The sequence below is a fragment of the Nocardia gamkensis NBRC 108242 genome (assembly GCF_001612985.1).
GTDB classification, from domain to species: domain Bacteria; phylum Actinomycetota; class Actinomycetes; order Mycobacteriales; family Mycobacteriaceae; genus Nocardia; species Nocardia gamkensis.
Map to the genome: position 1 here is coordinate 1 of NZ_BDBM01000027.1, position 57671 is coordinate 57671.

Annotated in this window: 50 protein-coding genes and 1 tRNA gene (1 of these 51 running past the window's edge); 25 read left to right on the plus strand and 26 right to left on the minus strand. The window is 65.5% G+C overall.

Annotated elements, in window-relative coordinates; translation table 11 throughout:
- Positions 1-83 precede the first annotated feature (83 nt).
- Positions 84-503, minus strand: a complete 420-nt coding sequence (locus NG1_RS21000) for an ATP-binding protein (protein ID WP_062973320.1) — start codon at positions 501-503, stop codon at positions 84-86.
- Positions 504-696: 193 nt separating this feature from the next.
- Here NG1_RS21000 and NG1_RS39060 point away from each other — a divergent pair, with 193 nt between their 5' ends.
- Positions 697-1182 (plus strand): ATP dependent DNA ligase, encoded by a 486-nt coding sequence (locus tag NG1_RS39060; protein ID WP_062973322.1) that lies wholly within the window; start codon positions 697-699, stop codon positions 1180-1182.
- 2 nt (positions 1183-1184) lie between these two features.
- Here the strand turns inward: NG1_RS39060 and NG1_RS21010 are convergent, their stop codons facing one another.
- Both NG1_RS21010 and NG1_RS36815 read right to left on the minus strand, forming a co-directional pair.
- Positions 1185-1481: a hypothetical protein gene (locus NG1_RS21010; RefSeq protein ID WP_157114148.1), complete on the minus strand. Its 297-nt coding sequence runs from the start codon at positions 1479-1481 to the stop codon at positions 1185-1187.
- A gap of 1857 nt (positions 1482-3338) precedes the next feature.
- Positions 3339-3515: a hypothetical protein gene (locus NG1_RS36815; protein ID WP_157114149.1), complete on the minus strand. Its 177-nt coding sequence runs from the start codon at positions 3513-3515 to the stop codon at positions 3339-3341.
- Positions 3516-3674: 159 nt separating this feature from the next.
- Between NG1_RS36815 and NG1_RS21015 the strand changes: the two genes are divergently transcribed.
- Positions 3675-4418 (plus strand): helix-turn-helix domain-containing protein, encoded by a 744-nt coding sequence (locus NG1_RS21015; RefSeq protein ID WP_062973324.1) that lies wholly within the window; start codon positions 3675-3677, stop codon positions 4416-4418.
- Between the two features lie 360 nt (positions 4419-4778).
- Positions 4779-5237 (plus strand): integrase core domain-containing protein, encoded by a 459-nt coding sequence (locus NG1_RS21020; protein ID WP_157114150.1) that lies wholly within the window; start codon positions 4779-4781, stop codon positions 5235-5237.
- 106 nt (positions 5238-5343) lie between these two features.
- Here the strand turns inward: NG1_RS21020 and NG1_RS21025 are convergent, their stop codons facing one another.
- From NG1_RS21025 to NG1_RS21050, 6 genes are all read right to left on the minus strand, one after another.
- A complete protein-coding gene (locus tag NG1_RS21025; protein WP_062973327.1) occupies positions 5344-7704 on the minus strand; it encodes an ATP-binding protein in 2361 nt (786 codons plus the stop codon).
- A complete protein-coding gene (locus NG1_RS21030) occupies positions 7701-11000 on the minus strand; it encodes a phospholipase D-like domain-containing protein (protein WP_157114151.1) in 3300 nt (1099 codons plus the stop codon). Before NG1_RS21030 ends, NG1_RS21025 begins: the two co-directional genes overlap by 4 nt.
- A complete protein-coding gene (locus NG1_RS21035) occupies positions 10997-14665 on the minus strand; it encodes an AAA domain-containing protein (RefSeq protein ID WP_062973333.1) in 3669 nt (1222 codons plus the stop codon). The genes NG1_RS21030 and NG1_RS21035 overlap by 4 nt, the downstream gene beginning before the upstream one ends.
- The gene (locus NG1_RS21040) at positions 14662-18492 is read right to left on the minus strand and encodes a WD40 repeat domain-containing protein (protein ID WP_084499076.1); all 3831 of its coding nucleotides are present in this window, start codon (positions 18490-18492) and stop codon (positions 14662-14664) included. The genes NG1_RS21035 and NG1_RS21040 overlap by 4 nt, the downstream gene beginning before the upstream one ends.
- Positions 18489-19898, minus strand: coding sequence for an esterase/lipase family protein (locus NG1_RS21045; RefSeq protein ID WP_062973338.1), 1410 nt, complete (start codon positions 19896-19898; stop codon positions 18489-18491). Before NG1_RS21045 ends, NG1_RS21040 begins: the two co-directional genes overlap by 4 nt.
- Before the next feature lie 343 nt (positions 19899-20241).
- Positions 20242-20565 carry a CU044_2847 family protein gene (locus NG1_RS21050; RefSeq protein ID WP_157114153.1) on the minus strand — a complete coding sequence of 108 codons (324 nt, stop codon included), beginning with the start codon at positions 20563-20565 and terminating at the stop codon, positions 20242-20244.
- Positions 20566-21117: 552 nt separating this feature from the next.
- On the opposite strand from NG1_RS21050, the gene NG1_RS37880 reads away from it, so the two are divergent.
- Together NG1_RS37880 and NG1_RS37885 are read left to right on the plus strand one after the other, a co-directional pair.
- Positions 21118-21558 carry a hypothetical protein gene (locus NG1_RS37880; RefSeq protein WP_210750508.1) on the plus strand — a complete coding sequence of 147 codons (441 nt, stop codon included), beginning with the start codon at positions 21118-21120 and terminating at the stop codon, positions 21556-21558.
- A complete protein-coding gene (locus NG1_RS37885) occupies positions 21555-22283 on the plus strand; it encodes a transposase (RefSeq protein WP_210750507.1) in 729 nt (242 codons plus the stop codon). Before NG1_RS37880 ends, NG1_RS37885 begins: the two co-directional genes overlap by 4 nt.
- A 129-nt stretch (positions 22284-22412) precedes the next feature.
- Here NG1_RS37885 and NG1_RS21060 read toward each other — a convergent pair whose 3' ends face one another.
- From NG1_RS21060 to NG1_RS21070, 4 genes are all read right to left on the minus strand, one after another.
- Entirely contained in the window at positions 22413-23300 is an 888-nt protein-coding gene (locus NG1_RS21060; RefSeq protein ID WP_062973511.1) for an IS3 family transposase, read from the minus strand.
- 2 nt (positions 23301-23302) lie between these two features.
- Complete coding sequence (locus tag NG1_RS36820) at positions 23303-23476, minus strand: hypothetical protein (RefSeq protein WP_157114155.1); 174 nt, start codon at positions 23474-23476, stop codon at positions 23303-23305.
- Complete coding sequence (locus NG1_RS35810; RefSeq protein ID WP_084499078.1) at positions 23473-23607, minus strand: transposase; 135 nt, start codon at positions 23605-23607, stop codon at positions 23473-23475. The genes NG1_RS36820 and NG1_RS35810 overlap by 4 nt, the downstream gene beginning before the upstream one ends.
- Before the next feature lie 286 nt (positions 23608-23893).
- Entirely contained in the window at positions 23894-24184 is a 291-nt protein-coding gene (locus NG1_RS21070; RefSeq protein WP_281218286.1) for an endonuclease/exonuclease/phosphatase family protein, read from the minus strand.
- Between the two features lie 452 nt (positions 24185-24636).
- Here NG1_RS21070 and NG1_RS35815 point away from each other — a divergent pair, with 452 nt between their 5' ends.
- Both NG1_RS35815 and NG1_RS21080 read left to right on the plus strand, forming a co-directional pair.
- Positions 24637-24855, plus strand: a complete 219-nt coding sequence (locus NG1_RS35815) for a helix-turn-helix domain-containing protein (protein ID WP_084499079.1) — start codon at positions 24637-24639, stop codon at positions 24853-24855.
- An 827-nt stretch (positions 24856-25682) separates the two neighbouring features.
- Entirely contained in the window at positions 25683-26360 is a 678-nt protein-coding gene (locus NG1_RS21080; protein WP_062973346.1) for a tyrosine-type recombinase/integrase, read from the plus strand.
- Positions 26361-26896: 536 nt separating this feature from the next.
- On the opposite strand, the gene NG1_RS36825 is transcribed toward NG1_RS21080, so the two are convergent.
- From NG1_RS36825 to NG1_RS21090, 3 genes are all read right to left on the minus strand, one after another.
- Positions 26897-27061, minus strand: a complete 165-nt coding sequence (locus NG1_RS36825) for a hypothetical protein (protein ID WP_157114156.1) — start codon at positions 27059-27061, stop codon at positions 26897-26899.
- 545 nt (positions 27062-27606) lie between these two features.
- Positions 27607-28398, minus strand: a complete 792-nt coding sequence (locus tag NG1_RS21085; protein ID WP_063910392.1) for a hypothetical protein — start codon at positions 28396-28398, stop codon at positions 27607-27609.
- Between the two features lie 3 nt (positions 28399-28401).
- Complete coding sequence (locus NG1_RS21090) at positions 28402-29235, minus strand: sigma factor-like helix-turn-helix DNA-binding protein (protein WP_062973351.1); 834 nt, start codon at positions 29233-29235, stop codon at positions 28402-28404.
- A gap of 470 nt (positions 29236-29705) precedes the next feature.
- On the opposite strand from NG1_RS21090, the gene NG1_RS38440 reads away from it, so the two are divergent.
- The 4 genes from NG1_RS38440 to NG1_RS21110 all read left to right on the plus strand — a co-directional run bounded on the left by NG1_RS38440 (position 29706) and on the right by NG1_RS21110 (position 33331).
- On the plus strand, positions 29706-30218 hold the full coding sequence (locus NG1_RS38440; RefSeq protein WP_245659977.1) for a helix-turn-helix domain-containing protein: 513 nt from the start codon (positions 29706-29708) through the stop codon (positions 30216-30218).
- An 86-nt stretch (positions 30219-30304) separates the two neighbouring features.
- Positions 30305-31912 carry a replication initiator gene (locus NG1_RS21100; protein ID WP_062973513.1) on the plus strand — a complete coding sequence of 536 codons (1608 nt, stop codon included), beginning with the start codon at positions 30305-30307 and terminating at the stop codon, positions 31910-31912.
- 10 nt (positions 31913-31922) lie between these two features.
- Entirely contained in the window at positions 31923-32126 is a 204-nt protein-coding gene (locus NG1_RS21105) for a helix-turn-helix transcriptional regulator (RefSeq protein ID WP_062973354.1), read from the plus strand.
- Complete coding sequence (locus NG1_RS21110) at positions 32126-33331, plus strand: tyrosine-type recombinase/integrase (RefSeq protein WP_062973355.1); 1206 nt, start codon at positions 32126-32128, stop codon at positions 33329-33331. The genes NG1_RS21105 and NG1_RS21110 overlap by 1 nt, the downstream gene beginning before the upstream one ends.
- A gap of 42 nt (positions 33332-33373) precedes the next feature.
- On the opposite strand, the gene NG1_RS21115 is transcribed toward NG1_RS21110, so the two are convergent.
- The 5 genes from NG1_RS21115 to NG1_RS21135 all read right to left on the minus strand — a co-directional run bounded on the left by NG1_RS21115 (position 33374) and on the right by NG1_RS21135 (position 37399).
- Positions 33374-33447: transfer RNA gene (locus NG1_RS21115), tRNA-Pro, on the minus strand.
- 104 nt (positions 33448-33551) lie between these two features.
- The gene (locus NG1_RS21120; RefSeq protein ID WP_062973357.1) at positions 33552-34355 is read right to left on the minus strand and encodes an SDR family oxidoreductase; all 804 of its coding nucleotides are present in this window, start codon (positions 34353-34355) and stop codon (positions 33552-33554) included.
- On the minus strand, positions 34352-34972 hold the full coding sequence (locus NG1_RS21125) for a TetR/AcrR family transcriptional regulator (RefSeq protein WP_062973362.1): 621 nt from the start codon (positions 34970-34972) through the stop codon (positions 34352-34354). The genes NG1_RS21120 and NG1_RS21125 overlap by 4 nt, the downstream gene beginning before the upstream one ends.
- Before the next feature lie 100 nt (positions 34973-35072).
- Positions 35073-36257: a cytochrome P450 family protein gene (locus NG1_RS21130; protein WP_245659978.1), complete on the minus strand. Its 1185-nt coding sequence runs from the start codon at positions 36255-36257 to the stop codon at positions 35073-35075.
- 833 nt (positions 36258-37090) lie between these two features.
- Positions 37091-37399: a hypothetical protein gene (locus tag NG1_RS21135; protein WP_062973364.1), complete on the minus strand. Its 309-nt coding sequence runs from the start codon at positions 37397-37399 to the stop codon at positions 37091-37093.
- 168 nt (positions 37400-37567) lie between these two features.
- Between NG1_RS21135 and NG1_RS21140 the strand changes: the two genes are divergently transcribed.
- The 4 genes from NG1_RS21140 (at position 37568) to NG1_RS21155 (ending at position 41967) form a co-directional block, all read left to right on the plus strand.
- Positions 37568-38143 carry a TetR/AcrR family transcriptional regulator gene (locus NG1_RS21140; protein WP_062973366.1) on the plus strand — a complete coding sequence of 192 codons (576 nt, stop codon included), beginning with the start codon at positions 37568-37570 and terminating at the stop codon, positions 38141-38143.
- Positions 38144-38216: 73 nt separating this feature from the next.
- On the plus strand, positions 38217-39005 hold the full coding sequence (locus NG1_RS21145) for an oxidoreductase (protein ID WP_062973368.1): 789 nt from the start codon (positions 38217-38219) through the stop codon (positions 39003-39005).
- Positions 39006-39301: 296 nt separating this feature from the next.
- Positions 39302-39703 (plus strand): MBL fold metallo-hydrolase, encoded by a 402-nt coding sequence (locus tag NG1_RS21150; RefSeq protein WP_157114158.1) that lies wholly within the window; start codon positions 39302-39304, stop codon positions 39701-39703.
- A gap of 1349 nt (positions 39704-41052) precedes the next feature.
- Positions 41053-41967, plus strand: coding sequence for a class I SAM-dependent methyltransferase (locus NG1_RS21155; protein ID WP_062973371.1), 915 nt, complete (start codon positions 41053-41055; stop codon positions 41965-41967).
- Positions 41968-42085: 118 nt separating this feature from the next.
- Here the strand turns inward: NG1_RS21155 and NG1_RS21160 are convergent, their stop codons facing one another.
- On the minus strand, positions 42086-43324 hold the full coding sequence (locus tag NG1_RS21160; RefSeq protein WP_157114159.1) for an alkane 1-monooxygenase: 1239 nt from the start codon (positions 43322-43324) through the stop codon (positions 42086-42088).
- A 601-nt stretch (positions 43325-43925) separates the two neighbouring features.
- Positions 43926-45227: a lipase family protein gene (locus NG1_RS21165; RefSeq protein ID WP_168434156.1), complete on the minus strand. Its 1302-nt coding sequence runs from the start codon at positions 45225-45227 to the stop codon at positions 43926-43928.
- Between the two features lie 191 nt (positions 45228-45418).
- Between NG1_RS21165 and NG1_RS21170 the strand changes: the two genes are divergently transcribed.
- From NG1_RS21170 to NG1_RS21180, 3 genes are all read left to right on the plus strand, one after another.
- Positions 45419-45958 carry a TetR/AcrR family transcriptional regulator gene (locus NG1_RS21170; protein ID WP_245659979.1) on the plus strand — a complete coding sequence of 180 codons (540 nt, stop codon included), beginning with the start codon at positions 45419-45421 and terminating at the stop codon, positions 45956-45958.
- 117 nt (positions 45959-46075) lie between these two features.
- Positions 46076-46732, plus strand: a complete 657-nt coding sequence (locus tag NG1_RS21175) for an SRPBCC family protein (RefSeq protein WP_062973377.1) — start codon at positions 46076-46078, stop codon at positions 46730-46732.
- Positions 46732-47139, plus strand: a complete 408-nt coding sequence (locus tag NG1_RS21180; protein ID WP_062973379.1) for an ArsR/SmtB family transcription factor — start codon at positions 46732-46734, stop codon at positions 47137-47139. Before NG1_RS21175 ends, NG1_RS21180 begins: the two co-directional genes overlap by 1 nt.
- 33 nt (positions 47140-47172) lie before the next feature.
- On the opposite strand, the gene NG1_RS21185 is transcribed toward NG1_RS21180, so the two are convergent.
- Entirely contained in the window at positions 47173-48432 is a 1260-nt protein-coding gene (locus tag NG1_RS21185; protein ID WP_062973381.1) for a KasA/KasB family beta-ketoacyl-ACP synthase, read from the minus strand.
- 106 nt (positions 48433-48538) lie between these two features.
- Here NG1_RS21185 and NG1_RS21190 point away from each other — a divergent pair, with 106 nt between their 5' ends.
- Positions 48539-49507 carry a GlxA family transcriptional regulator gene (locus tag NG1_RS21190; RefSeq protein ID WP_062973383.1) on the plus strand — a complete coding sequence of 323 codons (969 nt, stop codon included), beginning with the start codon at positions 48539-48541 and terminating at the stop codon, positions 49505-49507.
- On the opposite strand, the gene NG1_RS21195 is transcribed toward NG1_RS21190, so the two are convergent.
- Both NG1_RS21195 and NG1_RS21200 read right to left on the minus strand, forming a co-directional pair.
- The gene (locus NG1_RS21195) at positions 49504-50127 is read right to left on the minus strand and encodes an HAD family hydrolase (protein ID WP_062973385.1); all 624 of its coding nucleotides are present in this window, start codon (positions 50125-50127) and stop codon (positions 49504-49506) included. The two genes, NG1_RS21190 and NG1_RS21195, sit on opposite strands and share 4 nt — an antisense overlap.
- Before the next feature lie 89 nt (positions 50128-50216).
- Positions 50217-51467 (minus strand): cation:proton antiporter, encoded by a 1251-nt coding sequence (locus NG1_RS21200; RefSeq protein ID WP_063910396.1) that lies wholly within the window; start codon positions 51465-51467, stop codon positions 50217-50219.
- A gap of 324 nt (positions 51468-51791) precedes the next feature.
- Between NG1_RS21200 and NG1_RS21205 the strand changes: the two genes are divergently transcribed.
- The 6 genes from NG1_RS21205 to NG1_RS21230 all read left to right on the plus strand — a co-directional run.
- Positions 51792-52598 (plus strand): SDR family oxidoreductase, encoded by an 807-nt coding sequence (locus NG1_RS21205; protein WP_062973389.1) that lies wholly within the window; start codon positions 51792-51794, stop codon positions 52596-52598.
- A 10-nt stretch (positions 52599-52608) separates the two neighbouring features.
- A complete protein-coding gene (locus NG1_RS21210; RefSeq protein WP_062973392.1) occupies positions 52609-53787 on the plus strand; it encodes an acyl-CoA dehydrogenase family protein in 1179 nt (392 codons plus the stop codon).
- 5 nt (positions 53788-53792) lie between these two features.
- Positions 53793-54938 (plus strand): acyltransferase family protein, encoded by a 1146-nt coding sequence (locus NG1_RS21215; protein WP_062973394.1) that lies wholly within the window; start codon positions 53793-53795, stop codon positions 54936-54938.
- A gap of 500 nt (positions 54939-55438) precedes the next feature.
- Entirely contained in the window at positions 55439-56374 is a 936-nt protein-coding gene (locus tag NG1_RS21220; RefSeq protein WP_062973398.1) for an L-tyrosine/L-tryptophan isonitrile synthase family protein, read from the plus strand.
- Positions 56371-57174 (plus strand): TauD/TfdA dioxygenase family protein, encoded by an 804-nt coding sequence (locus NG1_RS21225; protein ID WP_062973400.1) that lies wholly within the window; start codon positions 56371-56373, stop codon positions 57172-57174. The genes NG1_RS21220 and NG1_RS21225 overlap by 4 nt, the downstream gene beginning before the upstream one ends.
- A gap of 3 nt (positions 57175-57177) precedes the next feature.
- Positions 57178-57671, plus strand: the 5' end (the start) of a protein-coding gene (locus NG1_RS21230; RefSeq protein WP_210750505.1) for an NAD(P)/FAD-dependent oxidoreductase. 1327 nt of this gene lie beyond the right edge of the window; 494 of the gene's 1821 nt are visible here — the first part of the coding sequence; its start codon is at positions 57178-57180; the stop codon falls past the right edge of the window.

Here is a 57671-nt window from a genome sequence, read left to right on the forward strand (position 1 = left end):
AAGACCAGCTCGCCGAAGCCCTCGAACTCAACGCCGCACTCTCCCACCAAGACCCACCCGCACCGGACCCCGACAGCTGAACCTCACCAGCCGCCACACCGGCCGCCGAGTTCGGCCCACACCGTCTTGCCGCCCCCGTGGTAGTCGACACCCCACCAGGTGGCGAGTTGGTCGACCAGGATCAACCCGCGCCCACCGGTGTGATCCGGTCGGCGGATCCGCGCTTGCGCGGGTGAAGCGTCGTCGACCTCCACACGAAACCGGTCGTGGCCGGCCACGATCAACCGGCAGCACCACGGCGCGCGGGCATGCACGACAGCGTTGCAGGCCAATTCATCACACACCTGCACCGCGTCCTCGACCACGAGATCGGCCAGCGGCTCGAGCAGGCGCCGCGCCGCGGCCCGCACCTGCCCCAACGACACCGCCTCGAGGTCCAACTCGACAACGGCGACGTCCCCGCCTTGACCTGTGCGTGCCGGATTCAATGTCGAAGCGCCCACCCTGCACCCCTCCTCCCGCTCGAACGGGTGCCCCCACCTTCCGCGGGGACAGCCCTACCTCAGCCACGACATACCCTCACCGCGCTCCCGCGAAAACCACCCCCTCCACCACGCACCACAGCAGCGTGATTCGCGGCGACAGGGCTTGCGGGAGGTCGTTGATGGGTCGGGACATCGACAGCTGTGGCATCGAGTGCTGTCCGGTCGGTTCCTGAACACCGGCCCAAAGCCGCCGGAATCGTCAGACCAGCTCCGCCTGAGCGGTGACTCCCCGTTCGAGCGAACGTCCAGAATACGCCACAACCAACCGGACCTCTGTGCATACGACGAGTCGGACCGTTTGGTCTACGTCGGGCACGTCGGCACCGGCTTCACCATGGCTGCGCGCCGGGCACTGCTCGAACAGTCGAAGGCCTTGGCCACGCCCGACAGCCCGTTCGAGCGGTCGGCACCATCCTGGCCGATGACGGCGGCGCGCTGGGTGAGACCACAGCTGGTGGGCACCGTCGAATATCGAGAGTTTGTCGGCGCGCTACGGCATCCGAGCTGGCGCGGATTGCGCGCTGAGATCGATCCCACCGAGGTGCGGCTACCGACTCGAGACGTGAACTCCCCCGGGCGTAAAGCTGTCATGGCCGGCCTGGCCGTCCCTCGACGAGCCTGTCGTCGAACCCGGTGAGATCAGGCGTTGGCGTAGCCACCGGCATTCCACACCAGCCAGCGAAAGTGCTGCGGGGCGAAGGCCTGGTGAGCGGGAACGCCCGGTGCCGGAGAGTGAGGCCAGAACGCTACACCGCACCGATGGCAGTAGAAACCGGCCTGCCACACCGCATGCGCGTTGGGACGCCCCCGTGCGATGCGGCCGTTGCGGCGGATACGGCACACGGCGACGGTGAGCAGGACAGCGCCAGGCGCCGCCAACGCCCCGAGGAACATGACCATGGCCAGGGCAGCAACCCCGTGCGATACCCCGGGCACGGGATGCGCGATCCCATCGATCGCTGGAACGATCCCTGACATCGCTGGAACGAGCAGCACCAGTGCGAAGAAGGTCAGCCACCCAGCGGGTGTACGGCCGGGCTCGCGGGCAAGGCTGTGGGCGAGTGCTGTGGTGTGGGTGCGGTCGACGGTGGCAGTGCGGACCCGTCAGATCGACATTCATACGGGCAACCCCCTCCCAAGCCGTTGCGCTGTAGCGGCGCGTCAGTGGTGCTGGTACCTGCAACGAAAGCGCTGTGGGGTATCCAATACCCTCCGCCGTCTGCTGTCGAGAGCTATCCGTGAGCTTCTGCATCGACAAGTCCCTTCCGTCATCGGCTGATGAGTTGATTCGAGTGGCGGTGGCCGTGGTCTGCACTGGTCAGCGCTGTGAACGGGTGTTCGACTGGTGAGGGGGTGAAGCGATGGTCGCGGGCCCGGCCCGTCAGCCCGAACCCCGCAGCATGTGCCGCCTCGACCTGCCGGCCCTGCGCCGAAATGGCGGCGCGTACAGGGGGTGGCCATCGGATCGGCCCAGGGCTGGCGGCACTAGGCGCAGGCCGGTCCCGGTGACGCATCTGACCTCAGTTAGCCGGACGGAAAAGATCCGGGGGGGCAGGTCTAGCGCACACCAAGGGGCCGCCCTTCGTAGGGTCAATCGCCCGCATTAGACGCGGGAGATGACCGGTGACGCGGTCACAGATACACATCTCCTGGCCAATAATTCGCCAGGTGACGGGTCACCAGGAACGTGTATGTTTACGTATTGAAACGTACCCATCCGGCTAGGAAGTCGCTGGTCAACAAGTGTGCTCCCCGCGCCTGCGGGGATGAGCCCGTGCTGCGGATCTTCAAGGCGGGCAAGGAGAAGTGCTCCCCGCGCCCGCAGGGATGAGCCCCGAGTTGCACGCCCGCGGTGATGAGGTCCGATGTGCTCCCCGCGCCCGCGGGGATGACCCCCGCGAAATCGACCTGCTGCCCATGTCGATTCGTGCTCCCGCGCCCGCGGGGATGATCCCGCGACGTGCTCGCCGTCGTCGAAGACGGTGTGGTGCTCCCCGCGCCGGCGGGGGATGAGCCAGGTCCGGCGGACCGGGCAAGGGCGAAGCGGTGTGCTCCCGCGTCTGCGGGGATGAGCCCTCGAAAAGGCGCTGGCGTCCAGCGCGGACGTGGTGCTCCCTGCACACGCGGGATGAGCGCGGAGCGCTGAGCGACCAAGTGATTGTGGGTGGTGGCCATGAGGACGCTGGGCAGAGCCACTGCCTTCCCTGTCAGTGCGGCGTTAGCGACCTCACGCCCGCCGTGCCTGCCGAACACGTCCCGGATCTCCTCGCGTTCGCGCAAACCGCCGACCATATTGTTGAAACCGCTCTGCAGTTCCCCCCGTTCGGTGCCGTCGTAGACGGCGAGCTCTAGATCGAATTCGCCCTTCTCCACCTCGCGCATCGCCCGGCGCACACCATTGATCGGGGCGACGATCGCGGCCAGCGTCTGCGTCATCAGCAGCAAGCCGATCAGCAGGGACGCACCGCCCAGCGACAGCACGCCCACTGCCAACCGGGCCGTGCTCACATCGTCGGTGCACAACAAAGATCGCCAGAAAACGCCGATTCCGCTGCGGGAGCGTGACTTCCGCGCCGGGAGCGCCCGCGAGATCGCCGGCCGCAACGCGAATTCGATGCTCTTGTGATCTGCCGAATGCCCAGACCGAGCGGCCGGCGTTCGAGGCTGCTGCTCCTGGTGATGCCGATGAACGTATACCCCAGTCGTCGGGCTACTGCGCGCATCGGGAATTCCAGGGTGTGCATGGTCTTCACCAGATCGGCGCAGACGTAACCCGTTGCAAGCGGCGATGTCTCAGCGTCCATGGGTGTCCCTTGAGCCGCGGCGAACACTGCGGCTCTTACGCTCACAATCGATACGCCGCTTGATGGCAGCGGCAGTGCGTTCCGGCGGGATGCGCTGCGGCCAGTAGGTGATGCCGAAGTAGATAACTGGCGCCGTGACCAGCGCGCCGATGAAAAGGGCGATCACAATCGGCCTCCCGATCGTCGGATTGGTTGGTTCGCACCCGCCGCCGGGGTCTCCGGCGCCCGGCGGCGGGGGCTTGATCAGACAGTGCCGCACCCCGAACGCCTGAAGTACCAAACTTTTTCGTACTCTCCGCGCCTTGATAGGAGTTGAATAGGTGAGGTGAAAGGACACCGTGGCAGCGACGGCGGGATCGGTGCGCGCGTCGCGGAGATACGCAGGCTGGGTGGGCTAACTCAGAAGGAACTCGCCGAACGGGCCAATATCTCCGTCGGCCTGATCCGGTCGGTCGAACAGGGCCGCGCACCAGCCACGCCGACGTTCCTGGGTGCGGTGTCGAAAGCACTGCGGGTGAGGGTCCCCGATCTCACCGGACAGCCGTACATGCCCGCTGCCGGCCCCGATATGGAAGTACACGCCGCGATCTCGGTCCTGCGCGCCGAGATGGCCGCATACGACCTCGATAACACCGCTATCCGTGAGCCCCGTTCGCTGCAACAGATCAGTGGGGAAGTGGACCGGATATGCCGATACCGGCGCAATGCGTCGTTTCATCGGCTGGGGGAGGAGCTTCCGCCGCTGCTGGGTGAAGTCCGGGCAGTCGTCCACCGCACTACCGGCGAGGTGCGCGACCGCGCGCTGGTCATGATGTGCGAGCTGTACTACTCGGCGCACAGTCTCGCGCACAAACTCGGATACGCCGATCTGGCCGCGCTCGCCGTCGACCGGCTCGCTTGGGCCGCCCGCGAGTCCGGGGACCAGTTGTGGACCGCGACCAGCCAGTTCCAGCGAGCCGCTACTCACCTCCGGCGGCGACTGGACCGCGGCCCTGAACTTCCTCGAGCGCTGCCGCAGCGACATCGAACCCCGCCTCGACGTCGGACGAGGTGTCGACGTCCACCGTAGAGCGAGCGTTGCGGCGACGAGGTTTGCTGTTGCCGCGTGGTTACCGCGCCGATCGCAAGTCGTGGGCGATGCTGCGGCGCAAGGTGTTCCACGATCCACCACAGAACGAAACCGGGTGTGGCAGACCGACTTTTCGGAGTTCGAGACGACCGGTGGCGGATCTGGCGAATTTGCGCGGTGATCGACTACGCGACCAAGTACTGCCTGGCGATTACCGTGACTTTGACGGCCCGCGGTGCCGATGCACTGGCCCTGCCTGCGGCTCGCGGTCATTGAGGCCGAGCGGATTCTCGATGTGGACGACCTGCGTGCCGATCGGGGTTGGCCGAGATTGTCGGGCCGGCCGGGGAGGTGCTCGGTATGGCGCCCGTGCCGATCGCGGTGGTGTCGGACAACGGCCCGTGCTTTCGCGGGGAGGTGTTCAAGACCGCGTTCGCCGGACCGGACCCGCTGCTGCGACACGTCCGCACGCGGGTGCGGTCACCCCAGACCAACGGTGTGATCGAAAGTTGGTTCGGCACCTTGAAGTACGAGCATCCGTTCCGTGGCGTGATCGCCGACGGCGACGCGCTGGACATGGAGGTTCACCGATTCCGGGTCAACTACAACACGATCAGGCCGCATCAGGCGCTCGGTGATCGAACCCCTGTTGCGGCCTACACCGGCGATTACCGGCGGAAGAACACCTCGATAAGCGGCATGGGCGCTCACTCTACTGAACTTCTGCCAGCGTGGTGCTGGTTCGACCGGCCCTGGAGTTCCACTCCGCAGCTGCGAGCCCTCTCTCCCCCCGGATGTTCACTCCACTCGCTGGGGTGATCGAGCGGGCTCCTGAGGGAGACATCGACGGAGGCGATGCAGGAACTCGAACGACGTCCGTCGAACACCGGCCACACGCGCACGCTCGCCGACTGCCCGTGGACGATCAGGACCGCGCAGGCAAAATCAAGGTGAAGTGTGCTCCCTTGAAGATCGGGTGACCGCCGGATCGATCGGCCACTTCTAATTCTCCTTCGACTGCTTCGGTGATCCGACGGGCGAGGTGCAAACCTGTTCCCCGGTTCTCGCCGCGGGTCGAGAACCCGCGACGGAAGACCTGCGCGGTGCGCTTGACAGCAGAATCGAGACCGGGCCCGTCATCGAAGACGTCGATGAGAACGTCGGCCTCGACGGTTCGCGCCGAGAGGAAGATCTTGCCCGCTCGCTCGGTAGCGTCGAGCGCATTGTCCAGAAGTACGTAGAGCAGGGTGATCAGGACACGTTCCGGTACGGCCACCAGCACACCTTCGGGTATCTCAAGGACGAACTCGGCCACGGGAAAACTTCGACGGGCGATGGCTGCTAGTTCATAAGCGATCTCGGCGAGATCGCTGAATCCGGAAAGTTCCGCGGCCGTCGCGATCAACTCGTGCGGCTCGGCGTTCAAGTCCATCCTGTGGGCGGGTTCGACGTCGGTTTGCGCGACAGTTGTATAGACTGGCCAGTCCTTGCTCAGCGCGTATCGATGAGCGGACCATGCCTGCGGGGTTGTCGGTTGTTCGCCCGGCTCGTCTAGGAGCGAGGCGCTCAGTTCGCGCGCACACTCCACTAACCGACGCTCGGCCAGCCTACGGAGTCCGGCGAGTACACCCAGTGGGCGCAGAGTCACCGCATTCTCGTCGGAGTCGGCCACAAACCATTGCGCGCGTAACTGGTCGAAAGCGTCGACCAGTATTCGCTCCCACTCGGCCTCCTCGCCTGCTGGACTGAGGACCGCGGCGACGACCAGTGAGTCGAGGGTCAGCGCGTCGCCGGGAGGCGCCGCGACCAAGGCAGCCCAGAAAGCGGCTCGACTCCCGGGTGCCGGGCAGTCCCGCAGTACAACGTTCTCGACTCCGACCAAGTTGCGTTCGAGGAACGGCGAACCACCGATCGGGACGGCCGTGCCCTTTTTCGCGGTGACGTCGTCCACGAGATTCATCAGAAGCGTGTACAACACCGGTCCGTCGTCACCGGCCTGGAACTGGAGATCTTCGGCAGTCGCCGAGCCGCCTACTCCGCTCAGTGTGCACAACCAACTCAGCAAGTGCCACTGGCGCTGCGGGTCTTCAGTGAGCAGACGCGTCAGGTCGGCGGGGTTGCCCGCGCCGAGAGCCGAGAGCGGCCATTGCCGACAGACGATTTTGGCCAAGCCGATCGCCCGAGCCGTCGACGGCAGTGTCACCAGCCGTAGCAGGTCGACCATGGTCAGCGCGGCGGCACCGGTTCGAAACCCGCCGCCGGCTCCGAGATCAGGGCCGACGGCCACATAGTTGTCAACGCCGGGCAACGGCGGGGCGGTCTGCACACCTGGCGGTAGCATTAGCAGATTCACGCTCGCCGTCGCGCTGAAGGCGGTCAGCGGTTTTTCCTGGAACAGGGAGACTGAGCTGAGCCAGCCGTGTGCGAACTCGTGTACCACGGGTGCGGGTGTGTCTTCGATGAGGAATTTCTCCAGCGCGCCCGCGAAGTCCGCGGCCGCTTCCGGGCCACCGCCACCAAGTGCCTCCGCAGCCTCGACGAGGTCCTGCGCCGTGCTGTCCATGGCCCGCCAGGCGCTGAACTCGGGCGGTCGTCGCCGGACCGGATCGACGTGCCAGCTGAGCACCTCCGACGCCGGCTCGGACCATCGCCAAGTCGGCAGCGCTGGCTGCGCCTCCGGCACGAGAAGGTAGTCTGTCCCGTTCTCCAGCACCCGCTGGGCGATGGTCAGCCGACCCGCCGCAATGAGCGAGTCGACAGCGCCGCGCAGTCGGGGAGCGGTGCCTCCGGAGTTGTTTCGCGCCGTGAGGTCGCGGCCCAAGGAGTCGATCTGTCGCGAGATGTGCTCGTGATGCTCGTCGAGGATCGTACTGACAGCAGGCCACGACACTCGGCTCATCTCTTCTAAGTTCGTCGCGTCGACCTCGAACGGGACGTCTGCGGCGGCCGCCGCGGCGGTGAGGGTACGCAGCTGGGCGGTGAGTTCGTTCAAGCGTTGGGCTCGCCAGGACTCCAGATCACCGAAGCGCTTGCGTACTTGGGCCGAGACAGCGTCGGATTCGGCGAGCAACGTCTCGGCCAGTCGGAACTCGCCCTCGTGCACGAACTGCTCCAAGACCTGGTCGACGGTGCGGTCGGCGGCGATGCCTTCGAGCAGACACCGTGCCAGATCGGCCAGCGTCTCGTCACCGTGCAACCGGCGGACAAGTTCGGCGTGTCGGAACCGGCCAGGCCAGACGGGAAGCAACGCCTCCGGCCAGCTCGGCGATCCATGATCATCGATCATGGTTGCTCCTTGACCCAAGTCGTTATCGGGCCGAGGACAGCGAGCAGCCCCATCGCGGGCAACTCGTAGGGCCTGCCGACCTGCCGGGCTTCCATATACAGCTCTTCCCAGTTTTCATCGAGGTACTTGCCGAGCTCCATGGTCTCGGCGAGACCATAGTCATCGAAGCGGTGATCGATCTGGTTTTCCACCGATGCCGCAGCCACGGAGCGGAGGTCGACCACCAGAGCTTCAACCTTCCGCAGGAAATTGACCTGCCGGAGCCATTCCATCGGTTCGGCGCCAGCCTGGGCGATCACGCCGTTGAGGTATCGCCGGACGTCATGCGGCAAGCGAGGGGCCAACTTCTGACATTCCACAGCCCCGCTGCGAGCTGCCTCCCGAGCTTCTCGCAGCAGCCCCCCAGGCTGGAACAGCGCACGGTGCAGCGTCACACCTGTGGTGAAGTTGAACCGGTTTCGCAACGCCTCGATCCGGTCGATGGACCGAACGATCGCCGAACGTCTGTCCGTCAGAACGCGTGCCGTCTCGACCCTGTCTTGAGCTGCGGAGAACCGCGACAAGAGCAAGGGGGCGGCGTCGAATGATTCAACACGCGTACAGAAGTCCCGCCAAGCGGGCGAGAGATCGCCCGACAGCAAGCCGAGCGTCGCACGGTGATCCAGTTGACCGCGAACCAGGACTTCACAGGCGAGCGCCGCCGCACCGGCCATCTCCGCACCGCGGGAGTCGCCGAGATCGAATACGGCGGCGGTCATATCCTCGGTCAGCGGACCGACTTCCAGTGCTGCGGACAGCAACGCGGCGGCCCGCAGCGCACGGTCCGGAGAAAGTACGACCTCGTCGGACACCTCAGGTTCCCACCGGGACAGCAGTGCGGCTTCGACGTACGCCTCGCGTGACCACGCGTCCTCGATCAGCCAGCCGAGCCAGGTTTCGTCCTGTTCTGGGGAGCCGATGCCCGCGTGAAGGGCGGCTGCGGCGAGTCGGCGGAGATCGTGGGCGGGCACCTGACTGTCCCGCCAGCTGGACAGCACATCGAGCGGCTGCGCATAGGCACGCAGACGAGCGACGGCGACCTTGCCAAAATCCTGCGCCGGCGCAGAACGGGCCTCAAGGAGCACAGAGATGCCCGCACCCGCGCTCGGTATCACCACGGGCGACTCGGGCGTATCCGCGGCTTCCGACTGCTGGTCCCGCGCCTTGCGGGTTCCGAGCAGATCGGCGAGTTCGGCAGCCAGGGGCTCGTGCCTGATATGCACACCCAAGCTGGAGATCCGTCGCCCGGCACCTCCGGCGTGGCGATCGTCGAATGGAGAGAAGCTCCCGAGAACGACCCGATCGTCGATGATGAGAAGGCGTCCGCCGGTCTGGCGGTGGCGTACCGAGATCGAGTTGGCTCCGCGTGCGAGGCCGGCGAACTCTTGCATACTCGGTTCGGACACCGGCGGGGGCGGATGCACCACGTGAACAACCGCGCCGGCGGCGCTGCGTTCCCTGAGATTGCGGGCGATGGCGGGACCGGTGCTGCGCGGACTCAAGCGATCATCGCCGACGACCAAGCGGTACTGCGCGCCCCGCAATCCCTCCCACAACAGTGTCCGATGCTCGGCGTCCCGCACGATCTCCACCGCGGCCACCTTGGCCATGAGCTGCCGCCTAACTTCTGTCAGTCCCGCGTACATGTCCTTCCACCCTGCGGCCCACAATGCCAGCGACGTCTCGTCGACGTCGGCGGCGGTGAAGTCACTCATCGGGTGGTCGGGCCGGTCGGGCCGGCGCGGGGTCACGGCAGCCGAATCCACGCCGACATTCGTCGGCTCTGAGCTTCTCGCGTCCGTGAGTTCGATCCGCTGGGCGAGTACCCAGGGATCGAACTCCCGCTTCACCCACCGGAGGAGTTCAACGACTGCAGCTGGCACGTCGGGCCCTTTCTCGGAGGGCTCGATCAGCATCGAGACTTCGGTCGTCTCCGGTCCGCGATATCCCAGGCTCGAATGTGAGCTGACGATAGCTCGGCGGTCGTCCTGGATCACCACGCACGCTTCGGTCTTCGCGCTCTTGGGGTTGCGCAGCAACCGTGCGCCACGCCGCACGAACAGTTCGTCCAACAGATTCTCGACCTGCGGGTTGAGTCGATCGTTCGGCAACCGACCCCAGACGAAGACCACTTGGACTCCGCGGTCGAGTGCTCGCCGCAGACCCGGCTGGAAGTGGCGGATCTTGGCGGGATCAGGATCGGGCACCACCAAGACAAGCTGACGGCGGGCAGCGTCGATGAGATCATCGATCGTCCAGGTGTGCCCCTCGGGCCTCGTGACCAGGCTGACGTTCGCCTGCGCGCGGCGTATGTGCTCCAGACGCTCATCGATCTGTGCCGCCCACTCGGACAGCCGCTTGTGCCGTTCCTGGACTTGGTCGAGTTCGATCTTCTCGATGTCGGTGAGTTTTCGCTCCATTCGCCTGAACAGGTCGTTCAGATCTGCCGGTGGTTCGCGCGCGATATATGCGAGCGCCGACACCGATTGCACCACGGGGTGTCTCGGCTCCTCGGCCGCCAGCTCGTTGAAGTAGGAGTTGAGCCGTCGCTGAGTCCGCAGATTCCATCCCGCTGTCGCACTGGTGGTGATCTGAATTCGGCTGTTGTCGGGATCGCGCCGAACCTCGGCCTCAACCTCCAGCCACACTATTCGCTCGGCGCGCTGCAAGGCGGGGGAGCCGAATCCGACGCTCAGAACATTGACACGGCCGCGGCGTTGGCGTTCGCTACGCAGGGCGGACTGCACACTGCTCACGAGCTCGTCGGGAGGGATGTCGGAGACCTTGAGCTGAGGTCTAAACGGAAAACGGATGCTCGTTTCCGACGCTCGGCCTCGCCCGTGAAAAGTGGACAGGATCATCCCGGTCACCGGCTCGAAGAGGAATTCTCGGGTCTGGAGCTGGCCTTCGGACACGAGCGACTGCTGGCGAATGATCTTCGCCCGGGCCACTTCGGCCAGCTCGATGCCGCCGTTCTCGAAGTCGACGGTGAGATGGCCCTTGTTCCACAGCGTTCCGATGACTTCCATCACGACTCGCTGAGGCAAACAGAGCAATGTGGTCAGATAGCTCATGGTGGCCTGGGCTCGATCCTGTTCACGCGCCGGAATCGGCGCATCGAGCGAGCGTTTCTGTCCGGCGGCCGAGATGCCGCGTGCGACGAGGTCCTCGAGCGGAGTCACGCCCTCGGCAGGGCCGACCAGCACATCGAGCTTGAGCACCCTGCACGGCAGGGCGAGGGTGACGGGGGTGATCATGACCACTCCTCCGAACGGACGCGAGTGCCGAATAGCTCTACGAGCGAGGTGATGTCACGCCATGACTGGCCGCCGTTGTCGCGGAAGTGCTCGAAGCGGCCGACCAGGACGAGCAGCCGCTTCGCCCGGGAGAGCAGGACGTTGGCGACTTCGTCCTTGCCCACATGACCGACATTCTGCCGGGGATTGTCTGCGACGCGCGTGGTGCGCACCAGGGAAACGATCACTCGGTCCGCCTCCCGTCCCTGGAAGGAGTGGACGGTGAACACCCTGTCGGTGAGATTCCCGCGCATCTGGAGTTTATCGAGCTGCTTCGCATAGGGCGTCAGGATCGCCAGGCTGCCCGGGCCGTCGCCGCCGGGTGCTGCGGACACCGGGCGCAACTTGTCGACCATGCGGTCGATCAAGTCCACCTCCCCATCATTGGACCACATGGGCAGGTCGTGGCAGCCCGGGACGTCCTCGGTGTCGATCCAGACCAAGGGCCGGTCCCGCAGGTAGCGCGGCATGTTCACTCCGTGGGGCACGCTCGCCGAGGGATGCGATTCCAAGAAGCTCGTCCACAGGCCATCGGCGTCCAACTGGGCGGGCTCGGTTCGGTAGAAGACGCGACGTACGGGCTCGGCGATGTTTCGATGCATGCGAAATTGCATCTCCAACTTGCCCAGCCCCTCTGTCCGGTCGGCCAATTCCTCGGTGACCGTCAGCGGGTGTGCCTCGTCGTCGGCCACCGCGGGTTCGAAGAGACTTCTGAACAGATTGAGCACCCCCAACCTGTCTCGCTTGGCCACGTAGTGCAGTTTCACTTCGTCGGTCGTATGGTTTCGCAGGCCCTCGAGGAACGCTTCGACTTCGTCGCTGCGATGCGCGCCCAACTGCCGGTGGTCGCCGATCAGTGTCCATCGGGTGCCGAGCGTCAACGGCACGACGAGTTCGGTCGGCCAAGCCTTAGCTGCTTCTTCGACGACCACCCAGTCGAAACTCTCGGTGATATCCGTGGAATCGCTGAGTGCGTCCGCCGCGACCGAGCATGTGGCCAGTACAACGCTGGCCCCATTACGGATCCGATCGGAGAGTTCGAACTGGTCGGAATGCACGCAGTCCAGCCACTCCTGCGAAATCCGCCGCTCCTCGTCGCTGAGCCGCCTGCCGAGTTCGGGGTCGGCCTCTCCCTTTGCGTGTCGTTCCAGTCGTGCCTGGAGAGTGTTGACGACCTTCTTGTAGTTTCGCTCCGACAGCTTGTCGAGGGTGAACGGCTTCACAGCATCCGAGACAGCATCCTCCCCGCGCTGGCTCCGCTCGCGAAGGATGATGTAGTCATCCGGGAGCAGTTTGATGAGGCGCTCGGCGAGATTGTCCAGCGCGTAGTTTGATTGCGCGCTCACGAGCACCTTGGCTCCGCGCTCATTGGCCAGGAACAACTTCAAGGCATTCGCGACCGCCGTGGTCTTACCGCTGCCCGGTGGCCCCTGTAGCGCGTAGAACGGCAAACGAGACAGCATGGCCAGAATGACCTGAGGACTGTTCCCCTGGAGGTTCCCTTCGGGGTCCACATCCCAGTCCTGTTGGCCGATTTCCATCGGCCGCGGCCGACGCAATTCGCTGATCAGCGTCGGCTGGCTCTCCAGGGCTTGACGTGCCCGTAGTTGTCGACTGAGGTGCGGCCGCGACCCACTGTCCTCGGCCGGCCGTACCCAGCCGCGGCGCGGCACGTGCACCCCGGGTTTGACCCGGACTGTGATGGTGTTTTCGTCTCGGCGTCCGGCGAACTGCACCGTGTTGGAACTCCCGGTGAAGCCTGGAAACTCCAGCTTCCCGTCGAGGGAGAGGTCGGTCCACGCCTGGCCCTCGTCCAGAGTTTCCAGGAAGTTGCCCAGCGGCGGTCGACGGCGTTCGTCCGAGCAGTAGGCGGTCATCAGCGCGTTGCGTTGCCGCCACTCGTCGTCCCTGCTTTCATCGAGCCGGAGCTCGACCAGGGGACCACCGAGATCGTATGCTTGATATGGATAAGTCCGGGCGTCGAGGACCGCTCGCTGATAATCCAGCAAAAAGTCCATCGACTGCAAGAACTTCTCGTTCTCAGGATCACGCAGCCGACTCCGGTTGACGCTGTTGGTCAGCGGTTCCCAGGAAGGTCGGCCGATCCGCTTCTCCCTGATCGACTGTTGGGGGAAGAAGGCGATCAGGTCGATGGCGGGAACCTTGCGCCGCGGCTGGGCGGTGTAGATTTCCTTGGCGTAGATGTGCTCCCGTAGGTACTTGACGACCAGGGTGTCTTTGAAGGTCTCCCGGATGGATCCGTCGAATCTCTTGTCACGAAGGAATGCGCAGAACCATACGGCTCGTTGTCCGATCAGCACCCACTCCGCCTCGCGCAGCACATCCGAAGGTCCAGTCGCGTAGCCCTCCGCGCCCGTGAGCGAATGCACCAGGTAGGCCTCCTGGAACTCTCGCTGATAGAAGGTTTTCAGCTCGTCGCGGCCCGCCGCGTCCCGCGGGCTGCGGGAGATCCATCCCCGCTCCTTGTAGATGGTGTCCGCGGACTCGTCCGGCATGAAAGCGACCAGATACGGCTTGGTGATCTTGCCTTCCCAAGTGCTGCGTATGGCGTCCCAGGACCGCTCGACCTTGTTGGCAAGGTTGTGCGAGGACATCCGATTGCCGGGTTTGCCCGCCAGCATGCCGGCGAGCACCGACTTGAGTTCGGCGGGGACATCGGGGGAATCGCGCAGCACTCCGCGCATCGCATCGTGCAGGTCCGCCAGCGCCCGGACGCGTCGCCCCTGCTCGGCTGTAGCCACAGCGGCAAGTTCGTCCGGCAGCTGCTGGGCGATCCCGCCGCAGAACAATTCCCACCCGAAGACACCGAGACCGAAAACGTCGGTGGTCTCCCAGTCTCGGCGACTGCGGTGGCTGTCGTCGAACAGATAGGGATGGATCTCCGGGGCCAGATAGGCGAGATGTCGGGCGCCCGCTTCCGAGTCGAGCCTGGCGCCGTCGATCGGAGACAGATAGAGCTGGCGGGTCATCCAGCGAATCTCATTGACATCCCCGGTCACTGTGCGGCGGATGAGATTGCTGATCAACGCGCTCATCTCGAAACGGCTCAGCGACAGTTGCGGACTAGAGATCCCGTCGTCTCGCCACCGGATCGCCGTAGGCAGCAGCAAACGATGCATCACCCGTGCGCCGTGTAGTCGCTTGAGAGCATCGAGCAGCAGACTGAACTGCTCGAACGCCTCCAGCGGTTTGGCCGCCGCCCAACTCACAACCTCGTCGAGGTCCAGTGCTCCGCCGAGTGATCGGGTGAGCGTGAAAGCGATGCCTTCGCCCGGGCGCTGTTTCGAGGCTTCGATCACCGGCAGTGCGGGATGATCTAGCGCCCGCAGCCGTAGGAGCGACTTCGCCGACCGTTCCCAGAGCTCGCCAGCGAACCCCTCGATTCGATCGAAGATCGTGACATCGTACTGCGCCGAATGGCGCTCCAGCTGGGTGCGGGCCAATACGCCGTTGACCAGCACCTCCACCGAGGTCACATGCTGGAAGCCGGGAAATGGCGAGGCTTCACCACGGCAGAACAGCTGCTCGACCAGTTCGGTGTAGTCCCTGGCCTGTCTGCTCGGGCCGAGCGCGGACCAGGAGGAATGGTCACCTGGGCTGTTCACGTGCAGTTCCCTTTCGCGTGTCCGTGGAGAACGTGGTCCTCCACCTCGATGTCGATCTCCCCATCGCCGAGCGTGACGGTGAAGCGCCGGGTTCCGTCGACGTGAGCCAGCGCTTGGACGGCACTGCCGAAATCCATGTGATGTCGGAGCTCTCCAGACCGCAGGTCCCAGAGACAAACCCGGCCGTCGCCACCCCCGCTCACCAGGATGGTGCGGCCATCGTCCAGCGGCAGTGGCAGCAGCGCGCGAACCCAATCACGATGGCCGTCCAGTGGTGGGCACGCGATCTCACCTGTCTCGGCCTGCCAGGTGTGAATGACGTTGGAGCCACTGGTAGCGACGACCGCCGAGTCCCCATCGATCAGAACGGCGACGCAGCGCGCGTGATTGGCCGCCGAGGGGAGAATCACCTCAGGGTTCGGTGCCAAATGGCATTTCAACTGTCCGGATGGAGTGCGCGTAATGGTGACGGCGTGCGCCTCGGAGGTAACGAGATCCCAGCGTTCGGGCGGCTCGTGTCGGCTACGACCATTCACTCGCGGTGCCGGCGTCGAGTCGGGGGTTGTCGGCGTCCAGAGTTTGACCTTTCCGTCGCGCGAGCCGCTCGCTACGAACGGTGTACCGTCCGGCGATCGGAGCGTGACCAGGTCGGTGATCTCGTCATCGTGACCTGTGAGATCAGGGCCCATGGGATCACCCGATGTTGTACACCACAGTCGAACACGACGATCGACCCCGCCACTGGCGAACACGAGACGGTCGGCATCGTCTTGCAGCACCGCCAGAGCCTTGACCGGGCCGTCGTGAGCGGCGAAATGGCTGAGGGAACACAGGGTATACGCATTCCAGACCGCGACCACACCTTCCGAATCACCAGTCAGGATGAGCCCGGCCTTCTCGGCCACTGCCATCGACTCAAGCGGTGTCCGCCATTGACCTTTTCGGAGGCGTCGACCGTGTGGCAGGCTCCACCGCCGAACAGAGCGGTCGAAGCTGACCGAGACAAGCTCGCGGCCGGCGGCGCGGGCGACAGTCGCTAGACCGGTGATTCGTCCCGCGTGCCCAGCCAATACCTTCGGCCGATCAGCCCCCCTCACATCGTCCGGATTCGCCGACGACACCCGCAGCCTGCCGAGGGTTGTGCCGACGGCGAGCAGCGTCGTGCCATTTTCGAGCCGACACGCCTCGATGGCGCAACCTACACCGCCATCACCACCAGGAAGTTCAGTTGGCTCGAGATCCTCCGCCAGCGGCCACAAACGAATCGGCTGTGCCGCTCCGACCGAGGCAAGTCTCAGCCCGTGGGCGCCGTCCATTGCGGCCAGCGCCAGAATCTCCCCTGCCCGATCGATGTGCGGTGTGAGATCGACCGTACTGCCCTGCCACGGATTCCAGAGGCAAAGGCGACCGTGATCGTTCCCGTAGGCGATGACGGCGCCATCCGCGGTCGTGCAGACGGCGAGGGAGCGGACCGGGATCGACGGACCCAACGAATTCGTCTGATGGGAGGGGTGCCGCAGGAGCCGAGCCCGAGTGATCTGCCAGGCGGCACCGGATCCGGGTTCGACTGTCTCCGAGTGATGACCGGTCTCCTGGGCTAGGCCGAATTGGCGGTATCCGCGTCGGTCGCCGTCGGTGCCGGCCAGAGCCAGATGAGCTGTCCTGCGAAGTGCGAGGACTGACCGCGGCAACTCGTGCGGCGCCAGCCTCCAGCTATCCGCCAAGAGCGTGGGGAGGTCCAGCATGTCGAGGACCTCCGGCGTCTCGCCGAGGGCCGACCAGCCTTGACGCCCTGAGGCGCTGGCGTGCCCGGAGAGGTAGCGGCGCAAGTAAGGAGCGGGATCGGGGACCTCACGGGCGAGATCGATGAGTGCTCGCAGCACGGCCATCCTGGTCTCCGGATCCAGCCGGGCCAGCAACTCGTCGGTGAAGGTACGGTGCACGAGGCGGAAGACGCTGCGTCCGTCCTCGGCATCCAGCATGATGTAAGGACCCGCGTCTCGGAGAATCCGAGTGATGTCGGCTTCGGTGAGGGTCTGCCCGGGGGCGAAGACTTTCGCCACGGTGATCCAGATCCGGTCGGCCCGCGGCAGCCCGCGACCATTTCCGTAGGCAAGGGCGAGGAGGAGGGGCTCGGCGTGCGGATGTGCGCTCACGAGCCGGTGTAGAGCGCGGTGAAAGAGGCCGATGTGGTCCAGCGTCATCATTCGGCGCCGATCCGCGGCGAAGGCGCCGGTGAGCAGTTCGGGTGTCGCCAGCAATTCGGTCACCACGAGCCGAGCACGGAGGAAGTCCCATCCGGCGTCCACCGCCGTCCCGCTCGCCGATCGCTCGATATCGCCGAGCACCTCCAGCAGGTCCAGCGAGGAGACGCCGGCCGCAGCCGAGGATAGCCGGGCAGTGGCGAATTTCAGTATCGCGGCCCGGTCGTCATCGAGCTCCAGGACCGAGACGTCGGAATCGAGCTCCGAAATCGGACGCAACAACGCTAAAAGGTCGTCTCCGTCGACACCGGACCTTGAGAGAGGCCGGGTGGCGAGGACGATCCGTATACGCGGGAGCTTTGCGAGTTGCGCGAGAAGCGTCGCGATCTCCACCGGGTCCCGTGCTTCATCCAGAGCGTCGGCGAACAATGTCAGCGGTATCCGCCGCTCCGCCAGCACGCGGACAAGTTCCCCGGCGCGTTTCGGCGGCGTGAGGTCGGCCGGAATGTCGACTGCGGCCACTGTGGAAAGTCGGGTCACGACGTCATTGGTCGTCGCCCCGATCAGCAGCAATGCGCTGTCGACCGGCGGGATCCGGCGCTCATCTGTCCACCTCTCCTCCAGATTGGGGGCGTGCTCCAGAACGGACCGGAGCGGCGGAATGGTGTGCAGCATCAGATTGGCCAGCAGGGCCGACTTTCCGCTACCGGCGGCGCCCGTCACCACGAACATGCCGGAGCTGTGAGTTTCCAACCAGGCCACAACACCGGAGCGTTCGCTGAACCGACCGACGAAATGGCCGCCGATTTCCAGCAAATCGGTCTTCTGACCGACGACGGTGAGCCGTTCGAGATCGGACTCGGGCAGTTCAGCGAGAACGTCTTTGAGCTCGGGGTAGAAATCGACCGATGTCGTCACGTCAGGCGTCAGGTCGGGACGGGTCATCAGGGTGGATCGACCGAACAATCCCATCGGACGCACGAAACCCGGATCGAGAACTTCCTCCAACTGGTCGGCCAGATCCCTGAGGCTGATCACTTTGTCGTTGGACCAGTAGACCTCGCGGACTTCTTCGAGAGCCCGCCTGAAGGTTCCGAGATAACCTTCTCCGCGATCCTCACCCACGCCGATCAGCAGGATACCGTCTCGAACACGAAGCCTGGCGATTTCCGATTGGATGGTTTCCGCAAACCGAATCCCACCGCAGGACTCGATGATCACAATCGTCCAGTCAGGCGCCTCTCGCATTCGATCTTCGCGGGCGATGTACCAGGCCAGCTGATGCGGGACCAGCCCAATGTCGATCTCGTCGGCAGGTAAGTGGACCACCGCGACGTCGTCGTTGCTCGAACCATGGCTGATCCACAGCAGAACGGAGCAGCGCGACATCTTCGGCTGCGACCATGACTCCAGTCGCGCCAAAGCCGACGCGACAGAACGTTTATCACTCGGTACGTCCCACGGACAGAGCCTCCCTCCCCAGCGGGACAGAATGGCAGCTATTCGGTCGGCCTCGTCGTCTGCCGTCGGTAAATTCCGGAGCCGACTGTATTTGCTGATGACGATCGGAACAACGTCGAAGGTACGGACCGGAGGTGCACTTCCAGCGAGGTTGTCGCTCATGTGTCGCTGCCGTCGGCACAGACCATGACCAGTTTGGTGATCTCGGTACTGCCGACCGATACTCGAACACGGTGTAGCCCAGGGACGTCCAGGTCGGTGAGAACGACGAAAGCGCCCTCGTCACGCCGCCCTCGGACGACAGGTTGCCGGACCACAGCATCGCCGCGAGCGGTGTCCTCCACGGCGCACGTGATGTCCGCCGGACTGTGGTCGGAGCGAATCCGAATCTCGAGCCGCCTGCCCGGAACCACTTCGTCCAGCACCTCAAGGCCGAGCGGTACTTGCTCCGGGCCGTCCCCGAGGACAGTATCCAGATCCGCCGAGTCCCTGATCACCTTCTGCACTATGCGCAGGCACGCCCGATTGGTCCCCAAGGACTCGTGGCGCTGGGCGATCGGCACACCTGGTGCCGCGGCTGTGCGAGCCGAATGATGGAAAACCGTGCCGTCACCACCGAAATCTTCGGTCACGAGTCGGCCGGATTCGCGGATGAGTTCTCCCCGGCCGTTACGCCGATATGCCCAGTTGCGGGTGACGATGTCGCCATGCTTCAGTTCCAGGCTCTGCGATGTCTCCTGTCCGACTCCGATCACCGCTACGTGGCCCGGGAGTTCCCCGTCCGCGATCCGAACGCGACGTTCGAACGCCTGCCTAACGAGGTCCGGCATACCGCCCACACTGACGACATCGGATTCGTGTAGCGCGACGACGTCGTCGCCATCGAGTCGACAGCGGTACCAGGGCAGCAGATCATAGACTCCTGGCATTGTCAGGCAGGCCCGCCGCGTCGCCCCGGAGGACAGCCCACTCTGCGCGTCGTTGCCGCCCGCTAGCATCCGCATTGTCTTCACGGATCCCGCGAACGGAGTCCCAAGCGTCACGACAGCCCGCGTGTCCGGCTGTTCTATTTCCTGTGCGGACATTGCCCACACCAGTAATCCTCCCATTGAGTGGGCTACGAAAACAAGGCGGGGTTCGCGGTCGTCATTTCTGCGGGAACGCAGATCCCGGATCACTTCGTGGTTTCGCCACCGCTGGAGGTGGACTCCCGATTCGCGAGCGAGGATTCTGGCATTGTGCTCGATATCTAGCCGCCAGTCGTAGGCGAAGGAGAAGACGGCATCGGGATGAGGAACCGTTTCGGTAATAGTATTGACCAACCGCTTGTAGGGTTCCATCCCGCCGAATCCGCGCAACCACGACGGCGTCATCAGCAATCCGGTGGGAACAACATGTCCGATCTTTCCGGTCGATTCCAAGTTATCGACTCGAAGCGCGTCGATTCTCGATTCCGGCGCGATCCCGGTCGCATTCGCGAGCGCCATAGGCACCCCCCACACGCTGCGGCGCTCTCCCCCGCCGACGATGCTGAGCGAGCTCCCCATGATGCCCGGCACAATCACCACGGCATCGACGGTGGCGAACTCCCGTGGCGACCGCTCTCGGTTACGAGCTAATTGCATCTTTCCTCCGCTTCTCCGACAAAGAATTTTGACCGCACGAGCGGCAAATACGGGGTAGCTCAGCCAACTGTGCACCGGCCGTCAAGAGACGATAAGGGTCTGCAAAAATGAAACCGGAAGGTCTGAACCTGGCGTCACTTCGCCGGTTTGCGTGGTGAGTATCGCAGGACTCCCTGCGCGCTGTTACACCACTGCGGCACCGCCCGTTCGGGCGGCTCACTCGGCTCGAGTCCCTAAGAGCGTGTCTCATATGGTGAGTATTGCTTTCGCGAGTTTCTCGAGCCGGTCAGCGCGGCCGCGAGGGTTCGGCCGCGGTCGGTTGCGGCTGAAAGGGTTCCGCAGCGCCGGAGGCGGCGATGATGTTGGCTTTCAGCGAGAATCCGGTCCCGAACTCGACCTCCAACCGATCCGGGCGTGTCACCTCACCGAGCTGCCGGATCAGGTACGCCGTAGACGCTGCCGTGGCGATCACCTCCCGCGCCCGCTCCAGCGCGTCCACCGCCACACCAGGACTACCGATACTGGTGGGCTCGGCGTCGGCTACCCGGATGGTCTCGACCAGTACCTCCACGCCGCCGAACTGCGTCGGCGCCACGGGTCGACCGGGCACGGCGAATCACCCCTCATCAGAAACTCGTGAAAACAGTTTTCATCCACGCCGGTGGCGCCCCGAGTCATCCGTACCGGACGAGGCTCACCGTACACGCATCCATGCACCCGTGCCGCAGCATTCACGACAACCGGACACGCCACCGCGCGAAAATTGCAACGTGCAATATGCAGCACGAAAACCACTGGACAGACACGGGATTCAACACATCTGGTCAGCCGACCAGTCTGATCTCTAAACGACCACGGTTTCCGATGGAAGCAATCAGCACAGTCATGACTGGCGATGAGTCCCCGATCGGCCAGTCTTGAACATCCGATAATCGGCTACTTTAGACTGGTGGTAGGGCTTGTTCCCGGCCAGGATCGAGCCCAGGGACCCGCTGGGAAGCTCCGTAATCGGCTGCCCACCAGCATCATCGGTGTGGCTCGCTAATGGCTTGCGCCCCACCGGGTTACCGTGCGGACGTGGCTGGAAAGGGGTCTGCCCTGACTCGAAGTAGCGGTGCCTTACTGCAACGGATACCTCCTCCGTCGATCTGGGAGGATACCGATGTTGGTTATCATCGGCATGGACCCGCACGAGCGCTCGGCCACCATCGAAATCATCGACCCCGCCGCGAAGAACCTCGCGACCGGGCGTTACGGCACTGACACAACTGGATACGGTGAAATGCTCACCACCGCACAACGATTCCCGCAACGAGTGTGGGCGATCGAGGGCTGCAACGGTGTCGGAAGGCATGTGACACACCGGCTGGTGGGCGACGGGGAAACCGTCATCGACGTGCCGGCGAAACTGTCGGCTCAGGTTAGGGTGTTTTGCCACCGGCAACGGCCGCAAAACCGACCCGGCCGACGCGCATTCCGTTCCGTTGACGGCGTGGGAGGGTGCCGAATCTGCGCCGGATACAGGCGGATCCGGAGCTGGTCGCGTTGGGTCTGCTGGTCGATCGTCGTGACGAGTTCGGCTAGGCCTGCACCGAGCTGTTGAACCGTATCCACCGACTACTGCTGGAGTTGGTACCCGGCGGCGCCAAGAAGTTTCTGTCGGCAATGCAGGCCCGCGCCCTGGCCGAAACTGTCGTACCCGGCGATGCCGCGGCCCGGGTCCGCTTGCGGATGGTGAGCGAGCTGATCGACGATCTCGGGGTCATCGACCGAAAAACCAAAGCGGCGGGCAAAGAACTCAAACAACTGGTCCTCGCGCGCGTGTCGACCCTGATGGACCTCCACGGCATTGGCCCCTGCGGCGCGGCACGGCTTCTCGTCGACACCGAGAACATCCACCGTTTCGTGTCCCGGGACCGGTTCGCCTCCTGGAACGGCACCGCACCCCTGGATGCGTCATCGGGAGAACAAAAGCGACACCGGCTTTCCCGGGCCGGCAACCGCAAGATCAATTACGTTCTGCACACCATGGCAGTGGTCCAGCTGCGTTACCCGACACCAGGCCGGGTCTATTACGACACCAAGAAGGCTGCCGGGGAGACCTCCATGGAGGCGATGCGCGCACTCAAACGGCGCCTGTCCAACGCTGTCTACCAGCGAATGCTCGCCGATCAGCGGCAACGAGATACGGCAAGCCCGGGAGGGCACTCGGGGGCGACTTCTGACTCCAGCGCGACCGGCTCTACCCCCCACACCGATCCTTCGGACAAGCCACAACCCGGACTTACCGCCACCCGGTCTAACGGCGAACTCCCAACCGCTTCTTGACATAAAGGGGAGCCATTACCGCGCGTTGACCGCGGTCGCTCCATCCCGGCGTAAACCTCGTGACCAGCGAGATCCTGCCAGGATCTTGACGCAAGACATTGAGGTTCCCCCGCTAATCCGGAGAGCGGATTATCTGGTTCCGGCTGGAACCCGGTCATGGTAGCTGGCTTCGTACTCGTCGGGTGATCGCCAGCCGAGCTTCTTCTGGATCCGCTGCGTGTTGTACCAGCCGTCGATGTAGCCGAACAGGGCGTTCTCGGCGTCTTCCCTTGTCCGCCAACTGTTCCGATACACCAGCTCGGTCTTGAGGGTAGAGAAGAAATTCTCCATGAGAGCGTTGTCGTAACTGTCACCGACCGACCCCATCGACTGCGCGATCCCGTTGTCGGCCAATCGGTTCGCGAACCGGATCGCTGTGTAGGTCGAGCCACGGTCGGAATGATGGACCAACTGCCCGTCACGGACATCGCGGGTCCACACCGCGTATTCGAGAGCACCGAGTACCAGTTCGGTGTCGCACCGGTCCGAACACTTCCAGCCTACGATCCGGTTGGAGAACGCGTCCCGGACCGCGGCCAGCCAGAACACACCCTCACCACACACGATGCGGGTGGCGTCGGCGACCCATAGCCGGTCCGGCTCACCGGCGGTGAAGTCACGGTTGACCAGATCCGGGGCCGGGGTGGCACGCGGATCCTGCCGAGTCGAACCCAGGCGCCACTTCTTGCGCAGGAACGCGCCCTGCAACCCGGCACCCCGCATCAGCCGCTCGACTCGTTTGCGGCCGATCGAGATACCCCGTCGGCGCAGCATCGCATGGATCCGAGGTGACCCGTAGGTCCCGCCCGAGCTGGTATGGATATCGACGATCTCAGCCAGCAACTCCTGGTCGGCCAGCCGCCGCCGAGACGGCTGCTGCGCCTGCTGCAACCAGCCGTAATACGTCGATGACGCGATGCCCAGAACCCGCAATACGAGCTCGACCGGGTGCTGCGGATGTTCGCTGACGAACCGCAAGATCACCGCCGGGTCTGGCCGAGCTCCGAGGCGAAATACGCACTCGCATCACGCAATACGGCGTTCACCCGCTCCAGCTCCGCGACCCGCTTCTTCAGGGCCCGGTTCTCAGCCAGCATGTCGGTCGTCGGCCGATCGTCGCGTTCGCCGGCATCGGCCTCGGCCTGGCGGATCACAGCCGCAACGCCTCGTGATGCACCCCGAGCTGGGCGGCCAGCTTCCGGATCGTCGGCTTCGGGTCCGACTCCCGATACAGCCGCACCGCCCGCGCCTTCAGCTCGTCCGGGTACTTCCTCGGTGCTGCCACGAATGACTCCTTCCGGCCCTATCGGACCACAGTCAGAGCCCTCCGAGAAAGCGGGGGAACCTCAGGTTGTCGCCGTTGTTGACGAGTTCGTGTTGGCGGCGGCTGAGGGCGTGTGGGTGTCGAGGGAGGTGTTGAACGGTTCGTCGTTGATATCGCCCATCACCAGCACCGGGTATCAGGCCCGTGGACTTCGAGGACGCGTTGGTGGAAGTAGGCGAGGGTTTCCCCGGCGATGGCGCGGTAGCCGGCGGAGGCTTCGGCGCCGCCGCGGCGTGAGGGCCAGTGGTTATCGAACACCGCTCACGTGCGGGGTGGCGGTTTTGGTGGTGAAGTGGACCTGGACGATCTCGGGGGTGGCGTTGCGGCGCATCACCCCATGGAAGAACACCGAATCCGTCAGGGGCAGAGGAACTTCGAGCAGCGCGGTGTCGTAGATGAACGCGACGTCGATGCCGCGTTCGCCGCCGGTGTCGGCGTGCACGATCTTGTAGCTACGAGCATCGGGAAGCAGGGTGTTGACCTTGTCGACCAGCAGCTGCGCGACGGTCTCGTTCTCTATCTCGCAAACTCCGAGCAGGTCGGGTCCGGCACCGTTGTTTCATCTGCGCGATGACCGAGGCGAGCTGGCTGACCTTCTGATCCTGCAGCGTGACGGTCCAGTTCTTCAGATCGTTCTGTAGGACGCGTTTCAGCTTGTCGGTGCGTGGAGCGTCTTTGTGGTCGAACAGGTTCTCGACGTTCCATTAGGAGGGTTTCCCACTGCGCCCACGGCAATACCGTCGGACCCCACAAGACTCTCGGGCACTCCGCCACCGTGCAGCAGTCCCAATCTTGTTGCACTGGCTCTGGAATTGTCGGCATGCGCGACGTCTGGACGGTGGCGCGATCGTCGCAGGGAAGCTTCAATGGATGGTGGGTGAGAATCGGCAGACAGGGTCCTTTCGACTGAGGTGACCCATGCATTCGAGACCCCCATCCAAACCATCGACGCCGAGCAACGAAGGCCACACGGAGCGACACCGCGGGCCCATGCCTGACGGTAGTGGCGACGAGATCTGGCTCAGCACAGAAGAAGTCGCTCGGCGACTGAAGATCCCGAAGAAGACGCTCTCGGCGTGGGCGGCCGCAGGCCGGGGCCCACGGTTCGCCCGCATGGGCAGATACCGGCGTTACCGGGTCAGTGACCTCGTTGCCTGGGAAGAACAGCAGCTCGCCAATGGTGGAGGAAGCGGACCAGTTCTCGGCTGAGCGGCGCTCAGGTTCGGCAGTTCTGGCGTGCTCGGTATCTGCTGCGGACCGCAAGCGTGTTACGGACCACTGGCAGCTAATTTATAGCAATGATTCGCCCGTTGTGCTTCGCCTTCGTGTAACCGAGTCTTGAGGTCGGCATCGCCCCCTCAACCGGATCGGCGTAGCGGCCATCTTGGCGGCTGCGGGGCGCTGCCGACGTTTGAGCGCGAATGTCTGGCAACGATGAGGGAAGGAAGCGGTTGATGGGCGGCAGACTGCCGAAGCCTGTCGGCACGTTCGGTGCGCCGACCAAGCCCAAGAAGCAAAAGAACGGGCGCTGGCGCACGACGGTCTATTACTACGGCGCGGCTGGACGTGCCCAGCTCGACGGGTGGGGGCGAGCCCGGACGAGGCACGCAACAGGCTCGCGGAGGCAATGCGTGACCATCGGGAACAGTTGGGGTACCTGCGGATCACGCGCACCACCAAACTGCTCGAGCTCGCCGCCGAGCTGCTTGCCGAACTGGAGCGCGACGACGCCTACACCGAGGGCAACATCGAGGACTACCGCCGCGAGATCTATGTCTCGACCGACAAACGCGCGAACCCCAAGACTGTCAAGATTGAGAACTCGGTCGGGAACCTGCAGGTCTGGCAGGCCACCGCCGGTGAGCTGGACCGTCACCTGAAACGACTCATCGCGTTGGGGCTACGGCGCAAAGCCAAGCAGCACAAGATAATTCTGCGCGCAATGATGCAGATCGCGGTACGCCACGGCGCGGTGGAAACCAACCCGATCGACGGAGTCAGCCCCTTCGGACGGCGCCGCAACCCGGCGCGGCAAGGTGCGGGACCAAGACGCCTTACCCGCCTTCCGCGCTCAGGTCAGAGCGTGGGCCAACGGCGAGGCGATCCCCGGCACTCCGGCCTACACCTGCGGGCCGCCGCGGGACTGGACGGTGGTGTGGGTTGTCGACGTGATCACCGGCACCGGCATGCGCCCGCACGAGGTCTTCGCGCTGCTGCTCGAGGACATCGACCTCGACGCGCCCGAGCCCTACCTCGACGTCACCGGCACCCTGGTTGAGGTGAAGGGCAAATGGGTGCGCAAACCCGCCCCAAAGACCGACAACGGGTGGCGGCGCATCCTGCTGCCCGCCCACACCGTCGATGCTGTCCGGGAGGCGATCAAGGACCTGGAAGTCGGCGACCGCCAAAACCCGATGGGACTGCTGTTCCCGGCCCGAAACGGGTCGCTGCGCAACCCGAACAACTTCGGCCGCACCTGGCGCGCGGCACGCGGGGAGAACTTCGCGTGGGTGACTCCACGTACATTCCGCAAAGGCGCGGCCACCGCGGTCGACCACGCCTACGGCGACCCCGAACGCGCCGCCCGCCAGCTCGGCAACACCCGCGCGGTGGCCAAGACCCACTACATCGACATCCCGGAGACCGTTCCGGACAATCGGGACGTCCTGGAACGCTGGGCTCGCGGCGAGGAGGGCGAAAGTATGAGATTTTGACTGGCTCGGGTCGAATCCGACCCCTCCCTCAGGAACGAGAAAACCCCTTCCGACGCTGGTCGGAAAGGGTTTCCAGTGTCGGGCTGACAGGATTTGAACCTGCGACCACTTGACCCCCAGGAATCCTGATTCGAGATATGCGCACGTCACACGCGGTATGCATGATGGCGCGATGTGTCAGAAACGGCGCGTTGTGCGTGGTCGTGTATGACGTGTGGTCCCCATCTGGTCCCCAGCGGATAGGTTGTCTATCCGCCACTTTCGCATGTCCGCACCACGTCCATTTGGCCCTGTTGTGTGGTGGGTTGCACCCAGAGGCGGGCTGGCTGCGCCTGCCCCTTATCGGCCTGCCTTTCGCGTGTAGAGGCTCCGGGGTCAAGAGTGGCGATAGCCATCAGCGGAGCTGACGCCGTAGGCGCTCTTGACGCTGGAGGGGCGCGTGAACACAATGCAGGCCACCACACAGCAGGGCCAAGCGGCCGAAGGACGCTCAGCTGTTCAAGGCACGAGAAGAGGGGGCCGAAGCCCCCTCCGGTTCAGTACGGGTACCGGTCGAGAATCTCGGCGTTGCGGCGGTACTGGGTGTCGCACGGGGTGCAGCGCCACACCACCTGGTCCTGGGGACCGTACTTGGAGGTGAACGGGACGGCGGCGGGGTTGTCGCATCCGCGGAGCTGGCAGGTATCGGGCTTGGTGGTCATCTCGCGGGTTCCTCTCCGGCTGGGGTGGTCTGGCTGAGGGCGTCTCGATCACGGCTCCGGTGGGTGTCAAGAGTGGCGCCAGCCATCACGTAGTGACGCCGTAGGCGCTCTTGATGCCCGCTGGTGGCGTGATAGCCCTCGGATCAGTCAGACCACCACGGCCGGTGAGGAACTGGTGACCCGGCGGGGCCCCGCTCGGCTGACTGCGGTGACCTCGTTCGTGGATCTGGGGACCTCGGCGGGACCACAGCCGGTGGACCGGGCAGAGTGCCGGCCGATTCGTGCTCGGCTGCGGGAGGTCAGTCGGGTACGGCTCTCGTCGTGCCCAGCACTGCGAGGATGTTCGAAAAGTGGCCAGATAGGAACTCTGTGCGCCCCGGCGGCCGAGTGTCGCCGACGCGCTCGACGCGCCGCGAGCGACGCCTCATCAGCCGCGCTGCGTGTCGCAGCGCGGCGGCGGCGCGAAGCGCCGCCGGGGCGCTCTTGATCCTATATAGCCAAATTCGGCAACAACTTCGGAACGTTCGGGGCGCTCATCAAGCCGACTACAGACGGACCACCGCAATGGTCTTGTCGTCGTGCCGCTTGGATCGGGGCAGGACGCGGCCGTCTGGATCGGCGTGAGCTTCCCACTCGTGGCATCGAGCGAGGATAGCGCGAAGCGATGCAGGTGATTGGGCTGCAATCTGGGGCCACGCGATACCAAGCGCCTCGACAGTGTCGCGTGCACCGTCTGTCGTGACGACTGCCCACTTGATCGCATCGCGCGGGTAGCTCACGGTCACTGCGTGTTCGGCGGCACCCGGATCGGCTTCCGCGATCCAATAGCCAGTGTGTCGGTTACGCTGCGCTCGCTGCTGGCGTTGGAGTTCGCGAAGCAATCCGCGGTGAATGTCGTCATACCCCGAGCCTGCGGCCAGTCGACGCCGGTATTCGGACGCTTCGGATATGGGAAGATTGCTCAGGCGATCATCGGTGATCATGTCGTGTCGTCCGTTCGCGGTGCCGACGACGATTGTGCTGTCGCCGAGGACGAGCAACTCAACCTCGTCGTTATTGACCCGGACAACTGCGACGGTGCTGGATGGTGACACGTTCGGCCGTAGGTCGAGTTCGTCTGCCGCGGACCGGATTGCGTCCGCCAAAGCTGTCGCGAGAGTGCTTGCCGTGCCGCACCGGTCGATGAGTTCGCGGCCCAGCGTGTCCACGTACTGAACGGCAGGCGGGATGTCGGGATCATGCGAGGTAGCACCGTCGAGCACGATCACTCCAGTTTCGAAGAGCAGGGCGCGGTCTTCGCCTGTCTGCGCGGGTAGCTCAGCTATCGCGATCTCCACCCCTCACTCCCCTGCCGTGAAAGGTCCTGCGAGGGCGCGACTGTCCGTGATAGCCAAGTCAGTGTCGAAATCGCATTCGATTACTGCGCTGATGAAGTGAGCACCCGGCCGGTAGAGCCACGTCAAGTTGGCGTTGAGCCAGTGAGCCACTCCGAGAGAACCAATGCTGGTCACGCCCGCGATGTGGACGATGACGCGCCCATGCTCCACTCGACGGGCGAGGTAACCAATGTCGGTTCTGTTCGTGAGGTCGGCACGGAAGGGTGAGCTATGTCGGCGCCCGGTGGCCTTCTCGATGAGGTACCAGGTCCCGTCGATGTTCTCGAAGCTGAGCGCCTCGTCGGCGGCGAGTAGATGGCGGGCAACCGGGGCGGACTTCGGGCCGCAAATCACCACCGCGTCTCCGGCCGGTGGCTGCTCGGTGTCGGGGTCGATCGCGAATCGCGAGGTAGCAAGGGCAAGCCGGGTCAGCATCGTTTCGACCTGTTCCTGAGTTGCCTGATCGCTCGCATCGAAGTACGGGCGTTCGCGGCCGTCTTCGACACCGAAGCGCCGCGGAATCCCGACCGCGACAGGACCAACCCCGAAGAATGCTCGTTCGGGCGGCGGCGCGCTAGTCCTGATCTGGCTGATCCGGCTTTTTGTGATGCCGAGGAGCTCCGCAATCTCGCTGTAGGTGAGACCAGTCTGACGAGCCTCCTCGATCGCCTCCTTGCGGAGTCTCGCTAGCTCGGCGGCCCGCTGTTGATACAGCGTGATCAGGTCGGTTGCCCGCTGTCCACGGCGCACCGGGTCCGGATCGGAACGGACCTTGTCGAACTCGTCTATGCCAGCCACAGCACGAGTTTAGAACCCCTTGACGACAAACGTCAGCCCGGCGTACCCTCGGAGTTAATACCCCCTCAACTCGACCGACTTTCAGCCGCTTTGCGGGTTGAGGGGGTATCAACTCAACTACCGAGGGGTGGAGACATGATTACGCCACAAGTGACCGCCGCAGCCGCCACGTTCCGTCCGTCGCGCCTGAATTACGCGGGTTTCTGCATCTACTGTCTGGCGGCGGGGTGCTCGCGGGCGGGGTGCATTGCGCAGCATGCGGCGTCGGAGTGGGTGTTGTGCCCGGATTGCGGGGGCACGGGCTATGTGCGGGGGCATGTGGACCCGGAGGGGGCGGGTAAGCGGTGCTACTGCTGGGGCGGGCTGCTGGATGTGAACCTCGTGGGGCCGGAGCCGGTCGCGGTGGTGCCTTCGACGGTGGTTTACGAGTGCTGGCCCGCCAATGGTGGTGCTCCGCGTCGGCGGGTCGGGTGATCGTGATGGTGGAGAGGCCGGTGTGGGCGCGGCGGATTCGTGCTCTGCGTGAGGCGAAGGGCCTGTCTCAGGCTGCGGCGGCCGAAGCGATGCGGGCACACGCGGGTCGGGTGCTTCCCGATGCCGAACACCTGGTGCGGCGCTGGAAGGCGTGGGAGCTGGGGGAGAACAAGCCGGGCAGGGAGTACGCGCAGATTGTTGCCGCGACGCTCGGCACGGTCACTGCCTCGCTATTCCCTGTCGTGGCGGTGCTGCCGGATGTGGAGGCGTCGCCGCCTGTGTTGTCTGCTCTGCGTCCGTCGCGGTTCAGCTTCGCGGGGGTGTGCATCTGGTGCGAGGGCCGTGATTGCGTGTCGCCGGTGTGCGTGAACCGTCACAACCTGTCGGAGTGGGAGGTGTGCCCGGCGTGCGCGGGGATGCCGTGGCGGCAGTCCGGTGGTCGGTGTCAGTGCTTGTTCGGGCTGGTGCAGGCGGCAGCGAAGTTCGCGACGCTGGCGGTCGCGGTATGACCGAACCTGCTGTCACAGAACATGATTCGCCCGCCACGGCCGGTGAGCCGCGTGAGACGGCGGCGGATCGTCGCGCCCAGTTGAACATGGTCGAGCTGGCGGCGTCGGCGGCGGAGAAGGTCGGGACGTGTCGGCGTCCGTTGGCGTTGCTCGCGGTCGATGAGGACACTCACGCGCCGAAATACATTGCCGCGCCGTGTAAATCGACTTTGGAGTGTGTGTGCCCGGCGTGCGCTGCGCGGGCTCGGGCGTTGCGGATTCAGCAGTGCCGGGAGGGCTGGCACATTCAGGAGGAACCAGTGGTGGAGAAGAAGGCACCGACCGAGCAGCAAACCGAGCTGTTGACGGCGCGGGCGACGTTGATGCACGAGTACGAGCAGGCGCGCGAGGACGGCGACACCGACGCGATGGATGGTATCCGGGAAGTGGTGGCCGACCTGGACGAGGAACTTCGGGAGACCGGTATCCGCGGCAAGCTGCCCGCGCTGGACCCGCAGCCGAAACCGGTGCGCAAGCGCTCCACGCGGCGTCAGCAGCAGGCCCCGGACCTGCCTCGCAAGAAGGTCGCCAAGACCACGGTCGGGCGGGTGTATGCGGGCAAGTACCGGCCATCGCTGTTCGTCACCCTGACCTTGCCGTCGTATGGGCGGGTGGGTTCGGACGGTGCTCCGGTGGACCCGGAGAGCTACGACTACCGGCAGGCGGCGCGGGACATCATTCATTTCTCGGCGTTGTTCGACCGGTTCGTGCAGAACTACCGGCGCGCTTCGGGTCGTGATGTCCAGTACTTCGCGACGGTGGAGCCGCAGCGGCGCGGGGCCCCGCATATCCATATGGGGATTCGTGGCACCGACCCGAAGGAACTGATTCGCCAGCTGGCGGCGGCGACCTATCACCAGGTGTGGTGGCCGCACTTCGACCAGGAGGTCTACGACTCCGGGCGGATGCCGTTCTGGGATTACACGCTGGGCCGGTTCGTGGACCCGGACACCCGCGAGCCGGTGCCGACGTTCACCGAAGCCCTGGACGTGATGGACACGGTGGACGAGTTGGAACCGGCGCATGTGATCCGGTTCGGTCAGCAGGTCGATGTGAAGGGCATCCTCGGCGGCACCGAAGAGGCCGGTCGGCATATCGGGTACCTGACGAAGTACCTCACCAAGAGCATCGGGGACGTGATCGAACCGAAGTCCCAGCGCGCGGCCGATCACTACGACCGGTTGCACGCGGAGTTGGCGGTGACGCCGTGCTCGCCGTCGTGCGGGTTGTGGTTCCGCTACGGCGTGATCCCGAAGGGCGCCACGGCCAAGACGGTGCCGGGGTTGTGCAAGGGCAAGGCGCATCGCCGGGACACGTTGGGGATGCGGGGGCGTCGGGTGCTGGTGTCGCGGAAGTGGACCGGTAAGGACCTCGCCGACCACAAGGCCGATCGGGTGGAGTTCGTTCGGCAACGCCTCGCAGAAGCCGGGATCGCCCCGGAAGTCGTCAACCGGATGAAGATCACCCCGGTAGAGCCGGGCGACCCGAACGTGCCACCGCGTGAGCATCTGATCTTGCAATTGGTGTCACAGAAGCTGCGGCGGCAAGCGGATTACACCCGTGCGATGCTGGTGGACCCACCAACGGAACACGTTTCACATGAAACGGAAAACGTTGTAGCACAACAGCATTCAGCAGACGGCCCGGCGGCATAGGAGTTCCGCGATGGATGCAAGCGTCAGGTGGTACACGACGGAGGAGGTGGCCCGGATGCTGAATGTGGATGCGTCCAGCCTGCGGCGGTGGCGGACTGCTCGTCCTCCGCAGGGTCCGCCGTTTGTGCAGGTGTCCGATCGTGTGGTCCGCTACAGCAGCGCGGATGTAGACGCCTACTTGCAGATCAGGCGCGTTGATCCGATGGTGGCGTGATGGACAAGCAGGTGCATGTTCTTCCGCTTGGGGTTGAGCTTCGGGCAGATATCGAGGTTCGGGACCGGGCCAAGCCGTACCGTGCCCGTGTTCGCTGGGTTGATCCGGCCACGAAGAAGCGCCCGTCCGTATCGGAAGCCTTCGAGACTCGCGAAGAGGCTGTCGAGTGGGTCGAGCGTCTTCGGCAAGCTGCGGCGCGGGGTGTTGATCCGAAGATGGCGACGGCGACGCTGGCCGAGTACGGAAAAGCCAGTCTGGAGCTGGCGTTGCGTGGCATAGAGCCGAAAACCCGTGATCCATACCTTGCGGGTTGGCGGCGGCGAGTGCTGCCTACGGTCGGACACCTGCCGGTCACGATGATCACCGCCGGTGTAGCGGATCGAGCGGTTGGGGCTTGGATCGCGGACGGGTGCAGCAAATCGACGGTGAAGAACACTCTTGCCGTTTGGGCGCGGATGATGGATCAGGCGGTCCGCGATGAGCTGATCGCACGTAACCCCGTTCAGGTGACCGGCTGGCAACGCCAGTTTGCTCAGGTGGAAGACGAACTAGAGAACCCTCGGGCGCTGGCCCTGCCCGACTGGCAGACGCTTACGGCGCTGGCTGATGCGTTGGTGGCGGCGTCGGCTGATGAGTATCGCGGTTGGGGTGATGTGGTGATCTTCGCGGCGTGTACCGCCACGCGAATCGGCGAGGTCTCCGGCTGCCGGGTGGCCGACATCGACACGACCAATTGGGTGTGGACGTTGCGGCGGCAAACCACGCCCGGCCCTGGCGGGATGCAGGACAAGGGCACGAAAGGCAAGCGGGCACGCAAGATTCCAATCATCGAAGAGCTTCGGCAACTGGTGACTCGTCGCGCCGCTGCCATGCAGGACAAGCCGGAAGCGCGGTTGTTCGTCGGTCCGCGTGGTGGCCGCATTTCGACTGGCGTCCTGCGTCGGGCAACGCATTGGGACGCGGTGGTTGCCAAGCTTGGCTATGAGCACCTGCGGCGTCACGATCTGCGGCATACCGGGCTGACATGGTTCGCTGACGCGGGCGTACCGGTGCATCGGCTCCAGAAGATCGCTGGTCACACCGATCCCCGGATAACCCAGCGGTACCTCCATCCGGATATTCAGGCTCTGGTCGAGGACGGGAATCTGCTCTCGCAGCATCTACGGTCCCCACGTGGTCCCCAACTCCGGGTGGTTGGAGAATGAGGAAAGCCCCTCCGACGCTGGTCAGAGGGGTTTTCTCGTCTGTCGGGCTGACAGGATTTGAACCTGCGACCACTTGACCCCCAGTCAAGTGCGCTACCAAACTGCGCCACAGCCCGTTGCGCCCGCTGTGCGGGCGCTCGAAGAGATTACCGCACGAGGCCGGAGCGGTGCTAATCGACTGGTCAGAGGGGGTGCGGGGTGGTGGAGGATGGGTGTGTTCTCAGCGGTAGTCGTTCACGTGGTCGACCGCCCACTGGGCGAAGGTGCGGGCGGGTGTGCCGGTGATCGACTGCGAAGTGGGACCGACCGGGCTCGGCTGCGTTCCGGCTTCTGCCCACATATCGAGGACTGGGCGGTAGTAGACGTCGGCTGCTTCCTCGTAACTGAGCTCGATCAGTTCGATCGGCTCGCCCAGGGCGGCGGAGATGGCGGCGACCTGCTGGCGATGCGACAGGGATTCGGGGCCGGTGAGGGGGTAGATCTTGCCCGCGTGGGATGGGTCGTCGAGGGCGGTGACGGCTGCGGCGGCGATATCGTCTTCGTGGATCGGCGTCAGTTGCAGGCCCGGGAAGGGGACGCGGACTACGCGGTCGGCTCTGATGGTGGGAAACCAGGTGCGGGCGTTGGCGGCGAAGGCGCCCGGACGCAGCACGGTCAACGGCAGGCCGGACGCGCGCAGCGTGTTCTCCACCGCGAGATGGCGTGCGCCGATGGGATTGTGCCCGTTCGCCGCCGCGATGGAGGACAGCAGCACGATGTGGGCGACTCCGGCGGCCTTCGCGGCGTCGATGAAGTTGTCGATGCCCTCGGCGGCGGCGTAGCAGAAGATTTTCTCGATACCCGTGAGGGCGGTGGTGACCGATCCGGGGTCGGTCGGGTCGAGCCCGACGAGTTCGACACCGTCCGGCACGGTGGTGTCCGCCGGGCGAGAACTGGCTGCCCGCACCGATCTTCCGGCCGCGCGCAGTTGATCGACGACAGCTCGGCCGACGATGCCGCGAACGCCGGTGACGAGGTAGGTCATGGGGTCTCTCCTTCGGAACGGGAATCGGTGAGATGGGTCAGGATGCGGCGCAACTGTTCGCCGTAGCGTCGCTCGAATTCCGTGGTCTGGGCTTCCATGCCGAACAGCTCGCGCACCTGGACCGGTAGCAGCAGAGGGGCGATGACCATGCCCATCACCGCGAGCTGGAAGGCGGCCGGGTCGAGATCGGCGGCGATCTCACCGCGCTCCTGACGGCGTCTGGTCTCGGCGAGATCGTGCTCCGAGATCGGCTGCTCACCAGACGGCGCGGCATCGGATAATCCTCGCCACATGAGCAACCGGATGCCGCGCGGATCGCGCAGCCCGTCGCGCAGATATTTCGTGACCACCTCCGCCAGCGGCAGCGCCGGATCGCTGAAGGTGGCCTCGCGCTCCAGCCAGCTCTGCTGGAGCGCTCGGTACAACCCTTCCTTCCCGCCGAAGTAGTAGGTGATCAACTGCTTGTTGACGCCGGCCCGCTCGGCGATGTCGCCGACCCGGGCCCCCGCATAACCTTTCGCGGCGAACTCGTCCAAGGCCGCCTCGAGCAGGCAGCGTTTGGTGCGTCCGGCGTCGCGAACGCGATGGGCGGGATCCGGGGTGCGATGAGTCGGCACCTGCCCCAGAGTAGTCCCGATTTTACATATGGCTAATTGTTTTAGACAGATGAAAAGTAGGGGGTGGTCCGCAGTGCGACAGACCACCCTCACGTCCGACTCAAAGAAGACTCAGGGGCGGGGACTCCGGAAAGGTGACCGGGACCGTAGCCGGTGCGCGGTGGAAGGAGCTCGGGAGCCACTTCATTTCCGCAGCTGGGATCGCCAGCCGGATCTCCGGCAGCGCATCGAGCAGTTGGTCGAGCGCCTCTTGGACGATGACCATGCCGACCGACTGCGCGGGGCAGGTGTGCGGGCCGGCGCCCCAGGCCAAGTGGGAACGGTTGCCCTGGCGGTCACCGGCCACCGCTGCGGGGTCGTTGTTGCACGCCGCCAAGCCGATCAGCACCGGTTGATGCTGCGGAAGCCACACATTCCCGACGATTTGCGGCTGAATCGGATATCTGACACAGGAGTTGGTCGCGGGGGGATCGCTGAACAGCACCTCGTCGATCGCGTCGCGAGTGGACAGTGCTCCGCCGAGCAGCTCACCGCCGAACCGCTCATCGGTCACCAGCAGCAGCACAGTGACCGCGATCAGATTCCATGTCGGTTCGGCGCCGGTCGTGTACAGCATGGCCATCTGATGGACGAGTTCGGTCTCGCTCAGCCGCGCCGGATGCTGGACCAGCCAGGAGGCCACATCTCCCGCCGGTGCTGCCCGTTTGGCCGAGATCACCTCGAGCATCGCCGCGCTGAGCGTTCGATGCGCCGCTTCCGCCGACGCAGCGTCGACGGCGTCGCGCAGGCTCATCATCGCGGTGTACGCGTCCTCTCGGACCTCGGGCGGGAACCCCAGCACCTGCTCCAGTACCCGGACGGTGAGCGGGATCGCGTACTCGTTGAGCAGATCCGCCGATCCGGCCGCGCAGAAACCGTTGATCAGCGACACGGCGGTGCGTTCCACCGTGTCGCGCAGTGTGTGCAGATCGATGCGATCGAGGCCGGCGGTGACGGCGTTCCGGTAGCGGGCATGCTCGTCTCCCGCCGTCCGCGACGCGTCCGGCCGCCACCGCATCGCCCACGGCACCGGACACCGCGCCGGCACGCTTTGTTCCCACTCGCTCGGATCGGCCGAGAAACGCGCGGAGTCGGTGAGAACCTCCAACGCCGTGCGGTAATCGATGATCAACGTCGCGGACACTTCCGGCGCTACCTGCACCGGGACGAGCGGGCCGTGATCGCTGCGCATCCGCCGGTATGCCGCGTGGGGGTCGGCTGCGAACTCGTCGGAATACAGCTTCACCCGCGCGCACCGTAGCGATCGAAGGGCGAGACGGGACATGGGGAGATAGTCAAAACAGGCTCCTGGAAAAGGGATCCGAAATCGACGCCGGATCCGCACGGCAGCTCTGGCGTAGGCGGATCGGCTCTGGGTGAATAGCCGGGTCGGCTACCGAAGGAATGTGAGGGGGAGCGGCCGGTGAAACGCGGGGGGCGAAAATAGTCGCGGGCCCGCCGGCCAGGCTGTGAATCCTGGCGATCCGTGTGCCCGATGCCACATCGACACGTTCGATCTCCCCTGCGTACGTCGCCGACAAGTGGCACCACGATCCAACTCGGCCCTCGAACCGACCGGTCTACCAAAAGTGTTCGATCGCAGCGTAATTCGACTAACGTTGAGGAAGCATACCCAGCTCCGTCATCGTTCGCAGCGCGAACTTTCCGAGACGGCGAGGACCGTCCGGCAGAGGCAGCCGCACAACTGATCTCGCACCGCCGGGCGCGGCGGTAGGGAGCATGTTCTCCTGCCCCGCTACCGCCCTACCGGGCGCCGCCCGGTCAGAGCCCGTATGCGTCGAGTGATCGCCGGTCGAATACGCGCGGATCGGCGCGTTCGAATATTCGAGTCGGGTGGTCACCGGCGCGACATTCGCGCTGAGCGATCAGCGGGCGTCACCGCGCTGTCGACGCGACATACCGGTTACCGGTGAGGCGCGGCGAAAGTCGATGCGCCTTGTCAAGCCGACCATTCCGCGATAGAAGGGCGTGCGTAGTGAACTACTCGCTTCAGGTGCCGCGCTTCGTGAATGGGGCAATCATGGGCCCGGCGACCTGCGACGTAGCATCAGCCGCGCATCATGGCAGGCGGTGCCTGCGCGACCGTGTCGTCGAGCACCGTCCAGCCGTCCGGGGCAGGTGGCCGTGGCCGCGCAACGCGGTGCTGCCGCCCGGTCCGAGCAGGGTGGCCAGGTCGGTCCAGTCCTGTTCGTCCAGCACCTGCGGGTGGTCGACGAACCGGGCGACCTCCAGGTCATAGCGGCCGATCCGTCCCACCCAGCCGGCGAACCGGCGGTGCTCGCCGCGCAACGACGCCCGCACCGGGTCGTCCAGCGGGTGCGGCGAGGTATCGACGTCGATGGTCGACTCGGTGGTCTTACCGCGCACTCCTCCACAACAGCGTCCGACCGGAGAACGTTAGCGAGACGCACGAGCGACGAGCACGGGTTGCGCTCAACGAGATTCCGGCACCGTGGCCTGCCGGGGCGTCGGAGCTACGGCTGGCGGTCGAGGGCCTTCTTGACCTGCCGGTCTAAAACGATTACGGTTCAGGTCATGGGCAGGCCGCGCAACTTCGATCCGGACACGGTGGTGGACCGGGCCATGGAGACGTTCTGGACCCACGGGTACGCCAACACCTCGCCCGCGCAGCTGGCCGACGCCACCGGCATCGGAAAAGGCAGTCTGTACAACACTTTCGGCAGCAAGCGTGCGTTGTTCGACTTGGCTCTCGACCGTTACGACCGGCTGGGTGTCGAGTTGGCCGCGGATATCCTGACCCGACCGGGCACCACCCGCGATTGCCTGGCCGCCTTCCTGCGTGGACTGGCGGACGCCGATATCGCGCAGCCCGTTCGGCGCGGCTGCCTGGCTGTGAACACCGCCATGGAAATGGCGGGGCACGATGCGGAGATCGCCCGTGCGGTCCGCGCGACACAGGATCATATGATCGCGGCGTTGGAGGCCCGGATCGATCAGGGGAAACGCGATGGTGACGTGCGCGCCGATATCGACCCGCGATCGATGGCCGAATTCGTGATGAACACCGTCGTCGGCCTACGGGTGATGGCCAAGACCTACGATGCGCCCACTCTGCATCGCATCATCGACACCGCTCTGACCGCCCTCTGAATCGAACTGCCTGCCGTGGGGTCCTTTGCTGCCCATATTTTTGACCTGTAGTTCAAGAAAGAAAGGTTCCATCATGGATCTAGAACTGTCCGGCAAGACCGCCGTCGTCACCGGTGCCAGCCGAGGCATCGGCTTGGCCGTCGCCGAAGCATTGACCGCCGAGGGCGTCCGGGTGGTCGGGGCCGCGCGCACCGTTACGCCCGAGCTCGAAAAGGCGAGCGTCGCAGCGGTTCCCGTCGACCTCTCCACCTCGGAGGGAGCGACCCGGCTGATCGGCGCCGCACTCGACGAACTGGGCGGCATCGACATCCTGATCAACAACGTCGGCGCCGTGAATGCCGCGCGTCTGGAACTGGGCGGCTTCCTCGACGTCGAGGACGAGCAATGGCGAGAGTTGTTCGACCTGAATCTGTTCAGCGCGATCTGGGTCACCCGCGCGGCACTGCCCAGCCTGCTGGAGCGGCGCGGCGCGGTGGTCACCATCTCGTCGATCAACAAACATCTTCCGGCGGCGGGGCCGGTCGGTTACAGCGAGGCCAAGGCCGCGCTGACCGCGCTGACCAAGCGGCTCAGCGAGGAGTTCGGGCCGCGCGGGGTGCGGGTCAACACCGTCTCACCCGGCGTGGTCGGCACGCCGATGTGGCGCGGACCGCACGGCGTGGGTGCCAAGTTCGCCGCCGCTCAGGGGCTTTCGCAGGAGGAACTGCTCGCGGCCGTGCCGGAGCAGTTCGGCATCGCCTCCGGCCGGATCAGCGAACCGGAGGAGGTCGCCGCCCTCGTCGCCTTCCTCGCGTCACCCAAAGCCGCCAATATCGTCGGGGCGGACTACGTCATCGATGGTGGCACATTGAAGATCGCCTGAATCAGAAGGCCGGGGGAGTCTTCGCGTTCCGGCTGCGACGCCGGGGAATACGTTCGCGCCCTTAGTGTTCGAGTGGTGAACGTGGTAGGAGTGAGTCGCGGCCGGAAGCGTAGACGGGTAGGGTAGCCGGACGGCACGGATAGGAGCGGACTGGTGCGTGTCCATCATCTGGATGCCGGGGGGACCCGTCCTTTCGGAGGGCCGACTTCCCCCGGGCCACCGTGCACGTGCACCGAGCGGAGCTGGACGCCGTCGAAGGGCCCTTCGGTCGTCGCGAGAAGTTCCGGTATCGACCGGTGCAGTTCGAGCATGGACCCGAGTGGTCGGTCTACGGGGAGTCCGACACCCGCGCGGAGCGCTGGTTCGATTTCCAGGCGGTCCGCGAATTGCGGGGCCTGCCCCCGGAGGTAATCATGGTCCCGCTGGCGGGCCACACTCGCGGTCACGTCGGCGTCGCCGTCGACACCGGGGACGGCTGGCTGTTGCACGCCGGCGACGCCTACACCTACCACGGCCAAATGCGTGCGAAACCGTCGATGCCCTTGGGAACGCGGGTTTTCCAGTGGTATGTGGACACTGGGCGGCGGGCCCGCATCGAGAACCAGCAGCGGCTCCGGGAACTCGTCAGCGACCACGGCGACGCGGTGACGGTGTTCTCCGCGCATTGCGCGACGGAATTCGAGCGCCTGAGCAGCTGACCGCTGTGGCTACCAGGGCCGGTCGCTGCCGTGGAGCCCGCGTTCGGCGAACGCGGGCAGCGCCACCGCGCTAGCCGACAACGCGGTGGGATGGCCACCGCCGAAGTGATCCCGGTCTGTGCCATCAGCGCGCGCCGCCTCGGGGCTCACTCGGGCAGCGCCCGCCCGGAGCGGCGCGCAGTGCCTCGGCGTAGCCCCGCGGTATCAGGTGCTGATGCACGTCTACACGGTTGATGAAGCAGCCCCTTCTCCGGGCCTGCCGTGTTCCACGCCGCGCCGAAGAGGTTCGGACCCCGCATGGCGCAGCCCGGCTCGTTACCCACCAATTCTGATGGTTCATCATTTCTGCTTGACAGAGTGAATCCACATATCTGATGATTACATCAGATTATTGGCCGGAGGAGTGTCGCGATGAGCGCCTTCGATTTCGATGTCGTGGGGGGTCGGCCTCGGCCCCTCCGAAACCGCGGCCGCGTTTCCGCCGCGGCGTATACCCCGGCGTGGACTGCGCGGCGTCGAAGGAACCCCGGCCCGGCAGCCGGATGTCCGCCACTACAACGGCCGCCATCGGCGCCTGGACGGGGCATTAGGCGTGGGGTTCGCGATCCTGGGTTACGGAACCGCGTGCTGCGCCCCGACCGCTAGCTACGTCTTCGGCGTCGCCGCGGCCGAGCGAGGCGCGCCGTGGGTCGCCGAATTGGCACGGCGACTGGGCGTGTCCCCAGGAGGCTGGCGGTAAACCAGCCCGGCACCGACGTCCATCAGGATGTGCCGACTTTTTCGGCTACCTCTGTCCGCGGTCGATTTCGTGCCGAACGCCTGCCGGGTGGTCGCGCGCGCACGCCGTGACGACGTTGTCGCGGTGGCGTGCCGAACTCCGCGCCGAGTGCTGACCTACCCGTCCGAGGCCGGGTGACAGGCGCTGCGGACTTCGTGTTGTACGGCCAAATCTAGCTATCTGTGGGCATCGTGACCCGAGTAGTGCGCTACCCGACCTGAGCGGTCGTCGGTCAGGCGTGGGTGTGCCCGGTCGCGCATACTCGCGCAGGTCTGGATAGTGCGGCTGCTCGGCCGCACAGGGTAAGGCTCGGCGTCCGCGCGGCGGGGAATCGATCTGCCGCTGTCCTCATGTTTGCTGGATGGCCGGTTCGCGAGGTCTGCGCAGAGTGAGCGAGGTAACGTGAAGGTGTCGGCCGGGGTCGGCTACGTGAGCGACGGCGTGGCGGCCGCGGCGGCAGCGCGTAGTCGGTGCGTCTTCGGACCTCGTGGTCGTATCCGGCCGGAAGCCGTCACGGCCCCGGAGGCTTCCGCTGAACAGCAGTGCTGGTTCGCGAGAAAGATCCGCCGTCATGAGTGTGTACGCCCCCCTGTACCGCGAGGTCCTGTCGCGGGAGGAACTGCCGGACGAGTTCTTCGGACTCTTCCTCGACCCGACCCGTACCTACAGTTGCGCGCTGTGGACCCACCCCGACGACACCCTGGAAAAAGCCCAGACGGCGAAGATTGATCTCGCCTTGGCCAAATGCGATCTCCAACCGGGGATGACCCTGCTGGACGTCGGTTGCGGCTGGGGATCGACCATGCTGCGCGCCATGGACACCTACGGGGTGAACACGATCGGGTTGACCCGCAGCCGCAACCAGTACCGGTACGTGCGGGACATGCTCGTCGATCGGCTGATCCGTGGCCGCCCCTACGGCGGGGTGCGAGTGCAGGGCTGGGAGGATTTCGACCGGCGTGCCGACCGGATCGTGTGCGTCGGGGCGATGGAACACCTGCCGGTGGACCGCTATGGGGAGTTCTTCGAGTTCGCCTACCGGATCATGCCCTCGGACGGAGTGCTGCTGTTGCAGACGGTGGTCAGCCACAGCCGCGATCATCTGCGGGCGCACGGCACCAGGATCACCGGCGACGACTTCGCCTTCTTGCGTTTCCTGCGCGAGACCATCTTCCCCGGTGGCCAGCTCCCGCTGTCGTTCGGCCACTACCCCAAAGGGATCACCGAATACGCGCAGGAAGCCGGATTCACCGTCGCCGACATCCAGTCGCTGGGACCGCATTACACCACCACATTGGACTGCTGGGCCGACGCCCTGCACGAACACCGAGACCGGGCGATCGAGCTCGCCGGGCGCGACACCTACAACGCCTACATCCGGTATCTCACCGGCTCGGCCGAGTACTTCCGTCGTGGGCATATCGACGTCATGCAGTTCACCTGCCTCAAACCCGACGCTCGCTACCGGTCCCCGCTGCTGCGCTGAGTCCGTCGCCGGCGGTGGCGCATGGCCACCGCATCTGCCTGCACGCCGAGTGCAAACCGCGCACCGAGCGCTGCGGCCCCGCTAGTCGCCGACCGACGCGTCAGCGATCCGCTCCTGATCAGAACCGGACCTCCGTCGCGCCGGTCGACGGGCTCATGCTCGGGGAGCGGCGCTGCGCGGCCAGCCGTACGTTCTCGCGCGGGCGCGGATTGCGGATCGGCAGGGTGAGCCTGCGTCTCCGGGGCTTGGTGTTGATGAGCGTCATGTCGCCGTTGTAGTGGGCCAGGACCCGCGGATCCATGACCGCGCGCCACAGCGGCGGGATGATGGCCAGCAGGACCATGGTGGCGTAACCGGCGGGGAGCTGGGGCGCGACGTCGCAGCTGCGCAGGGTCTGATAGCGGCGGCCCGGATTGGCGTGGTGATCGCTGTGGCGCTGGAGGTGGAACAGGAAGATGTTGGTGACCAGGTGGTCGCTGTTCCAGCTGTCGCGGGGCGAGCAGCGGGCATAACGGCCGTCCGGGCGGCGGGCGCGCAGCAATCCGTAGTGTTCGACGTAGTTGACGGTCTCCAGCAGGCCCGCGCCGATGAGCGCTTGGAGGGCGAGGTAGGGGATGACGGCGGGACCGAACACCACGATCAAGGTGGTGAACAACGCCGCGCTCATCGCCCAGGCTTGCAGGAGATGGTTGCTGGGGCTCAGCCAACGTTTGCCGTTGCGGGCAAGACGCTGACGCTCCAACGTGAGGGCGGAGCGGAACCCGCCCGTCATGGTGCGGGGGAGGAACTGCCACAGCGATTCGCCGTAACGGGCGCTGGCCGGGTCCTCGGGGGTGGCGACGCGAACGTGGTGACCGCGGTTGTGCTCGACGAAGAAGTGCCCGTAACCGGACTGGGCGAGCGCGATCTTGGCCAGCCAGCGTTCGAGACGTTCGGCGCGGTGGCCGAGTTCGTGCGCGGCGTTGATGCCGATCCCGGAGACGAAGCCGAGCGTGACGGCCAAGCCGAGTTTGTCGACCAGGCTCAGCTCATGGCTTGCCCACAGGTAGCTGGCGATCAGCAGCCCGATGAACTGCATCGGCAGGAAGAGGAAAGTGCACCAGCGGTAATAGCGATCGTTGGACAGCGCCTCGTAGTCCTCGTCGCGGGGATTGCTTCCATCGTCGCCGATGGCGAAATCCAGCAGCGGGATCACCCCGAGGATGATGATCGGGCCGATCCACCAGAAGAGCTCCAGCCCGGTGTACAACACCAGCTGTGAGGGCAGTAGCGCGCAACCCGGGGCGATCAAGCCCAGAATCCAGAGGTAGCGCTTGGGGTCGCGGGCTCGCGTGTGCTCGAAGATCGTCATAGTCATCTCGCCGATCCGTCAGGACGACACTCAACCGACAGTTCCGACTGCGGACAACACCTACAACGTGCACGCCTATCAAGAATAGCTAGAAGTTCGCTGTGTAGGGTCGAACCGTCGAAACCGTTGTCTGAGCTGGCGACGTCCGCCCGGCGATGGCGTACCGCTGACCGGATCGGCCCGCGCTTTCGAGGCAGGCGCCGCCGCGTCGGGTACGAAACGATCCGTGCCGGATCTGCGAGTATCACCGCTGCGCGCACCTGAGCGGCTCGAGCAGGCGGGGAGGAGCCAACTCCGACATTCGAACCTTTCTGTACCGAAATCGACCTAGCTGACGAACGGTGAGACAGCAAATTCGGTGCAAGTAGACTCGCCGACCCTGGGTCCGGGAGCCACGGGACGATCGTGGGGGTGGAACTCGCCCGCCGCACGGGGGATCTGTGCTGTGCCGGCAGGCAGGTCGGCCGCGGTTCGGTCGTGGGACCGAACCGCGGCCGACCACCGTGCATGGAGATCATGGCACTACGAGCCGAATCGCTGCGCGAGGCGCCGTGCCGAGTCCCCGATCGAGATACCGACGGTATCCGAGCGGGTCACGCTTCGCAAATCAGGGCAGCGCCCCACAGTTGGTCGGAGCGGGCTGGTCCGCGAGCCGCTCGGTCATCCACTGCTGAGACGCCACCAGGGACGGGAAGAACGCCAGCACGTGGGTGGCCCGCAATCCACTGATGACGCTGGGCAGCTCGCCGTTCGCGTTCAGCTGGACAGGAGCGCCGCCGCCGCACCACCCGGCCGCCAGTTCACGGACGGGCACATACGGCGCGCCCTCGTCGATCGGGCTGGAGGCGATGAGCACGGGCACTCCCGGAGTGGCCGTCCCGACGCGCTGATCGTTGAACGCCGCCTTCAGGGTCGGGGACTGATCGATCACCGCGGTGAGCGGTTGCCCGCTGGTGGTCCACTGCGAGGTGTTCGGGAACTGCTGGGCCAGTCCCAGGGGTACGGCGCACTTTTCCAGCGACTCGCGCAGGATCGCCTTGCCGGTGTCGTTGAGTTCGGCGTCGAGCACCGGGCGGGTTTCGGGATAGTTGGCGGCGATGCCGTTGAGAATCCACGCGAAGGCGGGTCCGAGCGCGGGACGCCCGTCGTTGAAGCCGATGAAATATTCGTCGTCCACGACCGGGCCGCCGGCGTAGGCGCCCCGCACGTTCAGCTCGGGGGCGTAGCTCGGCTGCAGTTCGGCCGCGCCGGCGGAGGCCATGCCGCCCTGGGAGTATCCGTACAGAATGACGGGCGAGCCGGGATGCAGGCTGGTGCCCGGCAATTGCAGCGCCGCTCGCGCCGAGTCGAGCAGCGCGTAGGCCTGAGATTTCCGGTTCAGATAGTCGTGCACCGCCGGCGTACCCAGGCCGTGGTAATCGGTCACCATGACCGCCATGCCGCGGGCCAGCAGCGTGTACAACGCCAGCACGTCGTATTCGACGATTACGTCGAACGGAGGCTGGTATTGGATGAATTGCGCCAGCAGTTTCGAAGGCGCGCACTGATCGCCTTGCCCCTTCGTGCCGACCGCGTAGGCGATCAGCGGGCGCTCACCCGGGCCCGTCCACGGCTGGGCGGGTTCGAGGTACGTCCCCACCACGGCTGCCCGCTCGCCGTGGGTATCGCTGCTGGTGTACATGATGCGCGTGGACGTGGCGGGAACCTGTCCCGGCTGTCCGGGGACCGAAAGCGCCAGTCGCGACGATTCGGTGCGGATGATGGAGCCCGGCGCGCCCTCCGTCGACGCGGGTGGAATGTAGAACTCGTCGCCGGCCACGGCTTCCGCGGCCGGTTCCGTCCATGCGTGGGGGGCGGCGACCGCCCCGGCTCCGACGACGATGAGGGTTCCCGTCAAGGCTGTGGCCAATCTGAGTATTCGGCTCCTCACGATGCGATCCTTCCTGCGATTTGGGATACCCATGGCATCTAGAATCGGATACTGAGAGTATCTGTAAGGGGTAGAGATTGTCCGGGAATAGCGATGAGTGTCGGCGGCTTCGGGGCGAAGGGCGTTCGCGGCCGACTCGAGCGCAGAGCCAAGCGCGGACGCGCACTGTATTGATCACGACCGCCAAACGGCTTTTCCTGGAGGACGGCTATCAGGCGACAACTCTGGACAAGGTCGCGAAAGCCGCCGGTTTCACCAAAGGGGCGGTGTATTCGAACTTCCGCACCAAAGACGACTTGTGTCTGGCCGTGCTCGATGAAATCCACGCCGAGCGGGCGGCGGAGGTCGCCGAGATCATCGCCGCGCCCACGGCTGCCGCGCGCCTGAAGCGGATGACGGAGTGGGCCGAGCGGGTGGTCGGCGATCCCGACTGGACGCAACTCGAACTCGAGTTCAGCGTTCACGCACGACGCGACGAGCACCTTCGCGCCGAATTGGCGAGCAGGCTCGCCGACATCGCGGGCATGGTCGGCGCCGCCTTGCGGGCGACGGAGGATCTCGACACCCCGATGCCGAGGGCCGAAGCCGCTGTCGCGGTGCTGGCGCTCGGCGTAGGGCTGGGTTTGTTCCGCTCGATCGATCCCGGCATCCCCGTCACGGGGATGATCTCCGCACTGCGTGCCATCGCGGGATTGTCCCCGAACGGCTGAGCGGACGGCGACCGGCCGCGTCCCGTCCGGGCGGGAAGTGGGTGGAAACGCCGGAGTGGGGTTGCGGTCGCCCCTACGGCCGCTAATATAAGTCAAAACTTATTCAAGGAGGTTGTCATGCCACTGTTGACCGATCCCGCGGCCATCGCCGGGCTCGTCACCCGCGAGGTCCGCACCGGATCCCGCGACGGCGCGCCGACGAGGATCGCCGTCGCCCGCCGCCGCTACCCGACGGATCAGGCGGATCTGTGGGACGCGCTCACCGATATCGAGCGGATTCCGCGCTGGTTCCTGCCCGTCAGTGGTGACCTGCGCGTCGGCGGGCGCTACCAGCTGGAGGGCAACGCCAACGGTGTCGTCGAAGAGTGCGATGCGCCGGAACGGTTCGCCGTGACCTGGGAGATGGGACCGCGGATCTCCTGGCTGACGGTTCGTCTCACCCCCGCCGGGGACGGCACCGAACTGGAGTTGGCTCACGAGGCGCCGGTCGATCCGGAGTTCTGGACGCAATTCGGACCGGGGGCGGTGGGCGTCGGCTGGGATCTCGCCCTGATGGGCCTCGGGCTGCACTTGGCGAGCGGAGATCCGGTCGACGCCGCCGAGGGCATGGCCTTCCCGACGACGCCCGAGGGCGTGACGTTCGTGCGGACGGCGGCGCTCGGCTGGGCGGAGGCGGCGGTCGGCGACGGTGACGACCCGGCCGCGGCGAACGCGGCGGCGCTGCGGACCGTCGACTTCTACACCATCGACCCCGCACACGGCTCCGAGGCCTGATGGACCGTTCTCCGGCGAAGATCTTCGAAGCGCTCGGCGACCCGGTCCGCCGGTTCATCCTCGAAACGGTGGCGGCCGACGAACAGCCCGCGGGCGCGCTCGTCGGCGCTGTCCGGCAGCACACGCCGATCTCTCAGCCCGGCGTCTCCCAGCACCTCAAGGTGCTTCGCGACGCCGGGCTGGTGCGGGTCCGCGCCGAAGGCACGCGACGGCTCTACGCCCTCGATTCGGAGGGTATCGATGCCGCCAGGGCTTGGCTCACCGGACTGGCCGACCCGCTGCACCAGTTCGCTCAACCGCTGGACGCGCTCGCGACGGAGATCGCCCGCGGGAAACGCGCTCGCCGCGGTGCCGGGACCGGTCGGCCCGGCGAAGAGGATGCCGGTAGTCGCGCTCGCCATGCGTGACCCGCACGGGTAGCGGGCCACGCATGGCTGCGGTCAGCAGCGGCCGAAGACGACGGCCGCGTTGTGGCCGCCGAAACCGTAGGAGTTGTTCAGCGCGTATTCGATGTTCTGGGTGCGCGCGCTGCCGTGCACGATGTCGAGATCGATCTCGGGGTCCTGATTGTCGAGGTTCAGCGTGGGCGGCACCACCCCGTCCCGGACGCTGAGCACGGTCAGGGCGGCTTCCACCGCGCCTACCGCGCCTACCGAGTGTCCCAACGCGGATTTCGGCGCGTAGACCGAGGCGTGGTCGCCTACCGCCGCTCGGATCCCCCTCGCTTCCGCCAGGTCCCCGAACGGAGTGGCCGTGGCGTGCGCGTTGACGTGGTCGATATCGGTGGCGCTCACGCCGGCCGTTTCGATCGCGCGGCGCATCGCTCGAATGTTCCCCGCGCCGTCCGGATGGGGCAACACCATGTGGTAGCCGTCGGCGGTCAGGCCCGCGCCCATCAGGCGAGCCAGGGGCTTCGCCCCGCGCGCCCGCGCGTGGTCCTCCGACTCCAGCACGAACAGCGCGGCGGCTTCGCCGAACACGAAACCGTCGCGATCCCGGTCGAACGGGCGCGACGCGGCTTCGGGTTCATCGATCCGTGTGCTCAACGCCCGCATCATCGAGAATCCGGCCACTGCCAGCGGATTGATGCGGCCCTCCACGCCGCCCGCGACGACGATGTCGGCCTCGCCGAGGATGATCGAACGCCACGCGTGCACCAGCGCCTCGCATCCCGATGCGCAGGCCGAAACGGGCGTGATCACGCTGGCTCGCGCACCGAGTTCCAACCCGACCACCGCGGCGGCGCCGTTCGGCATGGCCATGGGCACCGCGAAGGGAGACACCTTGCGGTAGCCCGCCTCGCGCATCAGGTCGTTGGACTCGATGATCGTGTCGGCGCCGCCGAGACCGGTGCCGATGCAGACGCCGAGACGATCCAGATCGACTTCCGGCCTGCCCGCGGTGTCCCAGATCCGATTGCCCATGACGTAGGCGATCTGCTGGACGTAGGACATGCGGCGCTTCTGGACGCGGCTGAGTTCGTCGGTCGGATCCAGTTTGAACTGGCCGCCGATGTCGACGGGAACCTGGAAGCGCTCGAAGTCGGGGTCTTGCACCTTCGCGATCCCGGTTTCCCCGGCGAGCAGTCCTTTCCAAGTCGCATCGGTGTCGGCGCCGACAGCGGTCGACATCTCGATAGCAGTCACGACCACACTCCGGAACCCTCCGTTGGTGGTGGAGAAGTCCGTGATATCGGACATCAAACCCCTTCTTTCGGCTTGTCGGCTCGGACGCTCAAGCGAGGCTATGTGCGCGCCGGAAGGCTGGGGTAGTAGCCCGAGTGCCGATCACCGCTACGATCGGGCCATGGAAGCGGATGGGGGAGCGCGTCGGATCACCGTCGTCATACCCGACGAAGTGGTTGTTCTGGATGCCGCGATTCCGATCGACGTGTTCGGCTCCGACCCCAACTACCGGCTCGAGGTGTGCGCGGTCTCGCCGATGGCGACGACCTCGGTGCCGGGGTTGTCCTGCGTGGCGACGGCGGGGCTGGAGGCTCTGCGGCACGCGGGCACGGTGGTGGTGCCCGGTTACGCGTCGTACGGGGAGCCGCCGCCGGAACCGGTGCTGCGAGCGCTGCGCGACGCCCACGCACGAGGCGCGCGAATGCTGTCGATCTGTACCGGTGCTTTCGCTCTGGCCGCCGCGGGACTGCTGGACGGCCGTCCCGCTACGACGCATTGGCGGGCCGCACCGCTGTTGCAGAGCCGGTATCCGAACGTCGAGGTTCATGCCGATCGCCTGTTCGTGGACGACGGTGACGTGCTGACCTCCGCGGGCGTGACCAGCGGGATCGACCTCTGCCTGCACGTGGTGCGCAAGGACATCGGCGCCGCGGCCGCCAACGAACGCGCCCGCGACCTGGTGGCGCCCCCGGTGCGCGAGGGCGGTCAAGCCCAGTACACCCGGCAGTTCCTGGAGCAGACATCCACCGGCCTGCTCTCCGATACACGGGCGTGGATTCTCGCCAACCTCGACCACCGGCATTCGCTCGAAGATCTCGCCAAGCGATCGAATCTCTCACGCCGCAGCTTCATCCGGCGATTCCGGGAGGAGACCGGTACCTCCACGCACGTCTGGATCACCAGCGCGCGCCTGAACCAGGCGCGGGAACTGCTCGAGACGACCGAACTCCCCGTCGACCAGATCGGCTATCGCGTCGGCCTCGGAAATCCGGCCAACACCCGCGCGGTGTTCAAGCGTCACCTCGGGGTCAGTCCGGCGCAGTACCGGCGCACGTTCACGATCGGAAACCGGCGGGTGCCGGGGACCTAACCGGGCAGCCGCTCCGCGCGATAGCCGTGCAGTCGCGGATCGGAGTCGCCGACGACGACCGGATGACCGACCAGCTCGAACATCGCGGTGTCGGAGTGGTGATCGCCGAACGCCGTGCAGGACGACAGGTCGATGGCCGCCCGCTCGGCGTAGCGCAGCAGTGCCGCGGACTTGTCGGCACCGACCATCGTCGCCAGGACCTCGCCGGTGTACTTACCGGCCGTCGTCTCCATCGTCGTGCACAGCACCGAGGTGGCGCCGACGGCTTCGGCGATCGGGCGCAGCGCCGGGGTGAACGAGCCCGATACCAGGATGATGCGAGTCCCGGTGCGAGACAGTTCGTCCAGCCTGCGCCGGACCGCGAGATTGAAGAACGCCGGGTCCGCGACGCAGTTCGCGAACCAGTCGTCGCCGACGCGTCGGACGTCGGCGAGGTCGCGGCCGGCCCATTGCCGGTAGAACCACCGATGGGATTCGGCACGGCTCATCCCCGCCGCCCGCAGCGCCCGGAACTCCTCGATGACGCCATCGGCCTGCGCGCCGCGCCCACGGCGCCGCGCGTCGAACACGAACAAGGACAGGAAAGTGACGCGACGGACCAATGTTTCGTCGACATCCACGAAAGCCGCTGGGACAGTGCATTCCTCGCCGCCACGTGGCCTCGCCGGCGGATCCGTGTGAGTGCGGCCCGTGGTTTCTCCGCGTTGCCTCATTGGGCCGTGGCCTCGGCCTCGACGGCGGAATCGCTGCGCCGCTGTTCTTTCGTCGCCTCCGGCGGCCGGTCACCGCGAGGGGCGGTGATACCGCAGAGCTTCAGCAACGGCGCTGTCATCGCGGTGGTGATCAATGCCATCATGACCAGCAACGAGTACAGCCGCTCGTCGATGACGCCGATCGTCAGGCCGATGTTGAGGATCACCAGTTCCGTCAGGCCTCGGGTGTTCATCAGCGCCGCGAGGGCCGCTGCTTCCGCCCTGTCGCTGCGGCCGAGCCGGGCGGCCAGATAGGTGCCGCCGAGTTTGCCCACGAGGGCGGCGAACATGATCGCGGCGAATTCGGCGATGCCGGCGCGATCGATGGCACCGAGATCGACCTGCAAGCCGGCCACCACGAAGAAGGCGGGCAGGAAGATGCTGCTCAGCAGTTGGGCGCCGCTGTCGACGGCCGCGCGCAGCCGCCGGGGGAACACGACCCCGAACAGGAACGCGCCGAAGATCAGATGCAGTCCGAGCCATTCGGTGGTGGCGCCCAGCAACAGTGCGCCTGCGACGCCGAGGAAGACCATGTTGCTCGTGTTCTTCTCGGAACCGGCGCCCGCGAGCCGGTCGAGCGCCGGACGCACCGCCCACCACAACACCACGACTAGCGGGACGAACAGCAGCAGCCGCCAGTGGTGATCGAGACCGGGCCGGGCGATGCCGATGACCACCGCCAGGACACACCAGGCGAGGACGTCGTCCAACGCGGCGCAGGTCATGGCCGACTGGCCCAGCCGGGTGCCGAGCAGCTTGCGGTCGTGCAGGATCCGGGCCAGCACCGGAAAGGCCGTGACGGCCAACGCGCAACCGATGAACAGCGCGAAGTTCAGCCGGTTGCCGCCGTCGTGCCGGGCCAGCGCCCACAGCGCGACGACGGAACCGAGCGCGAAGGGCACGAGGTAGGCCGAGAGCGCGATCCCCGCGACCGACCGCCGCCGTCCGGCGACCGATCGCAGATCCATCTCGAGACCCGCCGAGAACATGAAGATCATCACGCCGACGTTCGCGAATGCCGTGAGATACGAACGAGTGTCGTGCGGAAAGACCGTCTCGGACAAGTGTGCCCCGAGCACCGTCGGCCCCGCGAGTATGCCCGCCACGATCTCGCCGATCACCGCGGGCTGCCCCACCTTCTCGGCCAGCCAGCCCAGCAGGCGTGCCGCGCCCACGATCAATACGAGGTCCAGTAACAAGAAGATCATTTGGTCGCTCGGCAACGCCTCGACTCCGTTCGACATTGAGGACATCGCGGGACCGGATCCGATGTTCGCACGGGACATCGCCGTCACGCATCGACCGCAGCGCGGAACCCCCGAAACATGGACTGCCTGCACTGAGACGATATCGCATCCGTCCGGCGACCGAGCGTGCAGAGTGATCTACGCCACCCCCGTCATGGCGCCGGGGCGACTGGCGCAAAGTGGTGCATCTCTGTCGCGAATGGTACTGGCTGGTCGCTCTTTCCGTTCGGAATACTTCGAGCCGTGGCGTGCGCCGGTCGAGGGCGCAGCCGAGGGGAGTCGACGTTGTTCGAAGATAAGACGGTACTCGTAACCGGTGCGGCAACCATCATCGGCGCTGAAGTCGCTCGGGTCTTCGCCGAATATTCCGCGAATGTCGTACTGGGTGACATCGATACGGACGGGGGGAAGGGAGCGGCCGCCGAGATCGGCGACCGAGCTGTCTTCGTGCCCGTCGACCTGCGCAGCGATTCGTCGATCGAGTCGTTCGTCGCGGAAGCGGTCGACCGGCACGGACGGATCGACGCGCTGATCAACATCGCCTGCGTCTACGGTGACGACGGGCCGGGCGGGGATGCGCGGGCAGCGTGGCTCGAGGTGCTGAACACGAATGTGGTCGGTACGGCGATGCTGTGTGAAGCGGCGCGACCCGCGTTGCGGGACACGTCGGGGTCGATCGTGAATTTCACCTCTCCCAGTGGACGTGTCGCTCAAGCCGGGCGACTTCGATACCCCGTCAGCAAGGCCGGGTTGTTGCAGCTGACCCGCAGTCTCGCCCTGGAGTACGCGGGCGACGGAATCCGGGTGAACAGCGTTTCGCCGGGCTGGACCTGGTCGCGGGTGATGGACGAGATCACCGAGGGGGACCGGGCCCGCACCGACGCGGTCGCATCCCGGTTCCACATGCTGGGCAGGGCGGGTGACGCGCGCGAAATCGGCGAGGTGGCCGCGTTTCTCGCGTCGTCCAAGGCGAGCTTCGTCACCGGCGCCGAGTGGACCGTGGACGGCGGCTACTCGGCGCTGGGGCCCGAGCAGACCACTTCGGCTATCGAGCTCCTCCTGCGCGAGTCGCAGGCAAATTCTCTGGCATAGGAATCAGGACATGACTGCAGCAACAATCTCGGCCACCTCCCTGCTGTCGGCGGTACGTTCGCTGGCGCCCGACCTGGCGGCACGTCGCAGTGAGATCGACGCCGAGCGCAGGCTTCCGATGGACATCGTCGAGCGGCTCCGTGAGATCGGCGTCTACCGAATGGGTTTCAGCGCGGAGATCGGCGGCCCGGGTCTGACCTCGCTCGAGCAGTTCGAGGTCGTCGAGGCGCTGTCCTACGGGGACACGGCCACCGGCTGGTGCGCCATGATCGGCGCGGCGACCGGGATCTACGCCGGCTATCTCGACGAGCAGGCCATCGCGGAGCTGATGCCGACGCAGGATCTGATCACGGCGGGACTGATCTTCCCGGCCGGTCGCGCCGAGCGGGTGGCCGATGGCTACCGATTGACCGGCCGGTGGAAGTTCGGCAGCGCGATCACGCACGCGGACCTGGTCATGGGCGGCGCTTTCGTGACCTCGGGCGGCCGGATGGAGGAGACCGCGGAAGGCGGGCCGCTGGTGCGGCTGTTCTACATGCGCCGCGATCAGGTCGCGGTCTTCGACACCTGGGACACCACGGGTCTGCGCGGCAGCGGGAGCAATGATTACGCGGTCGAGGATCTCTTCGTGCCCGAGCATCATTCCTTCGCGTTCGGCGAAAGGAAGAGCTGTCGCGGAAAGCTGTCCGAGCCGGAGGCTCTGGCCCGGATCATGCCGGGTGTACCCCTGGGAACGGCTCGTGCGGCCCTGGACTACGTCCGTGGCATCGCGGACGGGAAGACGGTGACCGCCACCGGTCAGAAGTGGGCCGACAACTACCGCGCCCAGTACCTGCTCGGTGAGTGCGAGATGGAGTACATCGTCGCCCGCGGCGCGGTCGTCAACACGTTGACGGAACTGTGGGACGCGCTGGACGGCAAGCGTTTCGCGGAGCTGCCCGCCGACCTCAGGATCGCGAGCGCGTTGGCGAGGACCAACGCGTTCCGCGCAGCGCAGCGCATCGTCACCCGTCTGTGCGAACTCGTCGGCACCGAATCGATCTACCGGCCGAATCCGCTCGACATCTGGTTGCGTGACACGAACACGATGGCACGGCACATCATCGCGCACGACCAGGTGATCCAGTCCACGGGCGCCTTCGTGCTGGGCGGCAGACCGGAATTCCCCTTCGTCGTCGGACTGGGCTGATCGCGATGGATCTCGACAAGCGCAAACGGCTGCCGTCGTTGACCGGACTGCGGTTCTTCGCGGCGTTCTCGGTCTTCGTCTTCCATGTGATGCTGCCCAACTCGCCGATACCTCCGTACAAGCCGGTGAACCTCTTCTCCGATCCGGATATCGCGTACGACGCGGCGTGGGCGGTCGGCAAAGCCGGATTCCTCGGGGTGTCGTTCTTCTTCATCCTGAGCGGCTTCGTGCTGACCTGGTCGTGGAAACCGGGAGCGAGCAAGCTGCAGTTCATCCGGCGGCGAGTGGTCAAGATTTTTCCCAACCATCTGACGCTGTGGGTGGCGTCGATGGTGTTGTTCGCGGCGGCGATAACACCGTGGAAGGCGTGGCTGCCGAACCTTTTTCTGCTGCATGCCTGGTTTCCGCAGAATTATATCAATGCGGGCGTCAACACACCGTCGTGGACATTGTCCTGTGAGCTCCTCTTCTACGTACTCTTTCCATTTCTGATTCCGGCGGTCCTGCGCATCGACGCGAAATATCTGTGGTACGGCGCTGCTGCCATGGTGGCCGGCATGGGCGTGATCGTCCTGCTGACCGCGTTCGTCATCCCGAGTTCCGAGAAATCGGAACTCACGCCCATACCGGTGCTGCAACTGTGGTTCGGATATCTCTTTCCGCCGACGCGTCTGTTCGAATTCTTCCTCGGTGTGTTCATCGCCCGGATAGTGGCGGAGGGGCGCTGGCCGCGCATTCCGCTCTGGACGGCGGTGGCGGCGGTCGGCGCGGGATATGTGGTGGCGATGTACACGCCGTTCTACGTCGGCTTCGTCCTGGCGACCGCGGTTCCGCTCGCGCTGCTGATCGGGGCCGCGGCCCAGTCCGACATCGAGGGCGCGTCGAAGTTCCTGTCGAGCAGGCTCGCGATCCGGCTCGGCGAGATCTCGTTCGCCTTCTACATCTGTCAAGGCGTGACGGTGTTCTACGTCCGTCGATTGATGAGCGCCGCTACGTTCGGTGCTCCGGTCGCGGTGCTGCTGATCGTCCTGTTGTTCTGCCTCAATCTCTTCGCCGCATGGTTGTTGTTCACTTTCGTGGAATCTCCGGCGATGCGCCGCTTTGCTCGGCCGAAACGATCGATGGTGGTCGGAGAAAGGGTGGCCGGCTAGGCGATCCAGCTGCACGACCGACAAATTACGAAATGCCTGTTCGGAGGCTCGTGGCGTTGCCACGGGCCTCCGGATTCTTTTTTGTCGCGGTGTGCCGGAATGTGGTTGCCCGGCAGTCTGTTCGGAGGTATCCTGGGAGTGTTATAAACCACAGAATCGGTTGTGAACGTGGGGGGTGTTCGATCGAATGGACTACGTGATTCAGATCTGGCTGTGAGCATCGGGGCTCGCCGATACCGGATATCGTATGGAATCCGACGCCTGAATCCGTGTCCTACTACGACGTTCTGATCGCAGGCAACCATCGCCGGCTGGATCCGCGCTGATAGCGGAACTTTTGCCGTGCGGTCCGGTTGCGTGCGCTCGTTTGGTGTGCCCGGAAGGTAGTGATGAGTACGACTGTCGACAATGGCTCCGAGCATGTTCAGGAGCTCGGACAACCACAGCTGAACCCGAATCCCGCCGATGATGTCGGATCGGTTGCCACGCAAATACTTCGCATGGTCTTCGCGCGCCGGCGCAGTGCCGACCCGAAGTCGCTGTGCGACTCGGCCCCGTGCCCGGATTGCTTCGCACCGCATCTGAGCAAGGTGAGCCGGTACATCGAAGCCGGTGTGCCGGTCCATTTCATCATCCCCGCGTTCCCGGCGAAGTCGCGCAACCGCCGCAAGACGCTGGGGCGCCTGCCCGATATGGCGGAGACGCTGGCGATCGAGTCCCTGCAAGGATTCTGCGACCAGATCTCGGCCGTCTACCGGCCGGGTGCCATCGTCACGATCTGTTCGGACGGGCATGTCTTCAGTGACACGCTGGGCATCCCGGACCTGCACGTCGACCATTACGGTGACGAGCTGCGCCGCATCATCCGGTCGACCGGCGGCGGTTCCATCGGGCTGTACGGGCTGCGCGACGCCATGCCGGAAATGAGCTGGGACGAACGCAGGCTGCGCCTGCTGAAGGAGTACTCCGACGGCATCGACGTCCTGCGCGAGGCGGTCCGGACCGAGGCGGCGGCCCGGCGGATGTTCAACGGAATCCATCGGTTCATGGTCGAGGACAATGCCGTGCTGCTGCCCGGGCTGTCGGCCACACAGCGGCGGAACCGATCGAAGGAGACGGCTTACGAAGTGGTGCAGCGCAGTCAGGCCTGGAGCCGTCTGATGGCGGAGATCTTCCCGGACGCGGTGCGGCTGTCGATCCATCCGCAGACCAATCACTCCGAGAAGATCGGATTCCATCTCTTGCGGACCCAGGACAGCTGGCTGACTCCGTGGCATGGCGTGGTGCTCGACGACGGAACGAATTACACGCTGGTCAAGCGGATGCATGCCGAGGAACTGGGCGCTCGCTTGGTGTGGCGCAACAGTCGCCCCAGCCATTTCGTCCTCGGGCGAACAGCAGAGACCGAATCACGGCAAGACCTAGGAAACTCATGACGAAAAGCTTGAACGAGGTACTGCTCGAAGGCGAGCCGCTGCGGCCGTTCGGCCGTCTGGTGGCCTCCGATGTACCGGGGCGGACACTCGCCGACGTGCCGATCGAGGAACTGCTCGCGCTGACGCTCGGCGCGAAAGTGTCGGTACTGCGCGGATTCGGCCTCCTCGGGAAGGCGGAACTCGAAAACTATTGCCGCGCAGCCGGAGAGATCCTGCAATGGAACTTCGGGTCGATCCTCGATCTGGTGGTTCGCGACACCGCCGAGAACTACCTCTTCGACAAAGGCGATGTCCCGTTCCACTGGGATGGCGCGTTCGCCGAGCACGTACCGCGGTTCTTCCTGTTCCAATGCGTGCAGGGCGAGGGCGCGGGCGGTGAGACCGTGTTCTGTGACAGCGTCCAGGTCTATCGGGACGCGCCGGAAGACCTGAAAGAGCTGTGGGCCCGCACCACGATCACCTACCGGACCGACAAACTCGCGCACTACGGCGGCCTGGCCGAATGGCCACTGCTGGGCACTCATCCGGCCACCGGCGAGACGACGATCAGATACGCCGAGCCCTTGGATCCCGCGCGTTACTCCAATCCGCTGTTCTTGACAGTCGACGGCATATCGGCCGAGGACGGCGTCCGAGTGATGGAGGACCTGCGCGAGCGGCTGCACGACGCGCGCTACTGCTACGCCCACGAGTGGCGGACCGGCGACATCGTCGTGGCCGAGAACCACGCTCTGCTGCACGGCCGGAATGCGTTCACCGAATCGGTTTCCCGGCACCTCCAGCGCATTCAGATCATCTGAGCAATGGGCCATCAGAGAGGAATATCAATGGCTGCACCGATCTCTCGACCAGCAACCGAGTACGACGTCGTCATCATGGGCGGTGGTCCCGCGGGATCCACGCTCGCCGCGATGCTCTGCCGCGAAACCGATCTGCGCGTGGCGATCTTCGATCGCGAGGTGTTCCCGCGTGAGCACATCGGCGAATCGGGTGCGCATCCCCTCGTCCCCGTCCTGCAAGCGAGCGGGGCGCTGGAGAAGGTGCTCGCGAGCGAGTGCTGGATCCAGAAGTACGGCGGCATCTACCAGTGGGACACCGACCGGCCGTTCGTCGGCTTCTTCGAGCACGCGGACTACCTGGCCGACGGCGTGTTCCGCTGGTCCGTCCACGTCAATCGCGCGGAATTCGACACCGTGCTGCTCGAGCACGCCGAGTCCTGCGGCGCCCACGTCTTCCAGGGCGTGCGGGTGACGCGCTTCCTCCTCGACGGGGGTGCGGCCACGGTGGTCCTGGAAGA

Bases quoted from the DNA above. Each gene is read 5' to 3' on its own strand.
- NG1_RS21155 (WP_062973371.1), top strand. From the start codon at position 41,053: ATGAGTGTGTACGCCCCCCTGTACCGCGAGGTCCTGTCGCGGGAGGAA.
- NG1_RS21120 (WP_062973357.1), bottom strand. From the start codon at position 34,355: ATGACCTACCTCGTCACCGGCGTTCGCGGCATCGTCGGCCGAGCTGTC.
- NG1_RS21215 (WP_062973394.1), top strand. From the start codon at position 53,793: ATGGATCTCGACAAGCGCAAACGGCTGCCGTCGTTGACCGGACTGCGG.
- NG1_RS21200 (WP_063910396.1), bottom strand. From the start codon at position 51,467: ATGATCTTCTTGTTACTGGACCTCGTATTGATCGTGGGCGCGGCACGC.
- NG1_RS37880 (WP_210750508.1), top strand. From the start codon at position 21,118: ATGTTGGTTATCATCGGCATGGACCCGCACGAGCGCTCGGCCACCATC.
- NG1_RS21225 (WP_062973400.1), top strand. From the start codon at position 56,371: ATGACGAAAAGCTTGAACGAGGTACTGCTCGAAGGCGAGCCGCTGCGG.
- NG1_RS21025 (WP_062973327.1), bottom strand. From the start codon at position 7,704: ATGATCGATGATCATGGATCGCCGAGCTGGCCGGAGGCGTTGCTTCCC.
- NG1_RS21145 (WP_062973368.1), top strand. From the start codon at position 38,217: ATGGATCTAGAACTGTCCGGCAAGACCGCCGTCGTCACCGGTGCCAGC.
- NG1_RS21180 (WP_062973379.1), top strand. From the start codon at position 46,732: ATGGACCGTTCTCCGGCGAAGATCTTCGAAGCGCTCGGCGACCCGGTC.
- NG1_RS21210 (WP_062973392.1), top strand. From the start codon at position 52,609: ATGACTGCAGCAACAATCTCGGCCACCTCCCTGCTGTCGGCGGTACGT.
- NG1_RS21110 (WP_062973355.1), top strand. From the start codon at position 32,126: ATGGACAAGCAGGTGCATGTTCTTCCGCTTGGGGTTGAGCTTCGGGCA.
- NG1_RS21020 (WP_157114150.1), top strand. From the start codon at position 4,779: ATGGCGCCCGTGCCGATCGCGGTGGTGTCGGACAACGGCCCGTGCTTT.
- NG1_RS21040 (WP_084499076.1), bottom strand. From the start codon at position 18,492: ATGAGCGACAACCTCGCTGGAAGTGCACCTCCGGTCCGTACCTTCGAC.
- NG1_RS36825 (WP_157114156.1), bottom strand. From the start codon at position 27,061: ATGACCACCAAGCCCGATACCTGCCAGCTCCGCGGATGCGACAACCCC.
- NG1_RS35815 (WP_084499079.1), top strand. From the start codon at position 24,637: ATGCCTGACGGTAGTGGCGACGAGATCTGGCTCAGCACAGAAGAAGTC.
- NG1_RS21140 (WP_062973366.1), top strand. From the start codon at position 37,568: ATGGGCAGGCCGCGCAACTTCGATCCGGACACGGTGGTGGACCGGGCC.
- NG1_RS21160 (WP_157114159.1), bottom strand. From the start codon at position 43,324: ATGACTATGACGATCTTCGAGCACACGCGAGCCCGCGACCCCAAGCGC.
- NG1_RS21030 (WP_157114151.1), bottom strand. From the start codon at position 11,000: ATGATCACCCCCGTCACCCTCGCCCTGCCGTGCAGGGTGCTCAAGCTC.
- NG1_RS21220 (WP_062973398.1), top strand. From the start codon at position 55,439: ATGGTCTTCGCGCGCCGGCGCAGTGCCGACCCGAAGTCGCTGTGCGAC.
- NG1_RS21190 (WP_062973383.1), top strand. From the start codon at position 48,539: ATGGAAGCGGATGGGGGAGCGCGTCGGATCACCGTCGTCATACCCGAC.
- NG1_RS21185 (WP_062973381.1), bottom strand. From the start codon at position 48,432: ATGTCCGATATCACGGACTTCTCCACCACCAACGGAGGGTTCCGGAGT.
- NG1_RS21175 (WP_062973377.1), top strand. From the start codon at position 46,076: ATGCCACTGTTGACCGATCCCGCGGCCATCGCCGGGCTCGTCACCCGC.
- NG1_RS21100 (WP_062973513.1), top strand. From the start codon at position 30,305: ATGGTCGAGCTGGCGGCGTCGGCGGCGGAGAAGGTCGGGACGTGTCGG.
- NG1_RS21105 (WP_062973354.1), top strand. From the start codon at position 31,923: ATGGATGCAAGCGTCAGGTGGTACACGACGGAGGAGGTGGCCCGGATG.